The sequence below is a fragment of the Micromonospora sp. NPDC005553 genome (genome assembly GCF_042871765.1).
Taxonomy (GTDB): Bacteria; Actinomycetota; Actinomycetes; order Mycobacteriales; family Micromonosporaceae; genus Micromonospora.
Map to the genome: position 1 here is coordinate 619139 of NZ_JBIAJD010000003.1, position 57671 is coordinate 676809.

Annotated in this window: 47 protein-coding genes and 1 pseudogene (1 of these 48 cut by a window edge); 27 read left to right on the forward strand and 21 right to left on the reverse strand. The window is 70.2% G+C overall.

Going from position 1 to position 57671, the window contains the following annotated elements:
* Nucleotides 1-262: 262 nt before the first annotated feature.
* Nucleotides 263-646 (reverse strand): WhiB family transcriptional regulator, encoded by a 384-nt coding sequence (locus ACFYPG_RS15440; protein ID WP_355010075.1) that lies wholly within the window; start codon nt 644-646, stop codon nt 263-265.
* Between the two features lie 253 nt (nt 647-899).
* Here ACFYPG_RS15440 and ACFYPG_RS15445 point away from each other — a divergent pair, with 253 nt between their 5' ends.
* Nucleotides 900-1715, forward strand: coding sequence for a response regulator transcription factor (locus ACFYPG_RS15445; RefSeq protein ID WP_355010074.1), 816 nt, complete (start codon nt 900-902; stop codon nt 1713-1715).
* Between the two features lie 261 nt (nt 1716-1976).
* On the opposite strand, the gene ACFYPG_RS15450 is transcribed toward ACFYPG_RS15445, so the two are convergent.
* Complete coding sequence (locus tag ACFYPG_RS15450; protein ID WP_355010073.1) at nt 1977-2396, reverse strand: DUF5319 domain-containing protein; 420 nt, start codon at nt 2394-2396, stop codon at nt 1977-1979.
* 186 nt (nt 2397-2582) lie between these two features.
* Between ACFYPG_RS15450 and guaB the strand changes: the two genes are divergently transcribed.
* Both guaB and ACFYPG_RS15460 read left to right on the forward strand, forming a co-directional pair.
* Nucleotides 2583-4145 carry an IMP dehydrogenase gene (guaB, locus tag ACFYPG_RS15455; RefSeq protein ID WP_357197765.1) on the forward strand — a complete coding sequence of 521 codons (1563 nt, stop codon included), beginning with the start codon at nt 2583-2585 and terminating at the stop codon, nt 4143-4145.
* A 30-nt stretch (nt 4146-4175) separates the two neighbouring features.
* Entirely contained in the window at nt 4176-5294 is a 1119-nt protein-coding gene (locus ACFYPG_RS15460) for a GuaB3 family IMP dehydrogenase-related protein (RefSeq protein ID WP_355010071.1), read from the forward strand.
* 67 nt (nt 5295-5361) lie between these two features.
* On the opposite strand, the gene ACFYPG_RS15465 is transcribed toward ACFYPG_RS15460, so the two are convergent.
* Complete coding sequence (locus ACFYPG_RS15465) at nt 5362-6477, reverse strand: sugar phosphate isomerase/epimerase family protein (RefSeq protein WP_387352381.1); 1116 nt, start codon at nt 6475-6477, stop codon at nt 5362-5364.
* Between the two features lie 220 nt (nt 6478-6697).
* Between ACFYPG_RS15465 and ACFYPG_RS15470 the strand changes: the two genes are divergently transcribed.
* Both ACFYPG_RS15470 and ACFYPG_RS15475 read left to right on the forward strand, forming a co-directional pair.
* Nucleotides 6698-8101 carry a M1 family metallopeptidase gene (locus tag ACFYPG_RS15470; RefSeq protein ID WP_387352383.1) on the forward strand — a complete coding sequence of 468 codons (1404 nt, stop codon included), beginning with the start codon at nt 6698-6700 and terminating at the stop codon, nt 8099-8101.
* A 110-nt stretch (nt 8102-8211) separates the two neighbouring features.
* A complete protein-coding gene (locus ACFYPG_RS15475; RefSeq protein WP_387352385.1) occupies nt 8212-9669 on the forward strand; it encodes a M1 family metallopeptidase in 1458 nt (485 codons plus the stop codon).
* 7 nt (nt 9670-9676) lie between these two features.
* Here the strand turns inward: ACFYPG_RS15475 and ACFYPG_RS15480 are convergent, their stop codons facing one another.
* Nucleotides 9677-10795 (reverse strand): LCP family protein, encoded by a 1119-nt coding sequence (locus ACFYPG_RS15480; protein WP_387352387.1) that lies wholly within the window; start codon nt 10793-10795, stop codon nt 9677-9679.
* A 144-nt stretch (nt 10796-10939) separates the two neighbouring features.
* Between ACFYPG_RS15480 and ACFYPG_RS15485 the strand changes: the two genes are divergently transcribed.
* Nucleotides 10940-12637 carry an FAD-dependent oxidoreductase gene (locus tag ACFYPG_RS15485; RefSeq protein ID WP_387352389.1) on the forward strand — a complete coding sequence of 566 codons (1698 nt, stop codon included), beginning with the start codon at nt 10940-10942 and terminating at the stop codon, nt 12635-12637.
* Nucleotides 12638-12786: 149 nt separating this feature from the next.
* Nucleotides 12787-14343, forward strand: a complete 1557-nt coding sequence (guaA, locus tag ACFYPG_RS15490; RefSeq protein ID WP_355010065.1) for a glutamine-hydrolyzing GMP synthase — start codon at nt 12787-12789, stop codon at nt 14341-14343.
* A 7-nt stretch (nt 14344-14350) separates the two neighbouring features.
* On the opposite strand, the gene ACFYPG_RS15495 is transcribed toward guaA, so the two are convergent.
* Entirely contained in the window at nt 14351-14740 is a 390-nt protein-coding gene (locus ACFYPG_RS15495; RefSeq protein ID WP_355010064.1) for a PspC domain-containing protein, read from the reverse strand.
* A gap of 143 nt (nt 14741-14883) precedes the next feature.
* Between ACFYPG_RS15495 and ACFYPG_RS15500 the strand changes: the two genes are divergently transcribed.
* From ACFYPG_RS15500 to ACFYPG_RS15510, 3 genes are all read left to right on the forward strand, one after another.
* Nucleotides 14884-15834, forward strand: coding sequence for an NUDIX hydrolase (locus tag ACFYPG_RS15500; RefSeq protein ID WP_124856350.1), 951 nt, complete (start codon nt 14884-14886; stop codon nt 15832-15834).
* Between the two features lie 692 nt (nt 15835-16526).
* Nucleotides 16527-17477 (forward strand): NUDIX hydrolase, encoded by a 951-nt coding sequence (locus ACFYPG_RS15505; protein WP_387352392.1) that lies wholly within the window; start codon nt 16527-16529, stop codon nt 17475-17477.
* 345 nt (nt 17478-17822) lie between these two features.
* On the forward strand, nt 17823-18773 hold the full coding sequence (locus ACFYPG_RS15510) for a CDP-alcohol phosphatidyltransferase family protein (protein WP_387352393.1): 951 nt from the start codon (nt 17823-17825) through the stop codon (nt 18771-18773).
* 57 nt (nt 18774-18830) lie between these two features.
* On the opposite strand, the gene ACFYPG_RS15515 is transcribed toward ACFYPG_RS15510, so the two are convergent.
* The 3 genes and pseudogenes from ACFYPG_RS15515 to ACFYPG_RS15525 form a co-directional block, all read right to left on the reverse strand.
* Nucleotides 18831-20084 carry a phosphatidylserine decarboxylase gene (locus ACFYPG_RS15515; RefSeq protein ID WP_387352394.1) on the reverse strand — a complete coding sequence of 418 codons (1254 nt, stop codon included), beginning with the start codon at nt 20082-20084 and terminating at the stop codon, nt 18831-18833.
* Nucleotides 20085-20697: 613 nt separating this feature from the next.
* Nucleotides 20698-20946, reverse strand: a pseudogene (locus ACFYPG_RS15520) (hypothetical protein); the annotation flags it as partial.
* Complete coding sequence (locus ACFYPG_RS15525) at nt 20943-22730, reverse strand: PspC domain-containing protein (RefSeq protein ID WP_387352395.1); 1788 nt, start codon at nt 22728-22730, stop codon at nt 20943-20945. The gene ACFYPG_RS15525 and the pseudogene ACFYPG_RS15520, both read right to left, overlap by 4 nt.
* Before the next feature lie 155 nt (nt 22731-22885).
* On the opposite strand from ACFYPG_RS15525, the gene ACFYPG_RS15530 reads away from it, so the two are divergent.
* The 7 genes from ACFYPG_RS15530 (at nt 22886) to ACFYPG_RS15560 (ending at nt 31157) form a co-directional block, all read left to right on the forward strand.
* On the forward strand, nt 22886-24151 hold the full coding sequence (locus ACFYPG_RS15530) for a PspC domain-containing protein (RefSeq protein ID WP_387352723.1): 1266 nt from the start codon (nt 22886-22888) through the stop codon (nt 24149-24151).
* Nucleotides 24152-24153: 2 nt separating this feature from the next.
* The gene (locus tag ACFYPG_RS15535; RefSeq protein WP_030337843.1) at nt 24154-24840 is read left to right on the forward strand and encodes a response regulator transcription factor; all 687 of its coding nucleotides are present in this window, start codon (nt 24154-24156) and stop codon (nt 24838-24840) included.
* 580 nt (nt 24841-25420) lie between these two features.
* The gene (locus ACFYPG_RS15540) at nt 25421-27061 is read left to right on the forward strand and encodes an ABC transporter substrate-binding protein (protein ID WP_387352397.1); all 1641 of its coding nucleotides are present in this window, start codon (nt 25421-25423) and stop codon (nt 27059-27061) included.
* Nucleotides 27062-27209: 148 nt separating this feature from the next.
* The gene (locus tag ACFYPG_RS15545; RefSeq protein WP_112681467.1) at nt 27210-28136 is read left to right on the forward strand and encodes an ABC transporter permease; all 927 of its coding nucleotides are present in this window, start codon (nt 27210-27212) and stop codon (nt 28134-28136) included.
* The gene (locus ACFYPG_RS15550; protein WP_124860279.1) at nt 28129-29097 is read left to right on the forward strand and encodes an ABC transporter permease; all 969 of its coding nucleotides are present in this window, start codon (nt 28129-28131) and stop codon (nt 29095-29097) included. The genes ACFYPG_RS15545 and ACFYPG_RS15550 overlap by 8 nt, the downstream gene beginning before the upstream one ends.
* A gap of 10 nt (nt 29098-29107) precedes the next feature.
* Nucleotides 29108-30151: an ABC transporter ATP-binding protein gene (locus ACFYPG_RS15555; RefSeq protein ID WP_387352400.1), complete on the forward strand. Its 1044-nt coding sequence runs from the start codon at nt 29108-29110 to the stop codon at nt 30149-30151.
* Nucleotides 30144-31157: a dipeptide ABC transporter ATP-binding protein gene (locus ACFYPG_RS15560; protein ID WP_328652170.1), complete on the forward strand. Its 1014-nt coding sequence runs from the start codon at nt 30144-30146 to the stop codon at nt 31155-31157. Before ACFYPG_RS15555 ends, ACFYPG_RS15560 begins: the two co-directional genes overlap by 8 nt.
* 158 nt (nt 31158-31315) lie before the next feature.
* Here the strand turns inward: ACFYPG_RS15560 and ACFYPG_RS15565 are convergent, their stop codons facing one another.
* Entirely contained in the window at nt 31316-31705 is a 390-nt protein-coding gene (locus tag ACFYPG_RS15565) for a chorismate mutase (protein WP_355010058.1), read from the reverse strand.
* Nucleotides 31706-32031: 326 nt separating this feature from the next.
* On the opposite strand from ACFYPG_RS15565, the gene pcrA reads away from it, so the two are divergent.
* Nucleotides 32032-34437, forward strand: coding sequence for a DNA helicase PcrA (gene pcrA / locus ACFYPG_RS15570; RefSeq protein WP_387352402.1), 2406 nt, complete (start codon nt 32032-32034; stop codon nt 34435-34437).
* A 136-nt stretch (nt 34438-34573) separates the two neighbouring features.
* Here pcrA and ACFYPG_RS15575 read toward each other — a convergent pair whose 3' ends face one another.
* Both ACFYPG_RS15575 and ACFYPG_RS15580 read right to left on the reverse strand, forming a co-directional pair.
* On the reverse strand, nt 34574-35344 hold the full coding sequence (locus ACFYPG_RS15575) for a M23 family metallopeptidase (protein ID WP_387352404.1): 771 nt from the start codon (nt 35342-35344) through the stop codon (nt 34574-34576).
* Between the two features lie 273 nt (nt 35345-35617).
* The gene (locus tag ACFYPG_RS15580; protein ID WP_355010055.1) at nt 35618-36325 is read right to left on the reverse strand and encodes a M23 family metallopeptidase; all 708 of its coding nucleotides are present in this window, start codon (nt 36323-36325) and stop codon (nt 35618-35620) included.
* Between the two features lie 485 nt (nt 36326-36810).
* On the opposite strand from ACFYPG_RS15580, the gene ACFYPG_RS15585 reads away from it, so the two are divergent.
* The 3 genes from ACFYPG_RS15585 (at nt 36811) to sucD (ending at nt 39715) form a co-directional block, all read left to right on the forward strand.
* Nucleotides 36811-37215 carry a cobalamin B12-binding domain-containing protein gene (locus tag ACFYPG_RS15585; protein ID WP_088987674.1) on the forward strand — a complete coding sequence of 135 codons (405 nt, stop codon included), beginning with the start codon at nt 36811-36813 and terminating at the stop codon, nt 37213-37215.
* Between the two features lie 431 nt (nt 37216-37646).
* Nucleotides 37647-38825, forward strand: a complete 1179-nt coding sequence (gene sucC / locus ACFYPG_RS15590) for an ADP-forming succinate--CoA ligase subunit beta (protein WP_091406357.1) — start codon at nt 37647-37649, stop codon at nt 38823-38825.
* A gap of 2 nt (nt 38826-38827) precedes the next feature.
* The gene (sucD, locus tag ACFYPG_RS15595) at nt 38828-39715 is read left to right on the forward strand and encodes a succinate--CoA ligase subunit alpha (RefSeq protein WP_355010054.1); all 888 of its coding nucleotides are present in this window, start codon (nt 38828-38830) and stop codon (nt 39713-39715) included.
* A gap of 225 nt (nt 39716-39940) precedes the next feature.
* On the opposite strand, the gene ACFYPG_RS15600 is transcribed toward sucD, so the two are convergent.
* Nucleotides 39941-40207, reverse strand: coding sequence for a hypothetical protein (locus ACFYPG_RS15600; protein ID WP_091406354.1), 267 nt, complete (start codon nt 40205-40207; stop codon nt 39941-39943).
* Between the two features lie 200 nt (nt 40208-40407).
* Here ACFYPG_RS15600 and ACFYPG_RS15605 point away from each other — a divergent pair, with 200 nt between their 5' ends.
* A complete protein-coding gene (locus ACFYPG_RS15605; RefSeq protein WP_387352407.1) occupies nt 40408-41697 on the forward strand; it encodes a DUF6350 family protein in 1290 nt (429 codons plus the stop codon).
* Between the two features lie 53 nt (nt 41698-41750).
* Here the strand turns inward: ACFYPG_RS15605 and ACFYPG_RS15610 are convergent, their stop codons facing one another.
* A complete protein-coding gene (locus tag ACFYPG_RS15610) occupies nt 41751-42299 on the reverse strand; it encodes a DUF4190 domain-containing protein (RefSeq protein ID WP_355010052.1) in 549 nt (182 codons plus the stop codon).
* A gap of 289 nt (nt 42300-42588) precedes the next feature.
* Between ACFYPG_RS15610 and purN the strand changes: the two genes are divergently transcribed.
* Both purN and purH read left to right on the forward strand, forming a co-directional pair.
* Nucleotides 42589-43209: a phosphoribosylglycinamide formyltransferase gene (purN, locus tag ACFYPG_RS15615; RefSeq protein WP_091406347.1), complete on the forward strand. Its 621-nt coding sequence runs from the start codon at nt 42589-42591 to the stop codon at nt 43207-43209.
* Nucleotides 43206-44777 carry a bifunctional phosphoribosylaminoimidazolecarboxamide formyltransferase/IMP cyclohydrolase gene (gene purH, locus ACFYPG_RS15620; RefSeq protein WP_387352409.1) on the forward strand — a complete coding sequence of 524 codons (1572 nt, stop codon included), beginning with the start codon at nt 43206-43208 and terminating at the stop codon, nt 44775-44777. Before purN ends, purH begins: the two co-directional genes overlap by 4 nt.
* A gap of 106 nt (nt 44778-44883) precedes the next feature.
* Here the strand turns inward: purH and ACFYPG_RS15625 are convergent, their stop codons facing one another.
* The 5 genes from ACFYPG_RS15625 to ACFYPG_RS15645 form a co-directional block, all read right to left on the reverse strand.
* On the reverse strand, nt 44884-45921 hold the full coding sequence (locus tag ACFYPG_RS15625) for an ABC transporter ATP-binding protein (protein ID WP_387352411.1): 1038 nt from the start codon (nt 45919-45921) through the stop codon (nt 44884-44886).
* Nucleotides 45902-46933 carry an ABC transporter ATP-binding protein gene (locus ACFYPG_RS15630; protein WP_355010049.1) on the reverse strand — a complete coding sequence of 344 codons (1032 nt, stop codon included), beginning with the start codon at nt 46931-46933 and terminating at the stop codon, nt 45902-45904. The genes ACFYPG_RS15625 and ACFYPG_RS15630 overlap by 20 nt, the downstream gene beginning before the upstream one ends.
* Nucleotides 46934-46998: 65 nt before the next feature.
* Nucleotides 46999-47955, reverse strand: a complete 957-nt coding sequence (locus ACFYPG_RS15635; protein ID WP_355010048.1) for an ABC transporter permease — start codon at nt 47953-47955, stop codon at nt 46999-47001.
* 72 nt (nt 47956-48027) lie between these two features.
* The gene (locus ACFYPG_RS15640; protein ID WP_112583767.1) at nt 48028-48966 is read right to left on the reverse strand and encodes an ABC transporter permease; all 939 of its coding nucleotides are present in this window, start codon (nt 48964-48966) and stop codon (nt 48028-48030) included.
* Nucleotides 48967-49163: 197 nt separating this feature from the next.
* Nucleotides 49164-50765: an ABC transporter substrate-binding protein gene (locus ACFYPG_RS15645; RefSeq protein ID WP_355010047.1), complete on the reverse strand. Its 1602-nt coding sequence runs from the start codon at nt 50763-50765 to the stop codon at nt 49164-49166.
* Between the two features lie 463 nt (nt 50766-51228).
* On the opposite strand from ACFYPG_RS15645, the gene ACFYPG_RS15650 reads away from it, so the two are divergent.
* Nucleotides 51229-52089 (forward strand): bifunctional methylenetetrahydrofolate dehydrogenase/methenyltetrahydrofolate cyclohydrolase, encoded by an 861-nt coding sequence (locus ACFYPG_RS15650; protein ID WP_387352414.1) that lies wholly within the window; start codon nt 51229-51231, stop codon nt 52087-52089.
* A 126-nt stretch (nt 52090-52215) separates the two neighbouring features.
* Complete coding sequence (locus ACFYPG_RS15655) at nt 52216-53166, forward strand: malate dehydrogenase (RefSeq protein ID WP_112583765.1); 951 nt, start codon at nt 52216-52218, stop codon at nt 53164-53166.
* 304 nt (nt 53167-53470) lie between these two features.
* Here ACFYPG_RS15655 and ACFYPG_RS15660 read toward each other — a convergent pair whose 3' ends face one another.
* Complete coding sequence (locus ACFYPG_RS15660) at nt 53471-54283, reverse strand: MBL fold metallo-hydrolase (protein ID WP_387352416.1); 813 nt, start codon at nt 54281-54283, stop codon at nt 53471-53473.
* 137 nt (nt 54284-54420) lie between these two features.
* On the opposite strand from ACFYPG_RS15660, the gene ACFYPG_RS15665 reads away from it, so the two are divergent.
* Nucleotides 54421-55638, forward strand: a complete 1218-nt coding sequence (locus ACFYPG_RS15665; protein WP_355010184.1) for an NADP-dependent isocitrate dehydrogenase — start codon at nt 54421-54423, stop codon at nt 55636-55638.
* Nucleotides 55639-56011: 373 nt separating this feature from the next.
* On the opposite strand, the gene galT is transcribed toward ACFYPG_RS15665, so the two are convergent.
* Both galT and ACFYPG_RS15675 read right to left on the reverse strand, forming a co-directional pair.
* Complete coding sequence (gene galT / locus ACFYPG_RS15670) at nt 56012-57088, reverse strand: galactose-1-phosphate uridylyltransferase (protein WP_355010183.1); 1077 nt, start codon at nt 57086-57088, stop codon at nt 56012-56014.
* A protein-coding gene (locus tag ACFYPG_RS15675) for a DeoR/GlpR family DNA-binding transcription regulator (protein ID WP_355010182.1) crosses the window boundary here: on the reverse strand, nt 57085-57671 show its 3' portion. The gene runs 238 nt beyond the window's last position; the window shows 587 of its 825 coding nt (coding positions 239-825); the start codon falls outside the window, past its right edge — the gene reads right to left on this strand; the stop codon is at nt 57085-57087. Before ACFYPG_RS15675 ends, galT begins: the two co-directional genes overlap by 4 nt.

The following is a 57671-nucleotide window of genomic DNA, read 5'->3' on the forward strand; positions in this document are numbered from 1 at the left end:
AGGAACCCGTGTTGATCACGGCCCTGCCGGCGGCGGCGGGCCCTGGTCGCTCGGAACCGCATGGACGGCACGAAACCGCGCCCCCGCATGGACGGCACGAAACCGCGCCCCCGCATAGACGGCACGAAACCGCGCCCCCGCATAGACGGCACGAAACCGCGCCCCCGCATGGACGGCACGAAACCGCGCCCCCGCATGGACGGCACGAAACCGCGCCCCCCGGGCGGAGGGCGCGGTTTCGCGGAGTTGGGGACGCCTCGGGTCAGGCGACGTTGCGTTGGGCCGGGACGGTCGACTTGTGCGGGCGACCCAGGCGGGCCTCCAGTCGTGCGACGTCGACCCGGGCGTGCCGGCGGTCTGCCAGGTCCTCCCAGCCGACGGCGAGGAGTCGCAGGCGCTCCGACTCGCTGAAGCCGCCCCACACGCCGTAAGGCTCTCGTACCGACAGGGCGTGAGCGGCGCACTCGGCGCGTACCGGGCAGGCGCGGCAGACCGACTTGGCAGTGGACTCGCGACGCAGCCGGGAAGAACCACGCTCACCGTCGGGGTGGAAGAACTGGGCGCTGTCGCGCCCTCGGCAGGCACCGAGTCGCTGCCAGTCCCAGAGATCGACGATGGGTCCGGGCAGTCTACGTACGTTCGACATCAGCACCCCTCCTCCCGCGCGGCTCCGCGAGAATCCTTATGGCCGGCATCCGGGCGGCGGGCCGCGCAGGCGCACCGTTCCCGGCCTGGATCTCCCGGTACCCGGGCTGTCGTCAACTCACACGTGTGTGATCGAAAACGTCCGAGAAATTGCGGCTTTTGCCCCATCTGTCGGAAAAGTTCGAAGGATTGCCCGGAACCCCCTCCCCAGCCGACCGCGTCATGGTCTGCTCGTTGGCGGAGAGGAGACCACAGTGCGTACCGTTCTTGTGTGCGTTCGGACACCACTCGCGGCCCAGCACCTTACTTCTGCTGCCGCGCGGCTGGGGTTGTCCGCGATCGTTCGTACCGCCGTCTCTGATCCCGAGGTGATGCTGCGGCTGGCTGAGCGACCGGCCGACGTGGTGCTGGCCGACACGGCCCTCACCCGGCCGGACAGCGCCGGCTTCGTCCGCCGGGTGTTGGCGCGTGCGCCGCAGGCGGCGGTGCTGCTGCTCGGCACCGAGGAGTCCGAGGCCGCGGCGGCCACCATCAGCGCCGGCGCCCGGGGGCTCATCCAGAATGTCGATCATGATCTGACCAGCGCGGTGGCGAAGGCGCTCCTGCTGCTCACCGCGCCTGGCCGAGCCTCCCGGCAGCGGATCACCGATCCGGCCCGTGACGCGGCGGCGGTGGGTGGTTCCGGCCGTTCCGGGCCGTCGCCGCGCGGTTCCGGCGAGCCCGGCTGGACGGCCACAGCAGCCGACGGGCCGGCCGGGGTGGCGTCGGTGCCGGTGCAGCGGGGCGACGACGAGGCGGAGGCGGGGACCGGCGAGTCGCCGGCGCAGACCGACCCGGGCCGTCCCGCCCCGAACGCCCGACCCAGTCGGGCGTCGATCGGCCTCACCGAGCGTGAGCTTCAGGTGCTGCTGGGCATGGCCGAGGGCAAGAGCAACGCGGAGATCGGCCGGGAACTGTTCGTCTCGGAGGACACCGTCAAGACACACGCCCGCCGGCTGTTCCGCAAGCTTGGCGCCCGGGACCGGGCCCACGCGGTGGCGGCGGGCTTCCGCGCCGGGCTGGTGGCCTGACACCCGAGCAACGCCGCCGCACGGCACGCCGCGCGGAAGCGAGCACGCCGCGCGGAAGCGAGCACGCCGCGCGGAAGCGAGCACGCCGCGCAGTCGGGGCACGCCATGCAGTCGGGGCACGCCATGCAGTCGGGGCACGCCATGCAGTCGGGGCACGCCGCGCGGTAGCAGGGCGCGCCACGCGGTAGCGGAGCATCCGACGGGTCAGCGGACGGCGGGCCACACGACAGCAGGGGTACGCCGCGCAGCCGCCCGGCGGCGTTACTTGGTGGCGGTCGGGGTGTCCGGCTCGTCCTCGGTGCCCTCGGACAGGGTGTCGTGCACCCCGTCCGCGTACCCCCGGGCGTAGTCCCAGGTCACGTAGTGGTCCGGGTCGGGGTCGTAGGCGGGTTCGTGCACCCGGGGCCGACCCGAGTTGAGCAGGTGCCGCAGGTTGCCGCGGAGCAGGTCCCAGTCGAAGTAGTGCGGTTCGCGACAGTCCTCGCATTCGATCACGAGCCCGCGAACCCCGATCGGGGCCAGCAGGGCCTGGTAGATCTCCAGGTCAGCGAGGTCTTCCAGCACATCCTGCCGCTCGACGTCGGTCAGCGGATCCGGCGTCGCGTCATCGCCCGGGTCATCCAGACCCGCAGTGGGATCGGCCGGGTCGCCGTTGAACGGGTCGATGGGCTCGTCGTGCACCCCCTCACCGTAGACCCAACGCGGCGCGAACGTCCGCCCCCCGGTCTCCGCGCCGGCCCGGCCTGCCACGGACGGGTCGCCCAGCTCACTGGGTACGATGAGGCGACGTGCCGGCTTCGTGGCGCGCTCCGGTGCCCGCCCGCGCCACCTCGCTGAAGCCCATCCGAGCAGCTCAGGAGAGCAATCGTGGAAAATTCGCCCAGCACCGATCTTCCGGCCGGCGGCGAGCACGCCGACCTGGGCGGCCACCTGCCCGAGCTGCCGGCCGGCTCCGCCCGGGTGGTTCCGCTCGGCCTCACCTTCGATGACGTGCTGCTTCAGCCGGGCGAGTCGGACGTGGTGCCCAGTCGTGTGAATACCCGGACGAAGCTCACCCGCAACATCGAGTTGTCCATTCCGCTGCTGTCCAGCGCGATGGACACGGTGACCGAGGCCCGGATGGCGATCGCCATGGCCCGCCAGGGCGGCATCGGCGTGTTGCACCGCAACCTCTCGCTGGAGGACCAGGCACACCAGGTCGACCTGGTGAAGCGCTCGGAGTCCGGCATGATCACCAACCCGGTGACCGCGAGCCCGGACGACACGCTGCGTGAGGTCGACGAGCTGTGCGGGCGTTACCGCATCTCCGGTGTTCCGGTGGTGGACGGCGACGGCCAGCTGGTCGGCATCGTCACCAACCGGGACATGCGTTTCGTCTCCGAGCCGAACACTCCGGTTCGCGAGATCATGACCCACACCCCGCTGGTCACCGCGCGGGTCGGGGTGAGCAAGGACGAGGCGCTGGCGCTGCTGCGTCAGCACAAGGTCGAGAAGCTGCCGATCGTCGACGACTCGGGCCGGCTGCGTGGCCTGATCACCGTCAAGGACTTCACCAAGAGCGAGCAGTACCCGGACGCCAGCAAGGACGACGCCGGCCGGCTGCGGGTCGCCGCCGCCATCGGTGTGGGCGAGGACGCGTACAAGCGGGCCCGTGCCCTTGTCGACGCGGGCGTCGACGTGCTGATCGTGGACACCGCGCACGGTCACCAGCGGGCCGTGCTGGACATGGTCCGCCGGCTCAAGGCCGACGTGACGGTCGACATCATGGGCGGCAACGTGGCCACGTACGCGGGTGCTAAGGCGCTTGTCGACGCTGGCGCCGACGGCGTCAAGGTGGGCGTGGGGCCGGGCGCGATCTGCACCACCCGCATCGTCGCCGGGGTCGGCGTGCCGCAGGTGACCGCGATCATGGAGGCGGCCCGGGCCGCCCGCCCGGCCGGTGTGCCGGTGATCGGCGACGGCGGCATCCAGTATTCCGGCGATATCGCCAAGGCCCTGGTGGCCGGCGCGGACACGGTGATGCTCGGCAGCCTGCTGGCCGGTTGCGAGGAGAGCCCCGGCGAGCTGATCTTCGTCAACGGCAAGCAGTTCAAGACGTACCGCGGGATGGGGTCGCTCGGCGCGATGCAGTCCCGGGGTCAGGCCAAGTCGTACAGCAAGGACCGTTACTTCCAGCAGGACGTGCTCAGCGACGACAAGCTGGTTCCCGAGGGCGTGGAGGGCCAGGTGCCCTACCGGGGGCCGCTGTCCCGGGTCGCCCACCAGCTGGTCGGCGGGCTGCGGCTGGCGATGGGGTACGCCGGTGCGGAGAACATCCCCGATCTGCACCGCCGTGGCCAGCTCATCCGGATCACCGCGGCTGGTCTGAAGGAGAGCCACCCGCACGACATCCAGATGACCGTCGAGGCGCCCAACTACCACACCCGCTGATCCAACACCCCCAACCACCTGGAGTCCCCCATGCGTGACGTGGTCGAGATCGGGCTGGGCAAGACCGCGCAGCGCGGCTACCACCTGGACGACATCGCCATCGTGCCGAGCCGCCGTACCCGGGACGTCGACGACGTCTCGACTTCGTGGCAGCTCGACGCGTACCCGTTCGGCATTCCGTGCGTCGGCCACCCCTCCGACGCCACCATGAGCCCGGCCTCCGCGGTGCGGCTCGGTCAGCTCGGCGGCCTCGGCGTGCTCAACGTCGAGGGGCTCTGGACCCGCTACGAGAACCCGACCAAGGTGCTGGACGAGCTGGCCGGCCTCGACGAGGAGGCCCGCGCCACCAAGCGGCTCCAGGAGGTGTACGCCGAGCCGATCCGCCCGGACCTGATCGCCGAGCGGGTCCGTGAGCTGCGCGCCGGTGGCGGCACCGTGGCGGTGCGGGTCTCCCCGCAGCACACCCTCGCGCTGGCGCCGGTGATCCTGGACGCCGGGGTGGACATCCTGGTCATCCAGGGCACCATCGTCTCGGCCGAGCACGTGTCGACCACCGATGAGCCGCTGAACCTCAAGGAGTTCATCGCCGACCTCGATCTGCCGGTGATCGTCGGTGGCTGCACGGACTACAAGACGGCGCTGCACCTGATGCGTACCGGCGCGGCCGGCGTGATCGTGGGCATCGGTGGCGACGAGTGGTCGACCACCGAGTCGGTGCTGGGCATCCGGGTGCCGATGGCCACCGCGATCGCCGACGCAGCGGCGGCCCGCCGTGACTACCTGGACGAGACCGGTGGCCGGTACGTGCACCTGATCGCCGACGGTGACATCCAGACGTCGGGCGACATCGCCAAGGCGCTCGGCTGCGGCGCGGACGCGGTGATGCTCGGTGAGCCGCTGTCGCTCTGCGACGAGGCCCCGGCCGGTGGCGCCTGGTGGCACTCGGCGGCGAGTCACCCGTCGCTGCCCCGGGGTGCCTTCGAGGTTTCCGGTGAGCCGCTCGGGTCGATGGAGCAGTTGCTCTTCGGGCCGGCGGACGAGGCCGACGGCCAGCTCAACCTGTTCGGTGGGCTGCGTCGGGCGATGGCCAAGTGCGGTTACCGCGACCTGAAGGAGTTCCAGAAGGTCGGTATGGTCCTCGACCGCTGACCCGTCCAAGACCACGAACGAAGGCCGGCCCGCGTACGGGCCGGCCTTCGTCGTGTTCAGTCGGCTGTCACTTCTCCACGTAGATGGTCAGGTCGGACATGTTGCGGTAGCTGGTCGCCGCGAAGTCGAGCGACTGGCCCTTGTTGTCCGCGCCGCCGGGGGCGGTGTCCATCTCCCAGTTGGCGTGGTGGAAGTTGCGCTCGCCGATGGTCTGGAAGAACTGCTGGAAGTTGAGGTCGCCGTCGCCCAGCGGGGTCATCTGGTACCCGTTGGGAACGCTGGTGTCCCGATCGCCGTCCTTCGCGTGGAAGAGCGGGAACCGGGTGGTCCGGTCGGCCACGGTGAGGATCGGGTCGAACAGGTCGGTCACCTCCTGGCCGGCCGGATTGACGTACTTCTGGTGCTTGTAACGGGCTACGTAGGCCCAGTAGATGTCCAGCTCGAAGAAGACGTACCTCGGGTCGGTGATCTCGAAGAAGTACTCCAGTCGGCGGATGCCGGAGGACCGGGTCTGCCGGCCCTGCTCGTCGCGTGGGCCCCGGTCGATCAGGAAGTTGTACGCGGCGTCGTGGTTGTGCGTGTAGAGCCGCATGCCCCGGGCCTTGGCCTGCCGGCCCAACTCGTTCCAGATGTCCGCGGCGGCGTCCCACTCTGCCTTGTACGCGCTGCTGGTCGGGTCGCTGCCGGTGCCGATGTTCTTCATGCCGAGTTCCTCGGCGATGTCCAGCTGTTGCTGGAAGGTGGTTGGCTGGATCGAGGCGTGGGTGCCGTTGGCCACCAGGCCGTTGTCGTCGAGGATCTTGCGGATCTCGGCGGGGGTGATCTGCCGGCCCAGGATCTCGGTGCTCTGGGTGTAGCCGGCGAACTCGATCTCCTTGTAACCGATCTCGGCGAGTCGGGCGAGGACGCGCTCGAAGCCGTACGGCACCCCGCTGTCGTCGGGCGCGGCGGTGATCCGGTCGCGGACGCTGTAGAGGATGATGCCGCGGTTTCTGGCCGGGATCAGCGGCTCCACCCGTAGCTTGCTCGCGTTGCCGGGGTTGGCGAGCGCGGGGGTGCCGGTGGCGAGGACGGGTAGGCCGGCCGCGCCGATCGCGGCGGCGGCGCCGGCGGAGGCGGCGAGCAGGGATCGGCGGCTGAGCCGGCCGGTGGGGGTGGCGTCGGGGGCGGTGTGGTCTGGCATGGTTCCACCTTTCGCGACGGTGGTCGGAGACAGACACTAACGTCGGTCTAAGTCGAAAGATAGGTTCGATCGACGGCAGCTTTTGTTTGATTCGACGAAAGTCACTGATGATCGTCGATACCGGCCGCGCGGCCCTCGATGCTGACTACGCTCGTCCTGACCGCATCGCCGCGGAGGGCCGCAACGCCGCAGGAGGCCGGGGGCCGCAGGAGGAGTGGGCATGGTCCGGACCGGACGCAGATTGCGCGTCGCCGCGCTGACCTGCGCGATCGGGCTGGCAGTTACCGGTTGTACCGGCGACGACCGCGACGGCTTCCGGCCCGGTGCCGCCGACGTCAGCGACCCGTACGTGCCGGGGCACGGCAACGGCGGTTACGACGTCGGGCACTACGGCCTCGACGTGCGCTACGACCCGTCGACCGACCGGCTGACCGGTCGAGCCGTCATCACCGCCACCGCCACCCAGGACCTGTCCCGGTTCAACCTGGATCTGGTCGGCCTGGAGGTCCGCGCGGTCAGCGTGGGTGACGCGGCGGCCGAGCACCGGCGCGGCGACGGCGAGTTGGTCGTGACCCCCCGCGACGGACTGCCGCGCGGCCGGCAGTTCACAGTGACTGTCGAGTACGCGGGAGTCCCCTCGGCCGTCGACGACGGGGCGCTTGGCAGCGGTGGTTTCCTGCACACCGCCGACGGCGCTGTGGCGCTCGGCCAGCCCGACTCGGCCGCCACCTGGTTCCCGGTCAACGACCACCCGTCGGACAAGGCCACCTACGACCTGGCGGTGACCGTCCCGGACGGCCTGGCCGCGCTGAGCAACGGCGTACCCGGGCCGAAGAGCAGCGCCGACGGTTGGACCACCTGGCGCTGGTCGGAGCGCGCCCCGATGGCCAGCTATCTGAGCACGCTCGTGATCGGCGACTACCGGGTGGTGACCGGCACGCACGCGGGTCGACCGATGGTCACGGCGGTGGCCGCGAGCCTGCCGGAGACCGGCGGCGCGGCCACCTCGCTGGCCCGCACCGGCGCGATCGTCGACTTCCTGGCCAGCCGCTTCGGCCCGTACCCGTTCGACTCGTACGGGGGGATCGTGATCGCCGACGACCGGATCGGGTACGCGCTGGAGACCCAGTCCCGGCCGGTCTACGGGCCTGGCTTCTTCGCGGACGACCGGCTGAACCCGAGCGTCGTCGCGCACGAACTGGCGCACCAGTGGTTCGGCGACAGCGTGTCGCTGACCAGGTGGAGCGACATCTGGCTCAACGAGGGTTTCGCCAGCTACGCCGAGTGGTTGTGGGAGGAGCACGACGGCGGCCGGACCGCCCAGCGCAACTTCGAGATCCAGTACGCGGCGACCGACTGGACGCAGCCGTCGGTCGAGCCGGGCCGGGAGCAGATGTTCGGCACTGCCGTCTACAAGCGCGGGGCGCTCGCCGTGCACGCCTTGCGCCGGACCGTCGGTGACGACCTCTTCTTCCGCATCCTGCGTACCTGGACCACCGAGCGGGCGGCGGGCAACGCGACCACGGCGGACCTCGTCGCGCTGGCCGAGCGGGTCGCCGGGCGGCAACTGCGTCCGCTCTTCGACGCCTGGTTGGTGGGTGGGTCGGCTCCCACACTGCCGTGATCCGGCCCCGCCGCCCGGTCGATATGCTGCCGCCTGCGAACGGCGGGTAGGCGCCGGTTCGCGTGGAACTGCGGAGGCCCTGACCGGCCACCGTGCGGAGAGGGTGTGGGATGCGCGGGACGCGGCACAGACTGCGAGTGGCTGCCGGCCTGCTGGTGACCGGTGCGCTCACACTGTCCGGATGCGACTCGGCGGGCCCGGAGGCGGTCCCGTCACCGAGCGCGTCCCCCACTCCGGCGCGGACGTTCGCCGCGGGCGCCGACGGGGTCGGTGACGCCTACTTCCCGACCTACGGCAACGGCGGCTACGACGTCGGGCGGTACACGGTGAAGGTGCGCTACGACCCGACCAAGGACCAGTTGACGGGTACGACAACGGTGCGGGCCACCGCGACCACCGACCTGTCGTCGTTCAACCTCGACCTGGCCGGCCTGACCGTCAGCGCGGTCACTGTGGACGGCGCACCGGCGACCCACAGCCGCAAGCGGAACGAGCTGGTGATCAAGCCGGCTTCCGGGCTGATCAACGGCAACGGGTTCGTCGCCGAGGTCACCTACGCGGGCAAGCCGAAGCCGCTGAAGAACGAGGCGCTCGGTGACGGTGGCTTCCTGCACACCGCCGACGGTGCCATCGCGCTGGGCCAGCCCGAGTCGGCCAGCACCTGGTTCCCGGTCAACGACCACCCGTCGGACAAGGCGGCCTACGACTTCGAGGTCACCGTTCCGGACGGTCTCACCGCGATCAGCAACGGCGTTCCCGGCGGGAACACCAGCACGGGCGGTTGGACCACCTGGAAGTGGTCGGAGAAGTCGCCGATGGCCAGCTATCTGAGCACGCTGGTGATCGGCAAGTTCCGGATCACCACCGGTGAGCACAAGGGCCGCCCGGTCTACAACGCGGTCACCACCACCGAGCCCAAGGGGAACGCGGACGCGTCGATGGCGCAGACCGTCGCGGTGGCCGACTACCTGGAGAGTGTGTTCGGGCCGTACCCGTTCGACGCGTACGGCGGTGTGGTGATCTCCGACAGCCGGATCTCCTACGCCCTGGAGACGCAGAGCCGACCGGTGTACGCGGCGAGCTTCTTCCGGCGGGGCGAGAACACCGAGGTCGTCGCCCACGAGCTGGCCCACCAGTGGTTCGGCGACAGCGTCGCGTTGGCCAGGTGGGAGGACATCTGGCTCAACGAGGGCTTCGCGACGTACGCGGAGTGGCTCTGGGCCGAGCACACCGACGCGTACACCGCCAAGGAGGCGTTCAACAGGCGGTACGTCGAGATGTCCGCGCGGGTGTGGCAGACACCGCCGGGCAAGCCGGGCGCGGAGAAGCTGTTCAGCGAGTCGGTGTACCAGCGCGGCGGCATGACACTGCACGCCCTGCGGGTGGCCGTCGGCGACAAGGCGTTCTTCGAGATCATCAAGACCTGGGCGGCGGAGAAGCGCGACGGCACCGCCACCACTGCCGAGTTCGTGGCCCTGGCCGAGCGGATCTCCGGCAAGCAGCTCGACGCGCTCTTCGACGCCTGGCTCTACGGCACGAAGAAGCCCGCCCAGCCCAAGCGGCTCTGAGCCGCGGTCAGTTCTTCACGACAAGCTTGGGGTGGGCGGCCAGGTAGGCGTCGGCGCGGCCGGCGCGGAGTTCGGTGAGGAACTTCCGGCCCTCGGTGGTGAGCTGTTCACCCCGGTAGGCGCTGCCCTTGCCGACGCCGGAACCGGGTAGCCCGACCAGCGTGAAACGGTTCTCCGGCAGGCCACTGAGGGCGTACGCGATGTCGACGATCCGGCGTCCGCCCACGTAGACGAGCGTGTCGCCCAGCGCGGAGACCACCTGGTCGACGCGCTCGGGTTGCTTGGCCAGGCCCTCGTCCAGGATCTTGCGGGTCATCGCCCGGATCAGCTGCTGCTGGTGGCGCTGCCGGGCGTAGTCACCGCCGGTGATGTAGCGCTGCCGCGCGTAGTCCAGCGCCTGCCAGCCGTTGAGGTGCATCTCGCCCTTCTCGTAGACCTGCTGCGGCCCCTTGTAGCCGCCCGGCGCGCTCTCCCGGTACTTGCCGTCCGGTCGGCGGTGCAGTGACTCGACCCGCTGGTCGATGTAGATGTCCACCCCACCCAGGGCGTTGACCAGCCGGTCGAACCCGTTGAAGGTGAGCACCGCGCCAGCGTCGATGCGCAGCCCGGTGTAGCCGCTGACAGTGCTGCGCAGCAGCTCGTACCCCTGGGCCGTGCTGGGTTGTTTGGGTTTGCCCGGCACCCGGCTGCCGAAGCTCATGGCGTGCGTGAGTTTGGTCTTGCCGCCCTTGTAGCCGGCCTTCGGGAACGCCGGGATGTCCACCAGCAGGTCGCGGGGGAGCGAGAAGATGTACGCCCGATCCAACCCCTTGGGTACGTGCAGCACCAGAACGGCGTCGGAGTGCGGCTCCCATCCGGGCACGCTGACCCGGGTGTCCACACCGACCAGCAGCAGGTTGAGCGGGCCCGTGATGTCCGCGCCCGGCGGCGGACCGCTGGGGCTCGGGGTCGGCGTGCCGACCGGCGACGGGGTCGGTGAGCCGGCCACCGGAGCGCCCCCCGGCTTGTTGTCGCCGGTCAGCCGGGTGATCACCACGGTGCCGGCCGCGATCAGCGCGACGACGGCGAGGGCCGCCAACCCCAGCAGCAGCCACCGTCGGCGCGGCGCCATCGACCCGAGAACCATCTAGTTTCCTTCCACCCGTCTGGTGAACAACGCTCCGACGGGTGCTCCGGGTTGCGGCCGGGAGACGCCGGGGCGGTCGGCCGGAGCATGATCGCGCAAAAACGGGCGCTGGCGCGAGCGCTACTCGCGAGTAATGATGCCTGCATGCGGTACGACGTGCTCGTCATCGGGTCCGGCTTCGGTGGCAGCGTCACCGCGCTCCGACTGGCCGAGAAGGGCTACTCGGTCGCGGTGCTGGAAGCCGGCCGCCGCTTCGCCGACGACGAGTTCCCGCAGACGTCCTGGCGGCTCCGCCGGTTCCTCTGGGCACCGAAGCTGGGCTGCTACGGCATCCAACGGCTCACCCTGCTCCGCCCGGCCGGTCGACGATCCGGCGGCGGAGTGCTGGTGCTCTCCGGCGCCGGGGTGGGCGGCGGTTCGCTGGTCTACGCGAACACCCTCTACGAACCGCTGCCGGCCTTTTACGACGACCCGCAGTGGCGGGACATCACCGACTGGCGCGACGAGTTGGCCCACCACTACGACCAGGCGAAACGGATGCTCGGCGTCACCACGTACCCGGTGCACACCGGCGCGGACCGCGCCATGCGCGCGGTGGCCGAGCGGATGGGGGTGGGGCACACCTTCCACGCCACCCCGGTGGGTGTGCACATCGGCCGGCCCGGCCAGCGGATCGCCGACCCGTACTTCGGCGGTGCCGGCCCGGAACGCACCGGCTGCCTGCACTGCGGTTCGTGCATGACCGGCTGCCGGCACGGGGCGAAGAACACCCTCGTCAAGAACTACCTCTGGCTCGCCGAAAGGCTCGGGGTCACGGTCCGTCAGTTGACCACGGTGACCGCCGTCCGGCCCGCCGACGGCGGCGGGTACGAGGTGCACACCGAACGCACCGGCGCCTGGCTGCGCAAGGGTCGGCAGGTCATCCACGCCGACCAGGTGGTCTTCGCCGCCGGGGCGCTCGGCACCCAGCGACTGCTGCACGGGATGCGGGCCGACGGTGCGCTACCCGGGCTCTCGCCCCGCCTCGGCGAGCTGACCCGGACCAACTCGGAGGCGATCCTCGGCGCCTCGGTGCCCCGTCGACGGGCCCGCTCCGAGCGGTTGGACTACACCGAGGGGGTGGCCATCACCAGTTCGTTCCACCCGGACCCGCAGACACACGTCGAGCCGGTCCGCTACGGACGGGGCTCGAACGCGATGGGGCTGCTCCAGTCGCTGCTGGTCGACGGCGGCCCACACCGGGTGCGCCGCTGGCTGGGCAGCATCGTGCGGCAGCCCCGGTTGGCGGCGCGGATGCTGTCGGTACGCGGCTGGTCGGAACGGACGGTGATCGCTCTGGTCATGCAGTCCGTGGACAACTCGCTGACCACCCGGTGGCGGCGTGGCCCGCTCGGCAGCAGGTTGGTCACCGGCCCGGGCCACGGCGCGCCCAGCCCCACCTGGATTCCCGCTGGCAACACCGCCGCCCGAATGCTCGCCGACGAGATCGGCGGCACCCCCGGCGGCTCACTCACCGAACCGTTCGACATCCCGATGACCGCGCACATCCTGGGCGGGGCGGTCATCGGCGCCACCCCGGCCGACGGGGTGATCGACCCCTGGCACCGGGTGTACGGGCACGTCGGGCTGCACGTGGTCGACGGGGCGGCCGTCTCGGCCAACCTGGGCGTGAACCCGTCCCTGACGATCACCGCACAGGCGGAACGGGCGATGTCCTTCTGGCCCAACAAGGGCGACGAGGATTTCCGCCCGCCGCTCGGCTCCCCGTACCACCGCCTCGCACCCGTACCCCCGCAAAACCCGGCGGTCCCGCCGCACGCCCCGGGCGCGCTGCGACAGTGACCCGCCACCTCCGCGATCTTGCACTTTCGGTCGCCGTTACGCGGCATTCGTGGCCTTTGTCGGGGCAGAAAGTGCAAGATCGCCGGGAGAGTGGATTGCCGGCGAGCCGGTGCCGGCAGCGGCCGTGACTGTCGGTAGGCTTCGTGCACATGAGCCTGCCTCGCCCAGTCCTCGTGGTGGACTTCGGAGCCCAGTACGCCCAGCTCATCGCCCGCCGGGTCCGTGAGGCGAAGGTCTACTCCGAGATCGTGCCGCACTCGATGCCGATCGCCGAGATGCTGGCGAAGAACCCGGCCGCGATCATCCTGTCGGGTGGCCCGTCCAGCGTCTACGCCCCGGACGCGCCGCAGATCGACGCGGGCGTGTTCAGCGCCGACGTGCCGGTCTTCGGCATCTGCTACGGCTTCCAGGCGATGGCCCAGGCGCTCGGCGGCACCGTCACCAGGACCGGCAACCGTGAGTACGGTGGCACCCCGCTGCGCCCCCGCCTCCTCGACCCCGGTGTGCTGCTGCGTGACCTGCCGGCGGACCTGCCGGTCTGGATGAGCCACGGCGACTGCGTCACCGAGGCGCCCGAGGGCTTCACAGTGACCGCCGAGTCGGCGGGCGCGCCGGTCGCCGCCTTCGAGGACCTGGCCGGTCGACGGGCCGGCGTGCAGTTCCACCCGGAGGTCGGCCACACCGCGCACGGTCAGGAGATGCTGACCCGCTTCCTCTACGACATCGCCGGCATCGAGCCGACCTGGACTCCCGAGAACATCATCGACGAGCAGGTCGCCCGGATCCGCGCCCAGATCGGCGACAAGGAGGTCATCTGCGGCCTCTCCGGCGGAGTCGACTCGGCGGTCGCCGCGGCGCTCGTGCACAAGGCCGTCGGTGACCAGCTCACCTGCGTCTTCGTCGATCACGGCCTGCTGCGCGCCGGCGAGGCCGAGCAGGTCGAGAAGGACTACGTCAGTGCCACCGGCATCAAGCTGAAGGTGGTCGACGCCACCGACCGGTTCCTCGGCGCGCTCGCCGGGGTGACCGACCCGGAGCAGAAGCGCAAGATCATCGGTCGGGAGTTCATCCGGGTCTTCGAGGCCGCGGCCCGCGAGATCGCCGCACACGGCGACGTCGAGTTCCTCGTCCAGGGCACCCTCTACCCCGACGTGGTGGAGTCCGGCGGCGGCACCGGCACCGCCAACATCAAGAGCCACCACAACGTCGGCGGTCTCCCGGAAGACCTCAAGTTCGCGCTGGTCGAGCCGCTGCGCACCCTGTTCAAGGACGAGGTCCGCACGCTCGGCCTCCAGTTGGGCCTGCCCGAGGCGATGGTCTGGCGGCACCCGTTCCCCGGCCCCGGTCTGGCCATCCGGATCATCGGCGCGGTCGACCAGGAGCGGCTCGACCTGCTCCGCCAGGCCGACCTGATCGCCCGCGAGGAGCTGACCGCCGCCGGCCTCGACCGGGGTGTCTGGCAGTTCCCCGTGGTGCTGCTCGCCGACGTGCGCAGCGTCGGTGTGCAGGGAGACGGGCGCAGCTACGGGCACCCCGTCGTGCTGCGCCCGGTCTCCAGCGAGGACGCGATGACCGCCGACTGGTCCCGACTGCCCTACGACATCGTGGCCCGGATCTCCACCCGGATCACCAACGAGGTCGCCGAGGTCAACCGGGTGGTCCTGGACGTCACCAGCAAGCCGCCGGGCACCATCGAGTGGGAGTGAGCGCCGCTCAGGCCGCCGTCGGCGGGCTGGACGGCGTCGTCGGCGGGTAGAGCGGGGTCGTCGGCGGGTAGGGCGGCGTCGAGGCGTACCCCTGCGGTGGTCCGCCGGGCGCGGGCCCGGCGGTGGGCGGCGGGCCGTTCTGCGGCGCGACGCCCGCGGCGTGCGGCCAGGCCGGCGCGCCGCTGGGCTCCTCCGGCATCAGGAACCACATGATCGGGTACGCGAACAGCGCGAGCCCGCCGGTGAGCAGACCGGTGACCGCGAAGATCACCCGGACCAGTGTGGGATCGACGGCGAAGTAGCGGCCGACGCCGCTGGCGACCCCGGCGACCATGCGGTCGGTGGTGGGTCGCCGGAGCTGCTTGTACGGGGCGTGGGGAGCGGTGGTCGATGTCATACCCCCACAGTCCGCGCTGGCGCCCGGCCCGCCCTCGGTGACCGCCCGGATCCTTACCCTGACCAATCCCTGACCGGGGCCAGATAGTCAGGAATCCGACTCTTTTCCGTTCCGGTAACCCGGCCCGGGGAGAATTTGCTCCCGTGACCACTTTGCTCAAGCCGCTCCGCAGGATCGCGGCATACGCAGTTTGTGCTGATTCAAGCGGCCGAGTCCTGCTGGTCCGCGCATCGGAGCGCTCCGGCACCCCCGGCACGTGGTCGCTGCCCGGAGGGGCGGTCGACCACGGCGAAGACCCGAACCACACGGTCGTCCGCGAGACCGCCGCCGAAACCGGTCTCTCCGTCGCCGTCTCCGGCCTGGCCGACGTGCTCGCCGACATGCGGGCACTTCCCGACCGCGGCATCACCATCCACACCGACCGGCTGATCTACCGCGTTGCCGTGCGCGGTGGCACCCTCGCCGACCGGGTCGGCGAGCGCCCCACCGACCTGGCCCGGTGGTACACCCTCGACGAGGCGCGTGAGCTGCCGCTGCGCTCGTTCACCGCACGCGCCCTCGGGCTGCCCGCCTCCTCTGCCGACGTGGTGCCCGACGAGGCACCCGAGTTCCCCTCCTTCTACGCCGTGCCCGGCCCCGACGGGCTGCACCGGGCCCAGCGCTTCGCCGCGTACGCGGTCTGCACCGACCCCGCCGGCCGAGTGCTGCTCACCCGCATCTCCGACGGCTACCCCGGCGCCGGCTGCTGGCACCTACCCGGAGGCGGCACCGACTACGGCGAACAGCCCGGCGCGGCACTCATCCGGGAGCTGATCGAGGAAACCGGCCAGGCCGGCCGCCTCGTCGAGCTGCTCGGCGTCGCGAGTCACCGCGACGCCGCCTCACTCGGCCCCGAGGGTTACCCGATCGACTGGCACGGCGTACGCGCCTTCTACCGGGTGGTCGTCGACCAGCCCAACCCGCTGACCGTGGCCGACGTGGGCGGCTCCACCTGCGAGGCCCGCTGGTTCGGCCGCGAGGAGTTGGGCGCCCTCCCCACCGACCGCCTCACCGAGGTGACCGCCGAAGCAGTCCAGGCCGCCCAACTCACCTGATCCCCGACCGATCCGCGAGGAGCCAGCGGCGCACCGGGCCTTGGGGGTCGGGCCTTGGGCTTCGCGCCTTGGGGTCGTGCCTTGGGGGTCGTGCCTTGGGCGTCCGCCCGCGTCCCGTGCCTCGTGCCCCGCGCCCCGCGCCCCGCGCAAGATCGTGCTCGAACCAGGATGTAGTGGCTTCACCCACGCGCCGATGCCACTACATCCTGGATATTGCGCGATCTTGAGCGCGGGCACACCCCGCTGAGGGCTTACGCCCGGACGCTCCGGGCGGGGCGTCCTCGGGTCCTCGGCGCTGCCTGGGGGTCGTCCGGCTTCGGTAGGTCCATGCCCCCAGCCTGTGATCCACTCGGGTTCCTTGAAAACGCGGCATCCCGGGCACTGGAATACCGCGCCTTCCGTGAACCCGAGTGGATCACCGTCAGTCTCGACTCCGGCAACGCGAATGGACTCCACAATGCGGGCTGATGGAGTGACGCGGACCGGGTCGCCTAACGGGCTTAGGGGTCTACGGGGCTGATCGGTCGTCGTCAAGGGCCGGCGACCTCGGTCTGTACGTGCCGGTTCGCCGAGCTCTGCGGGTTTCCCGTGCCCTGCCTCGCATTGATCATGAAGTTATTGTCTGAACGCGAGTTGGACGACGGTAACTTGATGATCAACAGTTGTGGGTGCGGAAGCGGGGGCGAGCGAAGGTGCAATTCGCGCGGCGAGTCGGGGCTTATGGACTTCTGCGAGACGCGGGCCGGGTCCTGGTGGTTCGGGACGGGGTGGAGGGCGAGTTTCCCGGGGTCTGGCGGTTGCCCGGCGGCGCCGTCAGGCATGCCGAGGACCCGGAGCGCGCCGTGATCCGCCAGGTCGACGAGCAGGTCGGGTTGACGGTTGCGGTGACGCGACTACTCGCGGTGGTTGCCGATATGGCCACCTTTTCGGAGGACAAGGCTGCGCTGCACACCGACCGGCTGCTGTTCGACCTCAGCACGCCCCACGACGCGCTGCCTGACGGCGCGGAGCGTGAGAGTGCGCGGCCCGAGGGCGGGTCGCGCGGCGTCGGGGCTGGTCTGGTCGATCAGGCTTCCTGGCTTCCGCTGGCGGAGGTGGCGCAGTTGCCGCTGACCCCGTTCACCGCCGAGGCGCTCGGCCTGCCGGTCACCCCACTGCCGCCGGCGGCGCACCGGTCGCGGGACCTGTTGCCGCCGCAGCACCCCGACCGTCGGCTGCGCTTCGGGGCGTACGGGCTGGTCACCGACCCCGCTGGGCGGATTCTGCTCACCCAGATCGCGGAGGGCTACCCGGGGGCCGGTCTGTGGCATCTGCCTGGCGGGGGCACCGATCACGGCGAGCAGCCGACCACCGGGTTGCTGCGGGAGTTGGTCGAGGAGGGCGGGCAGGTGGGCCGGGTCGTGGAGCTTCTCGGCGTCAACAATCTGCACAATCCCGCCGCACTGGGCCCTGAGGGTCGACCTCTGGACTGGCATGGCGTACGGGTGATCTATCGGGTGCTGGTGGACGTACCTACCGACGCGGTGGTCACCGAGTCCGCCGGGGGGTCGACGTCGGGGGCGGGGTGGTTCACCCGGGAGGAGGCGACTGACCTGCCGTTGAGCGACATCGCTGCCGTGGCAATCGGACAGAGTGGTCGATAGCACACCGCCCGACGAGCCGAGTTGGTGACCCTCCGGTACAGTCAAAGGCGGGAATGATGGAGGAAAAGGGCGAAGAAGCCCGGGATGGGAACAAGCGAGCGGTTCGAGCGGTTTAAGCCAGATACAAGTACCGCCGGCAGCTATCGCCAAGCCCAGTTCCCCTATGCGATGGTGTACTCCGCAAAACGGCTGCCGGGCCATGCAAGGTCCGGCACGAGACAGCCGGACACCCGCCACTTGGCGGTCAGCAGATCCGGTGATGGAGGAAACGTGCCGAGAGCCCCATGGCGCCGGCGTCGTACTACTGACAGTCCGCGCCCCGCAGGGCGTCGCTGGGCGGGCCGGTTGCGCCGCAGCAGCACGTTCGCCCGCCAGGTGCTGTTGGTCCGGGTCGGTCGCCGTGATGGCGACCTGCACCCGACCGACCTGGCCCCGACCGAGCACCGGTACGCCGATCGGCAGCGCCGTCGCTACGGCCTGGACCGGCTCAGCCGACCGACACTGGGCGTGGACCCGACACTCAGCCTGGACCGAGCCGACGTCGAGGCGGTCATGCCGGTCAGTCCGGCGATGCCGCCGATGACGCAGACCGACGAGGCCCACACGATCCCCCTGCTTCCCGGCGAGCGCACCATCGCGCGCCGGATGAAGTTCGGCCTGGTAAACGCCTGCACGTTGGCCAGCCTGATGCTCGGCATGCTGGCCATCTTCCTGGCCATGCAGGGCGAGGTGCGCATCGCGGCGCTCTGCCTGATCGCGTGCGTCGGCTTCGACGGTCTGGACGGCGCGCTGGCCCGACGGCTCGGGGTGGCCAGCCCGTTCGGCGCGCAGATGGACTCACTGGCCGACATGTGCTCGTTCGGTCTCGCCGCGCCGGTGGTGGTCTACGCCTCGCTCGCCGGTTCCGTCTCCACGGCGGCGGCGGCGTTGGCGTGCGCCCTGGTCGCGGCCTGCGCCGCGATTCGACTGGCCCGCTTCAACGTCTCGCCGAAGGACGGCCGGTTCTTCTGCGGGGTGCCCACCACCATGGCGGCCGCGGTCCTCGCCGTGACAGTGGCGATCGGCCTGCCGGTGCCCGGTGCCGTGCTCGTCGCCGGTGTGGCGCTGCTGGCCTTCGCGATGGTGTCGAGCTTCCCGTACGCCAAGCTCGCCCGCCTGGTGAAGCTGCCGCCGTGGCTCTGGCTGGCCCCGGTGATCGGCGCGCTGGTCGACATCCGGCTCACGTTCGCCCTGATCGTGGTGGGCTACCTGGTCAGCGGGCCGGTTCTCTGGCTGCGGCAACGTCGTACCGCCTGATTTGAACAGACAGAACGGGGCGCCGCGGTCAGCGGCGCCCCGTTCTTCGTCTGCGTGTCAGCGCCAGCGGGCGATGACGGTGGACCCGCCGACCACCTTGTCGCCCGGCCCGACCAGCGGGTCGGCGGCCTCGGCGGGCAGGTAGACGTCGGTCCGGGAGCCGAACCGGATCAGCCCGAAGCGCTCGCCCTTGGCCAGCAGCGCGCCGATCGGCGCGCGCTGCACGATCCGGCGGGCGATCAGCCCGGTCCGCTGCGCGACCACCACGGTGCCGCGAGCGGTGTCCAGCACGGTGTACGCGGCCACGTTGTGCTCGGCGTCCGGCTTCATCGCGTTGACGAAGCCGCCGTCGGCGACGAAGTAGTCCACCACCTTGCCGGCGACCGGAGCGCGGTTGACGTGCACGTCCAGCACCGACAGGAAGACCGCGATCCGTAGCCACTCGCCGTCGCCGAAGCGCTCGTCGTGTAGCCGCTGCACCGACAGGACCTTCCCGTCCGCGCTGGCGACCACGGCGCTCGGGTCCTCCGGCACGTCCCGTTCGGGGTCCCGGAAGAACGCGGCGACCGGCCCGGCGGCCAGGGCCGGCAGCAGCCACAGCTTGGACGACGGGCGCGCCACCCGGGCCAGCGCCGCGAGGCCCAGTGCGATGCCCGCCGCCGCCACGCCGTTGGAGTCGATGTGCATGCCCCGGGTCACCGGCACGCTCGACGGCCGGTACGCGGGGGCCAGGCTGTCGGCAGCGGCCGGGGTGGCCGGGGTGAACCGCAGTCGGTAGACCCGCACCGGTGGCGAGTTGCGCAGCACCAGATCGGCACCGACGCCATAGAGGGCGTCCTGTCGGGCCAGTTCGGCGGCGGCGCCCTCGGTCCGGCCGGGGGTGGCGACGGTCGCCACGCTCAGCACCGCCCCGTCGGTCAGGTACTTGACCAACCCCTCGACCCCGCTGCGGGTGGCCTCGGCGGTGCCGGTGAACGCCTCAGCGGCGATCACGACCTCGGCGGCCTCGGCCTCGGCCAGTGAGTCGACGACGCTCACCCGGTCGGCCACCCAGCGACCCTGGGCTGTGACGTGCTCGCTGAGCGCGGCAGCGCCGAACGGCTCGGCGGGCACCACGGTGAGCCGGTCACCGGGGAGCAGTGCATCCACCGCCGCGGCCAGCACCGCGGAGTCCGGGGTCACCCCGACCAGCAGGGCGGCCTTGGGGTCGTTGATCCGGGCCAGCTCGGCGACGAGGGTACGGGCGGCTCGCTCGCCGATGCGGACCGGACCGGACCGGCCGGTGGTACGCACGGCGGGGGACTGGGTCATGTCGGGCGGGCTCCTGACGGGGGTAGAGACGGGAATCGCGGCGGGACCGCCATGGGCGGGACGGGCCGGCCGGCGGAGGCGAGATCTCCACCAGCCAGCATATGCGTCCGTCCGCGCCGGCCGCACCGCCGTGGGGATGCGGTGGACCGACGCGGACGGCCGTCCGAGGTCAGGCTTGCCTGCGCGGACCCTCGTGCTCGTCACCCGGCTGGTCGCCGGTGGCCCCGACCGGTTGGTCGGAGCGGGTCGGCTCGTCCCCCTCGGACGAGGCAGGGCGGGCGAGGTTCCCGGTGGTCGGCTCGTCGTCTCCGTTGTCGGGTCGGCCGGGGACGGGCTCGGTTGACGGCTCCGACGGCGGATGTGCCAGCCAGGCCGGGTGGATCACGTCGGCGCTCGGCACGTCCTGCGCCCGCACCTCGGTCGTCGGCGTCTCCAACGTCGGGTCCGAGATGAGCGTCGGGTCCGAGATGAGCGTCGGGTCCGAGGAGGGAGAGTCCCAGGTGGACCGCTCGGCTTCCCAGACCGGCAGGGCCGCGCCGGACGTCGACGTGGCGGCACCGGAGACGGGTGCGCCGGAGACGGGTCCGCCTGAGACGGGTCCGCCTGAGACGGACGTGCCGGAGACGGGCGCGACCGCCTCGGTGGCGCCGGTCTCGGCAATGGGTTCCGGCTGGTTCGGTCGACTCGAGCGCAGCGCGCCGACCAGGCCGAAGACCCCGATCAGGATGAGTGCGCCGGCCAGGAACCAGCCGACCGGCGGCAGTGCGAGCCCGAGCAGTTGGGCGAGCAGCCACCAGGCTGACAGCGCCAGGAACACGAGCCCGAAGGCGAACGACACCAGATCCGTGCGGTGAGCCTTCACCGGGTCACCTCCAGGTTGCCGGCATTGACATGGATGTAGAGGCGCAGGGTCCCGCCGCCGGGCCCGTCCGCGCCGACGTCGGTGGATTCCCGCAGGCGGCCGTCCAGCCCGCCGGAGCGGTTGCCGAAGATGTTGGCGTCGCCCGCGTTGACGTCGGCCGCTGTGGTGACGTCAACGTTCGGCGGCACGACCACAGTCGCCTGGCCGAAGTTGACGGCCACTGTCACCTGGCTGTCCCGTTTCGCGAAGTTGATCCCGCGTAGGTCGAGCACGGCGTCACCGAAGCTGTTCTCGTACCGGTCCGCCAGGTCGCGGTGGTCGGTGGGCGCCCAGGTCACCGCGCCGTCGACCCCCCGGATCCGGTCGTAGGACTCGGCGACGGTCGCCGTGCCCAGCGCCGCCGCGGTCACCAGACCGAGTGCGATGAGCCAGCGCGCCCGCCCGAACCACGTGCCGACCAGCAGGCCCAGCGCGATCGTGGCCAGCGCGGCTGCGAAGTACGCCGAGGCTCTGACGGCGAAGACGTCGAGCAGGTCGAGCAGGGCGACCAGACCGAGTACCAGGAAGATCAGCGAGAAGGTCACCGCACCGAGCGGCGATCGCTCCTTTGGGCGCTTCGGCGGCTTCGGTGGCTTGGGCGGACGAGGTGCGGGCGGGGTCGGCGAAGCGTACGGGCCGTGCGGCGCGAACGGAGGGCGGTAACCGGAGGGCGGCGGGGCGGTCGGATAGCCGGCCGGGGCAGCGGGCGTGCTGCTCACCGGCGCCGACGGCCAGCCGGCGCTGGGCATGGCGGTACTCGGCCAGCCGGGCTGGGCAGCCGTCGTGCCGGCCGGTTGCCCGGATGTCGGGCCGACCCCGGACACCGGCTGTGTCGCGCTGGTCGGCGGCGCGTCGTACGCCGGGATGGTGACTGTGGGCGCCGCCCCCGTCGTCGCGGTGGCGTACCCCGGACCGGTGCTGAACATCGGCGGCGTCGCAGCTGGGCTGGTCGACGGCGCCGGGCCATACGACGGTGCGGGCCAGGTCACCGGTGGGACGACCGGACCGGCCGGGTTGCCGGAGGCGGGCGGCGGACCACCGGGGGTGCCGGGCCGTGGGTTGCGGCCGTCCCGGTTGAGCAGGAGCGCGCCGGCGACCAGGATGGCCGCGCCGAGCAGCACCGCGCGGAAGGCGTCGGTGACGATGTACGCGAAGCTGGCCGCGACCAGGATGCCCAGGACGATCACCGTCACCGGGGACATGCTGGAGCGACCACGACCGAGCATGGACTCGACGGGGGACGCGGTGTCGCCCTCGTTCGGGATGATCAGCCAGGCGGCGACGTACACCAGGATGCCGATGCCCCCGAAGAACCCGAGCACCGCGAGCAGCACCCGCCAGAGCACCGGGTCGGTGTTGGTGGCGCGTCCGATCGCCGCGCAGACACCGGCCAGGTACCGCCCCTCGCGCGGGCGGACCAGCCCGTACCGCGAGGTGAAGCCGGTGCCGCCCAGTGGCGGTGGCGGTGCGGACGGACCGGGACCACCCGGCCCTGGCGGCGTGCCGCCCGGGCCGTAGCCGGTGCCTGCCGCGAACCCCGGGCCTGGGCCGTGGCCCGCCGTGGGCGGCGCGTAGCCGTCGGCCGGCTCGCCGGGCACGGTGCCGGCGGTCGCGTCGGTGCCAGCGTGCGGACCGAACGTGATGGGCTCGGTCCACTCGGCGGGCGTGGTGGTGGGCGGGGGCGGTGCTGAACCGCCCGGCTGTGCCGACCCCGGTCGGGGTGGCGGGGCAGCTTCCTCGGTCATGCTTCGATCCTGCTGCCCGGTCCACCCGAACGACCTCAGGACCCGACCCTGACCCCACCCTGAGATCCGGCGGCCGGAATGTCGGGGGCGTCCCCGTGGTCGCGGACGCCGCAGCGTGTGACGATCGAGTCACCGACCTCGACCTGTACGCCACCGTGACCAGGGAGCCTCCGATCAGCACCGTGACCTCGCCCCCGCGCCTGTACCGCGCCCCGGAGCACCGGATGGCCGCCGGCGTCGCCGCCGGTATCGCCGACCATCTCGGCATCTCGGTGCTGCGGGTGCGCGTCGCGTTCATGGTCCTGCTCGGGCTGAGCGGGCTCGGCCTGCTGCTCTACGCGGCCTTCTGGGCGGTGGTGCCGCTGCGCCCCGGTGACACAGCGGTGCCGCCCCGGCGGGACGTCGCCCAACTCCTGCCGTTCGTGGGGATCGGGCTCGGTGTCCTGTTGATCCAGGTGATGGTCTTCGACTCGGTCGGCGCGGCGGGCACCGCCGGTTGGTTGGTGGCCATCATCGCGGTCGGCGCCGGGGTCATCTGGCACCAGTCCGCGCCCGAGCGGCGGCGACAGTGGGGCGACGCGATGCCGGTGCCCTGGCTCGGCGCGGTCGTCGAGGAGAGCGACCGGCGGGCCTTCGTGCTGCGGTTCATCGGCGGGGGAGTGCTGGTCGCGGTCGGCATCATCGGCGTTGCGGCCGTCTACTCCCCGGCACAGAACTTCGACGCGGTGATCAATGGCGTCATCTTCGCGTTGGTCGGGTTGGCGGGCGTCGGCGTGGTCGCCGCGCCGGTGCTCTGGCGGACGTACAGCCAGCTCCGCTCGGAGCGCGAGGGGCGCATCCGCGAGCAGGAGCGGGCCGAGTTGGCCGCGATGGTGCACGACCAGGTGCTGCACACGTTGGCCCTGATCCAGCGCAACGCAGCTGACGTCAAAACGGTGCAGCGGCTGGCCCGAGGGCAGGAGCGTTCGCTGCGCAACTGGCTCTACAAGCCGACCGCTTCGCCGAGCGAGCGCTTCGCCGCCGCTCTGGAGCAGGCCGCGGCCGAGGTGGAGGACACCTTCGCGATCAGCGTGGAGACGGTTGTGGTGGGGGACCGGGAGACCGACGAGAAGGTCGGGGCGCTGGTCGCGGCTGCGCGGGAGGCGTTGGTGAACGCCGCCCGGCACGCCGGTGTGCAGACCGTGTCGCTCTACGCGGAGGTGGAGCCGGATCAGGTAAGCGTCTTCGTCCGGGACCGTGGCAAGGGCTTCGACCCCGATACGGTGGAGGACCACCGGCACGGCGTCAGCGGCTCGATCATCGGGCGAATGAAGCGGCACGGCGGACGGGCCGAGATCCGGTCCGGCCCGGGGGAGGGGACCGAGGTCCGGTTGATCCTGCCGATCTCCCGGGACTCGTCCGCAGCGGAGAGGAACAGATGACCATGGCCGAGCAGTCGACCGAGCACCTCGACCCGGCGGATGCCCGCCCCGAGCGGCTGCGGGTGTTCCTGGTGGACGACCACGCCATGTTCCGTGCCGGGGTGCGCGCGGAGTTGGGCGCCCACGTCGAGGTGGTGGGCGAGGCGAGCACGGTGGCCGAGGCGGTCACCCGGATCGCCGCCGTCGGCCCGGACGTGGTGCTGCTCGACGTGCACATGCCCGACGGCGGCGGTCGCGCGGTGCTGGAGGCGATGCGGCGTACGCACCCGCAGGTCAAGTTCCTCGCGTTGAGCGTCTCCGACGCGGCGGAGGACGTGATCGGGCTGATCCGTGCCGGTGCCCGCGGGTACGTCACCAAGACCATCTCCCCGGACGAGCTGGCTGCCGCGATCCGGCGCGTGGCCGACGGGGACGCGGTGTTCAGCCCACGGCTGGCCGGGTTCGTGCTGGACGCCTTCGCGGCCCGCCCGGACGCGCCGGTGGCCGACCCGGAGCTGGACCAGCTCACCAACCGTGAGCGGGAGGTGCTGCGGCTGCTGGCCCGGGGGTACGCGTACAAGGAGATCGCCAAGGAGCTGTTCATCTCCATCAAGACCGTGGAGACGCACGTGTCGAACGTGTTGCGCAAGCTTCAGATGTCCAATCGCTACGAGCTCTCCCGCTGGGCGGCGGACCGCCGGCTCGTGTGACGGCGCGTCGACACCGGCGAGGATCAGAGAAACCGCCGGCGCGCCCTCGTACGCCCAGCCGGTGATCGTGTCCGGGTAGCCGTAGGGGCCCTCATCCGGATGGGTCGAAACATGAGTGGTGACGCACGTCCCATCGGGCTGGGTGGCTTCGCGGCGCGCGCACCGGCTCAGGGCGGGTTGCCGGGCGGGCGCAACGTATTTCCTGCTCAGTGCAGCCTGCGCCGACCGTTTTATGATCATTTTTCAAGTATCGGCAACGTGGCAAGCAACTAACGGCTTGATAACGGCACCTTCACGGAAGAGGCCAGTGGGTGTCACAGTGGCAGCACCTCACCATCGGTGTGTGGCACTCCGTACGCCCCACGACCACGATTTCGCCGATCTCGGCGGCCCGTGGCTGTGTCGATTGCGTCGTGTCACGCCTCTGTGGTGGGGGAGCCCGGCGGATCGGAACATCAGGGGTGTCCCCAACTTCCCTGTGGTCCCGGCGACCCGCGCCCCGGGGTGGTCGGGCGGTGTCACCCCCAAACGTGCGTGAAACCCACGACGGAACCTGGTTAGAAAGAGGAGGCCCCTCGGAATGAGAGTCTCGAAGCGGGCGACGAGCGCCATCGCGCTCAGCGCGGCTGCCGCGCTTGTCGCGAGCGGTTGCTCGAGCGGCGGCAGTGACGACACTGCCGCCAGCGCGGATGGCTCGATCGTTGTTCACGGCGTCCAGCCGGAGAACCCGCTGGTCCCGTCGAACACCACGGAGACCGGTGGCGGCAAGATCATCGACTGGATGTGGACCGGCCTGGTCGAGTACCCGAACGACGGTGGGGCCCCGCGTAACGCGCTGGCGGAGTCCATCAACACCACGGACTCCAAGGTCTTCACGATCAAGATCAAGGCCGGTACCAAGTTCCACGACGGTACCGAGGTCAAGGCGAAGAACTTCGTCGACGCCTGGAACTGGGCCGCCTACTCGCCGAACGGTGCGCAGAACGGCACCTTCTTCGCGGACATCGCGGGCTTCGACCAGACCTACACCACGGACCCGGATGGCGCGGACGGCCCGAAGAAGGCCCCGGCGCCGACGGCTGAGAAGCTGTCCGGCCTGAAGGTCATCGACGACCAGACCTTCGAGGTCACCCTGGCGGCGCCGACCGCGGTCTTCCCGACCAAGCTCGGCTACAGCGCGTTCATGCCGCTGCCGGACGTCTTCTTCACCATGAAGCCGGAAGAGTTCGGCAAGACGAAGCCGATCGGCAACGGCCCGGTGAAGTTCGTGTCCTGGGAGGACAACTCCCTCATCAAGCTGACGCGCTTCGACGACTACAACCTTCGCGACAAGATGAAGGTCAAGGACGTCGACGTCAAGCTGTACCAGGACGACAACGCCGCCTACGCCGATCTGCTGGCCAACAACCTCGACTTCATGGAGGTTGTCCCCACCTCGGCGCTCGCCGGTGACAAGTGGAAGACCGACCTCGGTGACCGGGGCCGCTCCACCGTCACGCCGTCGACCGCGTTCATCGCGTTCCCGATCTACGACAAGCGCTTCGCGAACCCGAAGCTGCGTCGTGCGGTGTCGCTGGCCGTCAACCGGCAGGAGATCTCGGACAAGATCTTCTTCGGTACCCGCAAGCCGGCCGACAGCTGGGCGAACCCGCTGACCCCGGGCGCCAAGCCGGGTAACTGCACCGCCTGCAAGTTCGACCCGGAGACGGCCAAGACGCTGCTCGCCGAGGCCGGTGGCTTCACCGGTGAGATGGTCTTCTACTACAACGCGGACTCCGCCCACAAGGACTGGATGGACGCCGTCGCGCAGCAGGTCAAGACCAACCTCAACATCAACGCTCGGGCCGAGGGTGTGCCGACCTTCGCGGTGTTCCGTCAGAACATCAACGCCCACAAGATGAGCGGCCCGTACCGTGCCGCCTGGCAGCAGGACTACCCGGACGTCGAGAACTGGGTGAACCCGCTGTTCATCACCAACGGCTCCTCGAACGACGGCCTCTACAGCAACCCCGAGGTCGACGCCCTTGCCAAGCAGGCCAGCGGCGCTCCGAGCCTGGAGGCCTCGCACGAGGCGTTCGCCAAGGCGGTCGAGAAGGTCGACCAGGACGTTCCGAGCATCCCGGTCTACTTCTACGGTCAGCAGTCCGGCCACTCGGAGAAGATCAAGAAGCTCGAGCTGAACAACGTCGGCGAGATCGACATCACCTCGGTCGAGCTCTGATCCGAACGGTCTGACCCCGGGTCGGGCTCGCCACATCCGGTGAGCCCGACCCGGGGCCGTTCCGCGATTGGGTGTTACAACACTCCACTCGCACGTTGTCACCACCGTGTCGGCCGTCCGACGCGCCCCCTGTCTGGAGGACCACCCCATGGGCCGTTATCTGTTGAGACGGCTGCTCCAACTCGTGCCGGTCTTCATCGGTACGACGTTCCTGATCTACTGGCTCGTCTGGGCCGTTCCGGGCGATCCGTTCGCCGGCAAGTGCGGCGAGCGTCGCTGCCCGGACCAGTACATCGCCTTCATGACCGAGAAGTACCACCTCGACCAGAACGTCTTCGTGCAGTACGCGAACTACATGAAGAACCTGCTCCAGGGCGACTTCGGTCAGACGTTCTCGCAGCGCGAGATCAGCGACATCATCCTGACTTCGTACCCGAACACCCTGAAGCTGGCCGTGGTGGCGCTCGCCATCGAGGCGATCATCGGCCTCGGTGCCGGCGTGCTGAGCGGTCTGCGGCGTAACGGCTTCCTGGACAACCTGGTCCTGGTTTCCACCCTGTTCCTGATCGCGCTGCCGGTCTTCGTGGTCGGCTTCGTGCTGCAGTGGCTGCTGGGTGTGCAGTGGGGCATCATCAAGCCGACCGTCTCCTCCGAGATGCGGTGGTCCGAGTTGATCGTGCCGGGCTTCGTGCTGGGCAGCGCATCAGTGGCGTACATCGCCCGGGTAGCGAGAACGAGCATCGCGGAGAACCGTCGCGCGGACTACGTGCGCACGGCCATCGCCAAGGGCCTGCCCATGCGCCGGGTGGTCGGTGTGCACCTGCTGCGTAACTCGCTCATCCCGGTGGTGACCCTGCTCGGCACCGACCTGGGTGCCCTGATGGGTGGCGCGATCGTCACCGAGGGAATCTTCGGCATCAACGGGATCGGCCGCCAGGTGTTCCGGGCGATCATCACCAAGGAAAGCGCCACGGTGGTAGGAATCGTGGTCGTCCTGGTGCTGGTCTATCTCGTGATGAACCTGCTGGTTGACCTGCTCTACGCCGCCCTGGACCCGAGGATCCGTTATGAGTGACCCGAGTACCGCATCGATCGTCAGTACCCCTGGCGCACACCCCACCGACTCCGCCGCCCCCGCCACCGCGGGCCAGCCGCAGAGCAACGAGAAGCCGCGCGGCCTGCTCGGCGACGCCTGGCGGGACCTGCGGCGCAAGCCGCTGTTCTGGATCTCGGCCACGCTGATCGTGATCTTCCTGCTGATGGCGGCCTTCCCGGCGCTGTTCGCCCCGGGCGACGCGGTCAACGGCTCGCTGTCCCGCAGCCTCGACAAGCCGTCCGCCAATGGCTGGTTCGGCTACGACGTGCAGGGCCGCGACGTCTACGCACGGGTCATCTACGGCGCACGGGCCTCCATCGTGGTCGCCGTGCTCTCCGTGCTGGGCACCCTGCTCATCGGCGGAACCATGGGCATCATCTCCGGTTACCGCGGTGGCTGGGTGGACGCGCTGCTCAGCCGGATCGCCGACGTCTTCTTCGGTCTGCCGTTCGTGCTCGGCGCGATCGTCATCCTGACCACCTTCAACGGATCGGGCGCCGGCAACAGCAAGGCCCAGATCATGGGCCTGGTGACCGCGTCCCTGATCGTGCTGAGCTGGCCGGTCGTGATGCGGCTGATGCGTTCCTCGGTGCTCGCCACCAAGGAGGCCGACTACATCGTGGCGGCCCGCGCGCTGGGTGCCGGCACCGGCCGGATCATCCTCAAGCACCTGCTGCCGAACTGCCTGGCTCCGCTGCTGGTCTACGGCACGATCATGGTCGGCTCGTTCATCGGCGCCGAGGCCACCCTGTCGTTCCTGGGCGTCGGTCTGAAGTCGCCGGTGGTGTCCTGGGGCATCATGATCAGTGACGGGCAGAATTTCGTCCGGGTCGCGCCAGGGCTGGTGTTCTTCCCCGCCGCGTTCCTCGTCACCGCAGTGCTGAGCTTCGTGATGCTCGGTGAGTCGGTCCGCGAGGCCCTCGATCCGAAACTCCGCTAGGGGAGATCCAGTGTCCGACATTCTCGTTTCCGAGCAGTCAGCGCCGGGACCCGGCGGGTCCGGGCGTCCCTCCGGCCGCCTGCTCGAGGTCGACGACCTGCGGGTGGAGTTCCGCACCCGGGACGGCGTCGCAAAGGTCATCAACGGGGTCACGTACCACGTCGACGCGGGGGAGACCCTCGCCGTGCTCGGCGAGTCCGGCTCCGGTAAGAGCGTCACCGCGCAGACCATCATGGGCATCCTCGACACGCCGCCCGGCTTCGTCACCGGTGGGCAGGTCCGCTTCCACGGCAAGGACATGCTCCGCATGTCCGACGAGGAGCGCCGCCGCATCCGCGGCGAGGGCATCGCGATGATCTTCCAGGACGCGCTCTCCGCGCTGAACCCCGTCTTCACCGTCGGGTTCCAGATCGCCGAGCAGTTCCGGGTCCGGCGAGGCATGGGCCGCGCGGAGGCCAAGAAGCGCGCGATCGACATGCTCGACCAGGTCAAGATCCCGAACGCCAAGGGCCGGTTCAACAACTACCCGCACCAGTTCTCCGGTGGTATGCGGCAGCGCGCGATGATCGCGATGTCGCTGGCGCTCGACCCCGAGGTGCTGATCGCGGACGAGCCGACCACTGCCCTCGACGTGACAGTGCAGGCCCAGATCATGGACCTGCTGGCCGAGCTCCAGCGCGAGCGGCAGATGGGCATGATCCTGATCACCCACGACCTCGGCGTGGTCGCCGACGTCGCGGACCGGATCGCGGTCATGTACGCGGGCCGGATCGTCGAGGAAGCCGACGTGTACGAGCTGTACGCCAAGCCGGCGCACCCGTACACGCTGGGTCTGATCGACTCGATCCCGCGCCTCGACGAGAAGGGGCAGCAGCTCCGGACGATCAAGGGCCTCCCGCCGAACCTGATGAACATCCCGCCGGGCTGCCCGTTCAACCCGCGGTGCCCGATGGCTCAGCCGGTGTGTCGGGAGAAGGTCCCGCCGCTGCTGCAGGTCGGCCCCGCCCGGGCCAGCGCCTGCCACTTCGCCGAGGAGCTGGTGAACCGTGTCTGAGAACATCCTCGAGGTCAATGACCTGGTCAAGCACTACCCCGTCACGCAGGGTGTGGTGTTCAAGAAGACCGTCGGTCAGGTCAAGGCGGTCGACGGGGTCTCGTTCGGTCTGCGCGCCGGCGAGACGCTCGGTGTGGTCGGCGAGTCGGGCTGCGGCAAGTCGACGCTCGCCCGGGTGCTGATGAACCTGGAGAAGCCGACCGCGGGCAAGGTGGTCTACAAGGGCCAGGACATCTCCAAGCTGTCCGGTGGGGCGTTGCGGCGTCTGCGCCGGCAGATCCAGCTGGTCATGCAGGACCCGTACACCTCGCTGAACCCGCGGATGACCGTCGGTGACCTGCTCGGTGAGCCGTTCGAGATCCACCCGGAGGTGGCGCCGAAGGGCAGCCGCCGGGCCAAGGTCCGCGAGCTGCTCGACCTGGTCGGGCTCAACCCGGAGCACATCAACAGGTACCCGCACCAGTTCTCCGGCGGTCAGCGTCAGCGCATCGGCATCGCCCGCGCGCTCGCGCTGCGGCCCGAGATCATCGTCTGTGACGAGCCGGTGTCGGCGCTGGACGTCTCCATCCAGGCCCAGGTCATGAACCTGCTGGAGCAGTTGCAGGGCGAGTTCGGCCTCTCGTACGTCTTCATCGCGCACGACCTGTCGGTGGTCCGCCACCTGTCGGACCGGGTCGCGGTGATGTACCTCGGCAAGATCGTCGAGATCGGCACCGAGGACGAGATCTACGAGCGACCGACCCACCCGTACACCCAGGCTCTGCTCTCCGCGGTGCCGGTGCCGGACCCGACCCAGCGGAACAACAAGACGATCATCCGGCTCACCGGTGACGTGCCGTCGCCGATCAGCCCGCCGTCGGGCTGCCGGTTCCGGACCCGCTGCTGGAAGGCGCAGGACGTCTGCGCCGAGCAGGTCCCGCTGCTGGAGATCCGTCGGGACTCGGACCACCCGAGCGCCTGCCACTTCGCGGAGAAGCGCGAGATCGTCGCCACCCACGAGGTGTGAGTCACCGAAACCGCCTGCCGCCGTCCCCACGACGACGGCAGGCGGTTTTCGTCTTTTCAGGTGATGACCGAACCGGTCACGCGGCGTCGGAGAGCGACGTCAGCCAACCGGCTGTCGCCCAGGTAGCCCTGGCCCGGTTCGGCCCGGGCTGAGGAGGCTCACAGCGGGCCGCGGCCCGCGCGGAGCAGCAGCAGGGCCAGCTGGGTGCCGTCGGCACCGAGCGCGACCCGGAACCGCTCCAGGATCTCCCGTTCCCGGGAGAGCACCAGGCGGGTGCCGCCGGACGCCATCCTGGTCGCCCCGACCTCCTGGGACAACGCGGCCCGCTCCTGCCAGAGCGTGATCAACGCGTTGTCGATCTCGTCGATCCGTTCCCTGATCTGCACGATCCGCGCCGAGGCGGACGGCTCCTGGGTGCCGGTCTGCTGCTCGGCCGGCTCGGCGTCCGCACCCGTCGGTGGTGCGGCCACCGCCGGCTCAGCCCCCTGGGCGGCGGGCTGCCCCGCTCGGATCGGGCTGCCGCTCTGCTCCATCACGTCTGCCATCATCGGGTACCTCTCGCACTGTGGTGCCCGGTGCCCGGAACCTGGGACGGAAAAAGCCCCGGACTCCAGGAGCCCGGGGCTTTAGCAGGTCTGAATCGATCAGGCGCGACCTACGGCAGCCGGACTCCCGGTGCCATAGTAAAAGTAGAAGCGCGCAGCGATCACGCCGTCGAGTATGCCCACGTCGTTACCGGGTGCGCAAGCATTCCGCGTCGCGAAGGGCGCATGTCCCGCCGGTGGCGGTGCCGGGTGGTGGTGCGCGCCGTCGGGCACGAGCTGCTGAGCGCCGGCGGCGCAGTGTCCGGCCCGCGGCATAGACTTGTCCGGCGATGCATCCTCTCTTCGACATCCCCGCGTCCCCGCCTGCGCCGGAGTCCGCGCCGGCCCGCCCGCACCGACCCGGGGCGGCCGCCGCGCGTCTCGATCCGCAGCAGCTGCTCGCCGGGCTGAACGGGCCGCAGCGCGACGCCGTCAGCCATGCCGGCTCGCCGCTGCTGATCGTGGCCGGCGCCGGGTCCGGCAAGACCCGGGTGCTCGCGCACCGGATCGCCTATCTGCTCGCCGCCCGGGACGTGCACCCCGGTGAGATCATCGCGATCACCTTCACCAACAAGGCCGCCGGTGAGATGAAGGAGCGCGTCGCCGCGTTGGTGGGCCCCCGGGCCCGCCTGATGTGGGTGTCGACGTTCCACTCGGCCTGCGTGCGGATCCTGCGTGCCGAGCACGAGCACGCCGGCCTCAAGTCGACGTTCTCGATCTACGACGCGGACGACTCCCGCCGGTTGATGCAGCTGGTCACCCGCGAGTTGGATCTCGACCCGAAGCGCTACCCGGCGCGTGGTCTGGCCGCCCAGGTCTCCAACCTCAAGAACGAGCTGGTCGACCCGGAGCAGTTCGCGGCGCGGGCCACCGGCCCCAACGAGCGGGCGCTGGCCGAGGCGTACACGCTCTACCAGCGTCGGCTGCGTGAGGCACACGCACTGGACTTCGACGACCTGATCATGACCACGGTGCACCTGCTCCAGTCCCACCCGCACGTCGCGGAGAGCTACCGCCGGCGGTTCCGGCACGTGCTGGTGGACGAGTACCAGGACACCAACCACGCCCAGTACGTCCTGATCAAGGAGCTGGTCTCCGGCACCGACGGGCTGGAGCCCGCCGAGCTGTGCGTGGTCGGCGACGCCGACCAGTCGATCTACGCGTTCCGGGGTGCGACGATCCGCAACATCCTGGAGTTCGAACGGGACTTCACCGACGCGCGGACGATCCTGCTGGAGCAGAACTACCGCTCCACCCAGACCATCCTCAACGCGGCCAACGCGGTGATCGACCGCAACACCTCCCGCAAACCCAAGCGACTGTGGAGCGAGGCCGGCGCCGGCGAGCAGATCGTCGGCTACGTCGCCGACACCGAGCACGCCGAGGCCGACTGGGTGGCCCGGGAGATCGACCGGCTGGTCGACGCCGACGAGACCCGCCCCGGCGACGTCGCCGTGTTCTATCGCACCAACGCCCAGTCCCGCGTCTTCGAGGAGGTGTTCATCCGGGTCGGCCTGCCCTACAAGGTGGTCGGCGGGGTGCGCTTCTACGAGCGCAAGGAGGTCCGCGACGCCCTGGCGTACCTGCGTTCGGTGGTCAACGACGACGACACGGTGAGCCTGCGGCGAGTGCTCAACACCCCCCGCCGGGGCATCGGCGACCGCGCGGAGGCGTGTGTCGAGGCGCTCTCCAGCCGCGACCGGATCTCCTTCGGCGCGGCGCTGCGCCGGGCCCGGGAGGCGCCGGGCATCTCCAGCCGGGCGGCCAACGGCATCGCGGACTTCGTGGCGCTGCTCGACGGCGCCCGCGAGCTGGCCGAGACCGGCACCCCGGAGGAGGTGCTGGAGGCGCTGCTGACCCGTTCCGGCTACCTCACCGAGCTGGAGGAGAGCCTGGACCCGCAGGACGCCGGCCGGGTGGACAACCTCCAGGAGCTGGTCAGCGTCGCCCGCGAGTACACCGAGCGGATCGAGGCGCTGGGCGAAGAGGGGGAGCGGGCCACCCTGGCCGGCTTCCTGGAGCAGGTGGCGCTGGTCGCCGACGCCGACCAGATCCCCTCCGACGACCCCGACCACCAGGGCGTGGTCACCCTGATGACGCTGCACACCGCCAAGGGGTTGGAATTCCCGGTGGTCTTCCTGTCCGGGCTGGAGGACGGCGTCTTCCCGCACCTGCGTTCGCTGGGCGACACCCGTGAGTTGGAGGAGGAGCGCCGACTGGCGTACGTCGGCATCACCCGCGCCCGACAGCGGCTCTACCTGTCCCGGGCGGTGACCCGCTCGGCCTGGGGGCAGCCGTCCTACAACCCGCCGTCGCGCTTTCTGGAGGAGCTGCCCACCGAGTTGGTGCACTGGGAGCGCACCGAGGGGTCGTACACCTCGTGGGCTGGCGGGGGCGGCGGCGTCGGTGGCCGCGCGGACCGCGCGCCCGGCGCGCGTGGCAACTTCACGGGGGGTACGCCGAAGGCGGCGCAGCTGGCCCAGCGGCTCGGGGTGGACGCGAGCCGGCTGACCACTGCCAGCGAGCTGCCGCAGGGGCCGAAGGTGTCCGCGGGTGACCGGGTCAACCATCAGCGGTACGGGTTGGGGCGGGTGCTCGCCGTCGAGGGGCACGGCCCGGGTGCCCGCGCGCAGATCGACTTCGGCGACCAGACCATGTGGCTGGTGCTCCGGCACGCCCCGGTCGACAAGCTCTGACCCACCCCACCCCACCCCACCGCGCCCCCGAACCCCCACCGCGCCGATCTTGCACTTTTGGTCGCCGGTATGGGCGGTCCTACCCTTTTCGTCGGGGCAGAAAGTGCAAGATCGGCGCGGCTGAGAGGACGTCGCCTCAGCAGCCCAGGTCGACGCCGTGGGCCCGCATGAACGGGGCCGGGTCGATCTGGTTCCACATGCCCTGGTGCACCTCGAAGTGCAGGTGCGGGCCTGTGGCATCGCCGGTGGCGCCCTCGTAGCCGATGACCTGGCCGGCCTTGACCTTCTGACCGACTGTGACCGCGATGCGGCTCTGGTGGGCGTAGTGGGTCAGGTAGCCGTTGCCGTGGTCGATGAAGACGGAGTTGCCGTACCCGTCGGAGGCGTCGCCGGCCTGGGTCACGGTGCCGGCGGCCGCTGCGCGGATCGGCGTACCGGAGGGCAGCGCCAGGTCGATACCGGCGTGCAGGGTGCCCCAGCGCTGCCCGTAGCAGGACGTGACGGCTGCGCCCGGCATCGGGTCGACCCAGGCGGGCGTGGGCCTGGTGGTCTTCTTCGGCTTCGGCTTGGCCTTCGCGGCGGCCGTCTTCGTGGGGGTCGGGCTGGCGCTGACCGCCGACGGGCTGGGCGTCGGGCTGAGCGAGGGGTCGACCGGGGTGCTCGATTCACGGACCGAGCGGTCGGCCCGGCTCGCGGCCTCGGCCCGCGCCTGGGCGTCGAGGGAGACGGCGGCGGGTGCCGGGTGGTCGGTGCCGCTGGTGGCGACGGCGACACCGCCGAGGCCGAGGGCTACCAGGGCGGCGGCCGCGAGCACTATGAGGCGGTTGCGTCGGCCGGTGCGCTGGGACGGCGCGGTCTGGCTGGTGTCGGGGGTGTTCTCGTTCTGGACGGGGCTGTCTTCCTGCACGGCGGACCTTCACAGTCGAGGGGCACTTGACCTCGAAATACTGGTGTCGGGCCGAGGTGGGGCAGGCGGGGGGACCGAACCCTCGGACGGAGAGCGGATGGTCGGCTGCCCGGATATGCCCCGCTCTGCGGCGCTACATCCGGAAAAGTGATCATGCGGGTGGGTGCCGTCGGTCACATCCGGCACTGTGACCCGGGATACATCCGCCAGGACCGCGTCATGAAAAACCGCCCGGATCGACAGATCCGGGCGGTCAACGGTCGTTACACGCCGTCAGGATGCGGCTACGTCGCTGTAGATTGCCTCAACTTGCAGCTTGATGTCCACTCCGCGCTCCTGGAGGAACGGGACCGGGTCTTCCGGCTGCCCCTTGACATGGATCTCCAGGTGCAGGTGCGTGCCGTACGCGTGGCCGGTCTGGCCCACGAGGCCGAGCTGGTCGCCCGCCTTGACCTGCTGGCCTTCCTTGACGCTGACCGCGGAGGAGTGGCCGTAGATGGCCTCGCTGCCGTCGGCGTGCTGGACGATCACGGCGTTGCCGTACCCACCGAACCAGCCGGCCTTGGTGACCAGGCCGTCGTGGATCGCCACGTAGGGCGTGCCCTCGGCGGCGACCAGGTCCACGCCGGTGTGCATCTTGCCCCAGCGGACGCCGTACGGGGAGTTGAAGTCGTAGCCCTGCAGCGGCAGCAGCCAGACCTCTTGCTCGGCGCTGTCCTTGCTGCGGCTGTCCCGGGAGGCGCGGTCGGCGTTGTCCGCACGGGCCGCGGCGTCCTGGCTGGTGACCGACGCCTGCTTGAGCTCGTCGAGGACCGTCGGGCTGACGTCCTTGGCGTCCGGCAGGGCGCTCGCGCCGAGAGCCACGATGCCGGCACCGACGAACGCGGTGGTGACGACAGCGGCGTACCGGCTGCGGGGTGGGGTGGGCACGCGGCGGCGACCGCGATATCGATCGGGCTCAGACGACAGGCGCTGGCGCACGCACACCCTCCGTTGTCGGGGTTCCGAAGCGGCCGGTGGGCGTCCCCTGAGACTCCAGTGAGACGTCCGCTGACCGCGTCGTCACCCGTCCATGGACCTGATGACAACCGTGGACACGTTAGCCAACCGCCAGGCGAGTCACAAGCTAGACCGAAAAATTGGCGTGTCGATCTGTCCGTTTGCGTCCATGATTGTCACGCATCGCGCCGCTGAACGGTGCCCCTGTCGCTGCCCGTTCGTCGCCGAGCGTGACCGTTCCGGCGGAGTCGTCCGGCTTGACTCCGGCCGGCGCCGGGAATGGTGTCCGGCCCTGCCAGCGGCGTGGCTGTCGCGAAGCCGGGACGCCTCCGGGTCGGGCGCCTCCGGGTTGCGCGGTGGATGCGTCGGGTAACGGCCGGTGACGGAGCCCGGATTTCCCGGGCCGGGCCCGCCGGGTTACCGTTCGTTAAGGTGAAGGCGGTCAAGCCGGTGAAAGGTGTGCGCTGATGAGCTCTCGGATTCGGGTCGTCGTCGCGAAGCCCGGCCTGGACGGCCACGATCGGGGCGCAAAGGTCGTCGCGCGCGCCCTGCGGGACGCCGGGATGGAGGTCGTCTACACCGGCCTGCACCAGACTCCCGAGCAGATCGTGGAGACCGCCATCCAGGAGGACGCCGACGCGGTCGGCCTGTCCGTGCTCTCCGGCGCGCACATGACGCTCTTCCGGCGGGTGCTGGAACTGCTCGGTGAGCGGGACGCACGCGACATCGTCGTGTTCGGTGGCGGCATCATTCCGAACGGCGACATCCCCGAGTTGGAGAAGCTGGGCGTCGCAAAGATCTTCACACCGGGCGCTACCACCCAGGCGATTGTCGAGTGGGTCCGAGAGAACGTGGCCCAGCCGGTTTCCTGAGGAACGCCGAACTGCTGCCCCACCGATTTTGGGCACGGGGGAGGGGCCGGACGCACCCCTCACACGTCCGGCCCCTCTATGCACGATGCCCCGCCGCCACCCCTCGACCGACAGGGCATCGGCCGTATCCCGTCTTTGCGCTGTTCAGCGCTCCGACATCTGACTCAACGACGCCCCCACGGCAGGGTTACGCAAGCCGGACAACATCGCCCGGACGGTGGATGCCACCGGAGTTGTGGCCGGAAACCGGCCACACCTGATGTTCGGTTGTGCATTACCGCACACCGTGCACCCGCTCGGTTGCCGGTGGTGCCGACCTCGCTAGGCTGCGGCCAATGGCCTGTTTCAACTGATGACAGGCGTCAAGCTGTTTTCTGAACGCTGGTGGCGGCGCGACGGCGCGCCGCGGAGACGGGACGGGACGCGCAATCGTGGACCTGTACGAGTACCAGGGGCGGGACCTGTTCGAGCGGCACGGCTTGCCCGTGCTGGCCGGCGGCGTCGCCACTACCCCGGAAGAGGCCCGCGCGATCGCCGAACGCCTTGGCGGCCGTGTGGTCGTCAAGGCGCAGGTAAAGGTCGGCGGCCGAGGTAAGGCCGGCGGCGTCAAGCTGGCCGAGGGCCCGGATGAGGCGGTGGCCCGGGCCACCGACATCCTCGGCATGGACATCAAGGGTCACACCGTCCACAAGGTCATGATTACGGTGACCGCGGACGTGGCCGAGGAGTACTACTTCTCGTACCTGCTCGACCGGGCGAACCGCACCTTCCTCTGCATCGCCAGCGTCGCCGGCGGCATGGACATCGAGCAGGTCGCCGCCGAGACCCCCGACAAGGTCGTGAAGGCCCCGATCGACGCCGTGAAGGGCGTGGACGAGGCCAAGGCCCGCGAGATCGTGACCGCCGCCGGCTTCCCGGCCGAGGTCGCCGACCAGGTGGTCGAGATCGCCGTCGGCCTGTGGCAGGCGTTCGTCGCCGAGGACGCCACCCTGGTCGAGGTCAACCCGCTCGCCAAGAACGGCGACGGCCGGATGCTGCTGCTCGACGCCAAGATCAGCCTGGACGAGAACGCGGCGTTCCGGCACCCGGACCACGAGGCGCTCGTCGACCAGGCCGCTGTGGACCCGCTGGAGCAGGCCGCCAAGGCCAAGGACCTCAACTACGTCAAGCTCGACGGCGAGGTCGGCATCATCGGCAACGGCGCGGGACTGGTCATGTCGACCCTCGACGTGGTCGCGTACGCCGGTGAGCGGCACGGCAACGTCAAGCCGGCCAACTTCCTCGACATCGGCGGCGGCGCGAGCGCCGCGGTGATGGCGAACGGGCTGGAGATCGTGCTCTCCGACCCGGCCGTGAAGAGCGTCTTCGTCAACGTCTTCGGCGGCATCACCGCCTGCGACGAGGTCGCGAACGGCATCATCCAGGCGCTGGCCCTGCTGGAGCAGCGCGGCGAGCAGGTCACCAAGCCGCTCGTCGTCCGTCTCGACGGCAACAACGCCGAGGCTGGCCGGGCGATCCTGGACAGCGCGAACAACCCGCTCGTGCAGCGGGTGGACACCATGGACGGTGCGGCCGAGCGGGCCGCCGAGCTGGCAGCTGCGGGGGTCTGATCATGGCTATCTGGCTGACCAAGGACTCGAAGGTCATCGTCCAGGGGATGACCGGTTCCGAGGGTTCCAAGCACACCCGGCGGATGCTGGCCGCCGGTACCAACGTCGTCGGTGGCGTCAACCCGCGCAAGGCGGGCCAGACTGTCGACTTCGACGGCACTGAGCTGCCGGTCTTCGCGTCCGTCGCGGACGCGATGGCGCAGACCGGGGCCGACGTCACTGTCATCTTCGTCCCGCCGCAGTTCACCAAGGCCGCCGTGGTCGAGGCGATCGACGCCGCGATCGACCTGGCCGTGGTGATCACCGAGGGCGTCCCGGTGCACGACACCGCGTCGTTCTGGGCGTACAACGTCTCGCAGGGCGAGCGGACCCGGATCATCGGGCCGAACTGCCCGGGCATCGCCTCGCCGGGCGCGTCCAACGCCGGCATCATCCCGGCCGACATCACCGGCTCCGGCCGGATCGGCCTGGTCAGCAAGAGCGGCACGCTGACCTACCAGATGATGTACGAGCTGCGCGACATCGGGTTCTCCACCTGCGTCGGCATCGGGGGTGACCCGATCATCGGGACCACCCACATCGACGCCCTCGCGGCGTTCGAGGCCGACCCGGAGACCGACGCCATCGTCATGATCGGTGAGATCGGTGGCGACGCCGAGGAGCGGGCCGCCGAGTTCATCAAGGCGAACGTCACCAAGCCGGTGGTCGGCTACATCGCCGGCTTCACCGCTCCGCCCGGCAAGACCATGGGTCACGCCGGGGCGATCATCTCCGGGTCCGCCGGCACCGCCGAGGCGAAGCAGGCCGCGCTGGAGGCCGTCGGTGTCAAGGTCGGCAAGACGCCGACCGAGACCGCGAAGCTGATGCGGGAGATCATGTCCGGCAACTAGGGCGTGTTTCGGGAGTGTCGGTCGAGCCGAGCTGGAGTCCAGGCGTCGTCCGGCAAGGCGGAGCGGTGTCCGGATACCGGTGTTGTATCCGGACACCGCGACAACGCCGCCGGGCGGCGGCTGGGCCCGGCGCAGGCCGGCCAGCACTTCCGAAACACGCCCTGAGCCGGTCAGGCAGCACGGAGGGGGTCGACCGGTCACGGTCGACCCCCTCCGCCGTACGCGTCAGTCGTTGTTCCAGAACGGGTAGTTGCCGGTCGAGCGCAGGATCGCCCCGCCGATGATGTTGATCACGCCGAACGCGATGGCGAGGTAACCGAGCAGCGGCGACTGCCCGTACCGCCGGGCGTCGCGGATGGACAGGTAGCCGAAGACGATGCCGAAGATGCCGCAGCAGATCAGCCCCAGCACGATGCCCAGCACGCCCCAGAGGGTGGTTCGGTCGCGTCCCTGGGCCGGTGGTGGTGGGGGAGGCGGGTATGGTGTCGTCACAGCTTCCTCCGAGCGGTAATGGGCGACGTGCCGGCCCGGACCGCGACCGGCGGGCCCGTCCCGGGTGGCGGCGACTCGCGCCCCCTCAGGGCCGAGGCTAGACCGGCCCGGGTGGGCAGGACGTCGGTTCGGTGAACTCGCCGACCTTAGGAGGGGTTAACGGACTGCCACCGCCCGCGCGACGTGCCAGAGTAGAGCGGATGTCCCCCGTCACCCCTGACCGTCCCAGCCGTCCCGGCGGTGTGAGCGCCGACGACCGGCCGGTCGACCGTGCCGCACCGGCCCGGCGGGTGCCCGCGCCTCGCGCTGGTGGGTCGCCGCGCGGGCGGGCGCCGCTGCCCGTCGCCGCCGGGGTGGCCGCCTGCTGGGCCGCCGTCACCTCGTACCTGCCGGTCGCCATCGTGCTCGGCCTGGTGCAGCTCGGCGCGGATGGCACCACAGTGACCGGCACCCTGCGCACCGCGCTGGCCGGCTGGCTGCTCGGGCACGGCGTGCCGTTGCACACCGAGACCGGGCCGCTCGGGCTCGCCCCGCTGGCGCTGACAGTGCTCGCACTCTGGCGGCTGAGCCGCGCAGGCGTACACGTGAGCCGCGCGATCGGTGCCCGCGACACCCGCTCACCGCGCCGGGCACTGCTCGCCGCGGTAGCTGTCGGCATTGCGTACGCGCTGCTCGGCGCGCTCGCGGCGGTGCTGGTCGGCACCGGCGGGCCGAGTGTGTCGCTGATCCGGGCGGGCGCCTCGTTCGCGGCGGTCGGCACACTCGCCGCGCTGGTCGGCGCGGTCCGGATCACCGCCGTGACCCGGCTGCTCGTCTCGCGGCTCCCGAGCCCGGTGCGCGACGGCGTTCGCACCGGCCTGGTGGCCGGGCTGCTGCTTCTCGGCGCGGGCGCGGGAGCGGCCGGCCTGGCGGTGGCCACCGGTGGCGGCGACGCGGCCGACATGATCGGGGCGTACCGGACCGGAGTCGCCGGGCAGGCCGGCATCACCCTGGTCAGCGCCGCGTACGCGCCCAACGCGGCGGTCTGGTCGACCAGTTACCTGCTCGGGCCGGGGTTCGCGGTCGGAACTGACACCGCGGTCCGCACCAGCGAGGTGTCGGTCGGCGCGCTGCCGGCCGTGCCGCTGCTCGCTGGCCTGCCGCGCGGCCCGGTGGACGGCTTCGGCGCCCTGCTGCTCGCAGTGCCGGTGCTCGCCGGGATGGTCGCCGGTTGGCTGCTCGCCCGGCGGGTGGCTCGACTAGCCGGGCCGGAGCGGGCTGCGCAGCGCTGGGCCGTGTTGCTGACGCCGGCGGTGCTGGCCGGGCCGGTGGCCGGTGTGGTGCTCGGTGCGGCCGCGGCGGTCTCCGGTGGGCCGCTCGGTGCCGGCCGGCTGTCCCAGGTCGGCCCGGTGGGTTGGCAGGTCGGGGCGGTGGCGGCCGGTGTCATAGCGGTCGGCGCGCTGGTCGGCGCCGCCGCCACCCGGGCGCTGACCCGCGGGCCCGCGCAGTAGACGAGCGCGGGGCGCCCCGGTGAAACCGGAGCGCCCCGTCGAATCCGAACCCGTCAGGGCTGGGTGGGCAGGTTGACCTGCGCCACCACGCTCAGGATGAGCAGCAGGATGCCCAGCCCGACGCCGACCGCGCCGCAGATCAGACCGGCCTTGGCCTGGCCGGCGTTGTTGGCCTGACCCTGGGCCACCTTCTGCTTGGCGAGGTAGCCGGTCACGATGCCCGCGATGCCGACCGGGATGCCCAGGTACAGGCAGCAGACCAGCGGGATCGACGCGATACCGAGGATCATCGACACCAGGCCGAGGGTGTTGTTCTGCCCCTGCGCCTGCGGGTACCCGGCGTTCGGGTAGGTCGGGCCGGCGCCGTACGGGGGCTGCTGCTGCGCGTACGGGTCGTTCGGCTGCTGACCGTACGGCTGGCCCGAGGTGGGCTGCTGGCCGTACGGGGCCTGCGGCGCGGCGTACGGGTCGTTCGGCTGCTGGCCGTACGGCTGGCCGGAGGTGGGCTGCTGGCCGTACGGGGCGGCCGGCGGCTGGGGAGCGGTCGGGTCCTGGTTGGGCTGCTGGCCGTACGGGTCCTGACCGGGGTTACCGGGCTGCATTCGAGAAGCTCCTTGGACTGGTTCCGTCAGTTGGTGCTCTTATTTCCATCCATGATCGCGGTCAGTCCTCCCAAAGCCCAGTACAGCAACAGGACGACATGTCTCCCAAAGCAGGCAAAAAGCTCCTAGTCGACCGCTTCGCGTGCCGGATCAGGGGCGGTGTGTGGGCCGGTGCGGCGTTCGGCCCGAGCGACCGGCAGCGTACCGGGTCGACGCACGTCGGCACTGTCGAAGATCGGCGTGCCGCCCAGTCGAAGGGCGTCTCTGACCTGCCCGATAGGGTGGCCCGGTGACCGAGCCCGCGCCTGTCGCCCGCATCGTCGTCCTCATCTCCGGCTCCGGGAGCAACCTTCAGTCGCTGCTGGATGCCGCCGCCGACCCCGCGTACGGCGCACAGGTCGTCGCGGTCGGCGCGGACCGCGACGGCATCGCGGGCCTGGACCGGGCCGACGCGGCGGGGGTGCCCACCTTCGTCGAGCGGGTCCGCGACCACGACACCCGGGAGGACTGGGACCGCGCGCTCACCGCGCACGTCGCGAAGCACCAACCCGACCTGGTCATCTCCGCCGGTTTCCTCAAGCTGGTCGGCCCGCACTTCCTCGCCGCCTTCGGCGACCGCTACCTGAACACCCACAACACGCTGCTGCCGGCGTTTCCCGGCATCCACGGTCCGCGTGACGCTCTCGCCTACGGCGTGAAGCTCACCGGAGCCACCCTCTTCTTCGTCGACGCCGGCATGGACACCGGGCCGATCGTCGCGCAGGTCGCGGTGCCGGTGCTGGACGACGACGACGTCGACACGCTCACCGAGCGCATCAAGGAAGCCGAGCGACGCCAGCTCGTCGAGCAGGTCGGTCGGCTGGTCCGCGAAGGCTGGACCATCACCGGAAGGAAGGTCACGGTTCCGTGAGTCCCACTCAGGACGGGCGCCGCCCGATCAGGCGGGCGCTGGTCAGCGTCTACGACAAGACCGGGCTGGCCGAGCTGGCTCAGGCCCTGCACGCGGCCGGTGTGGAGATTGTGTCCACCGGCAGCACGGCGGGCACCATCGCCGCCGCCGGGGTGCCGGTGACGCCGGTGGAGACGGTGACCGGGTTCCCCGAGGTGCTCGACGGCCGGGTGAAGACCCTGCACCCGAAGGTGCACGCGGGTCTCCTCGCGGACCTGCGGAAGGACACCCACGTGGCGCAGCTCGACGAGCTGGGCGTGGCGGCGTTCGACCTGCTGGTCTCCAACCTGTACCCGTTCCAGGAGACCGTCGCCTCCGGCGCCGACGTCGAGGAGTGCGTGGAGCAGATCGACATCGGCGGCCCGGCCATGGTGCGCGCCGCCGCCAAGAACCACGCCTCAATCGCCGTGGTCACCGACCCGGCCGCTTACCCGGCGCTGCTCGGCGCGCTCGCCGAGGGTGGCTTCACAGTGGCCCAGCGCCGCGCGCTGGCCGCCCGGGCGTTCGCCGACATCGCCGAGTACGACGTGGCGGTGGCCCAATGGTTCGCGCAGGTGCTGGCACCCGCCGACGACTCGTGGCCGCAGTTCGCGGGGCTGGCGCTGCGCAAGTCGACAGCGCTGCGCTACGGCGAGAACCCGCACCAGCCCGCCGCGCTCTACAGCGACCCGGACGCCCCGGCCGGGCTGGCTCAGGCCGAACAGCTGCACGGCAAGGAGATGTCGTACAACAACTACGTCGACGCCGACGCCGCCTGGCGGGCCGCGAACGACTTCGCCGACCAGCCGGCGGTGGCGATCATCAAGCACGCGAACCCGTGCGGCATCGCGATCGGCGCGGACGTCGCCGAGGCGCACCGCAGGGCGCACGCCTGCGACCCGGTGTCGGCGTTCGGCGGTGTCATCGCGGTCAACCGGCCGGTCTCGGTCGAGATGGCCCGGCAGGTCGCCGAGATCTTCACCGAGGTGGTGGTCGCCCCCGGCTTCGACGAGGGCGCGGTCGAGGTGTTGCAGGGCAAGAAGAACATCCGGCTGCTGCGGGCACCGGCCTGGACGCCGGCGCTGGTGGAGTTGCGGCCGGTGACCGGCGGCGTGCTGGCCCAGGTCGCCGACCGGGTGGACGCCCCCGGCGACGACCCGGCCAGTTGGCGGTTGGCGACCGGCGAGGCCGCCGACGAGGAGCTGCTGCGGGACCTCGCGTTCGCCTGGCGGGCGGTCCGCGCGGTGAAGAGCAACGCGATCCTGCTCGCCAAGGACGGCGCCACCGTCGGTGTCGGCATGGGTCAGGTCAACCGGGTCGACTCGGCGCAGCTCGCTGTCACCCGCGCCGGCGCCGACCGGGCCCGCGGCTCGGTCGCCGCCTCGGACGCGTTCTTCCCGTTCGCCGACGGCCCGCAGATCCTCATCGACGCCGGCGTCCGCGCCATCGTGCAGCCCGGCGGCTCCATCCGCGACGAGGAAGTCATCGAAGCGGCCAAGAAGGCAAACGTAACGATGTACCTGACCGGAACCCGCCACTTCTTCCACTGACGCTTCGATCAGCTGGCTTCGACCTCGTCGATCATGAAGTTATTGCCCTGACACGCCGATGTGCAGGGCAATAACTTCATGATCAACGGCTGGGGTCGGGCTTGGGTCAGGCTGTGGGGGTGGGGCGGAGTTCGGCGAAGTGGCAGGCGGACGGGTGGGGGTCCGCTGCCCTCGGCACCGTCGCCGGGTCCTCCACGGCGCAGATGTCCTGGGCCTTCCAGCAGCGCGTCCGGAAGTGGCACCCGCTGGGCGGGTCGGCCGGGCTGGGCACGTCGCCGACCAGCCGGATCATGTTGCGCTGGTCGCGGGCCTCCGGGTCCGGCACCGGCACCGCGGAGAGCAGAGCCTGGGTGTACGGGTGGGTGGCCCGCTCGTAGATCTCGTCCTCGGTGCCGATCTCGACGATCCGACCGAGGTACATCACCGCGACGCGGTCGGCGATGTGCCGCACCACCGACAGGTCGTGCGCGATGAAGATGTACGAGAGCCCCAGCTCGCCCTGCAGCTGCTTGAGCAGGTTGATCACCTGGGCCTGGATGGAGACGTCGAGCGCCGACACCGGCTCGTCGCACACGATCACCTCGGGCTTCAGCGCGAGGGCGCGGGCGATGCCGATGCGCTGACGCTGACCGCCGGAGAACTGGTGCGGGTACCTGTTGATGTGCTCCGGGTTGAGCCCGACCAGGTCCAAGAGCTCCTGGACCCGCTTGGCCTTGCTGCCCTTCGGCGCGGCATCCGGGTGAATCTCGAATGGCTCGCCGATGATGTCGCCGACGGTCATCCGCGGGTTCAGCGAGGTGTACGGGTCCTGCATCACCATCTGCATGTTGCGGCGCAGCCGGCGCAGCTCACCCCCGGAAGCCTTGAACAGGTCCTTGCCCTCCAGGGTGGCGCGCCCGGAGGTGGGCGTCTCCAACCGCATCAGCAGCCGGGCGAGGGTGGACTTGCCGCAGCCGGACTCGCCGACGACGCCGAGCGTCTCGCCCCGACGCAGCTCGAAGCTCACCCCGTCGACGGCCTTCACCGCCCCGATCTGCCGCTGGAACAGCACGCCCTGGGTGATCGGGAAGTGCTTCACCAGGTTGTCGACGGAGAGAATCGTCTCGCCGCGGACCTTCGTGGGGTTAGCGGGCGACGCTGTCATCACGGACCTCCTGCGCGAAGTGGCAAGCGCTGGTCCGGCCGTCGCCGAGGACCAGGTCGTGCGGCACCTCGTCCACGCAGACCTGCTGGACGTACGGGCACCGGGGGTGGAACGGGCAGCCGGACGGGATGCGCATCAGGTTCGGCGGCAACCCCTTGATCGTCGACAGTTCCTGGCCGCGAACGTCCAGGCGTGGAATCGACTCCAACAAACCCTTTGTGTACGGGTGGGCGGGCGCCTTGTAGAGCGAGCGGACGTCGGCGTGTTCGACGATCCGGCCGGCGTACATGACCGCGATCCGGTCCGCGACACCGGCGACCACACCCAGGTCGTGGGTGATCAGGATCATCGCCATGTTGAGTTCCCGGCGCAGGTCGGCCAGCAGGTCCATGATCTGGGCCTGCACTGTCACGTCGAGGGCCGTGGTGGGCTCGTCGGCGATCAGCACCTTCGGGTCCAGCGCCAACGCCATGGCGATCATGACGCGCTGCCGCATGCCGCCGGAGAACTGGTGCGGGTAGTCGCCGATCCGCTTGGCGGCGCCTGGGATCTTGACCAGATCCATCAGCTCGACGGCACGCCGTCGAGCGTCGGCTCGGGACATGCCGGCGCGCTGGCGCAGCGTCTCACCGATCTGCCAGCCGACCGGGAAGACCGGGTTGAGGGCGGAGAGCGCATCCTGGAAGATCATCGCGATCTCCTTGCCGCGTACCTGCCGGCGCTGCTCCTCGGAGCGGGTGAGCAGGTCCTCACCCTGGTAGAGGATCTGGCCAGAGCGGACGAACGCGGGCGGGGTGTCCAGGATGCCCATGATCGCCTGGGCGGTCACCGACTTTCCCGAGCCGGATTCGCCGAGCACGGCAAGGGTCTCGCCGGCGTCCAGGTGGTACGACACCCCGTTGATCACCCGGGCGACACCTTCGTTGGTGCGGAACTCGACGTGCAGGTCCCGCAACTCCAGCAGGTGACCGCCCTCGGGTGTGGCGGAGGCGGGCGTCGGTTGAACGGTCATGGCTGTGCCTGCCTTTCGCTCGCGACTGCGGGGCTCGCTTCGCTCACTCCTCGCGCTCGCATGAGTCACCGCAGCTTCGGGTCGAAGGCGTCACGGATCGCATCGCCGAGCATGATGAACGCCAGCACGGTCAGCGCCAGGAAGGCCGACGGGACGATCAACGGGGTGGCCGCCTCCCGCATGTGGATCCGGCCGGTGTCGATGTCCTGCCCCCACGAGATGGTGGGCGCTTTCAGGCCGATGCCGAGGAAGGAGAGCGTCGCCTCGGCCGCGATGAACGAGCCGAGCGCGATGGTCAGCACGACGATCGCCGGGGCCAGCGAGTTCGGCAGAATGTGCCGCCACATGATCCGGCTGTTGCCGGCGCCGAGCATCCGGGCCGCCGCGACGTAGTCCTGCTCCTTCGCGGTGATCACCGAGGACCGGACCACGCGGGCGGCGGTGGTCCAGCCGAGGAGGGCCAACACGAAGACGACAGCGCCGATCCGAGCCCACTGGTTGTCACTGGACACCCGCTTGAGCAGCACGATCGCGGCCAGCAGCAGCGGGATGCCGAGCACCACGTCGATCACCCGGGAGAGCACAGCGTCGACCCAGCGGCCGAAGTAACCGGCCAGCATGCCGACCACCAGCGCGATGATGCCGGTGCCGAGCGCGGCGAGCGCGCCGACCAGCAGCGACGCCCGGGTGCCGTACACCGCCCGGGAGTACGTGTCGCAGCCCTGGAAGTCGTACCCGAAGATGGCCCCGCCGGACGGCCCGGCGTGCTGCCGGGAGAGCAGGCAGTCGTTCGGGTTGTTGGCAGTGAAGACCCCGGGCAGGAGCGCCATCAGGGTGAAGATGACGACCAGCGCCAGCGAGATCCAGAAGATCGGGTTGCGGCGTAGGTCGCGCCAGGCGTCCCCGGCCAGGCTGCGGGGCTTGTTCGCGGCGCCGATCTGGTTGGGCGTGCCCGGCTCTCCCGAGGGGCCACGTCGCGCGGCCTGGTTCTCGGTGGCCGCCACAGTCTCAAAGTCACTCATGCCTGCACCTCGCTGCGCTCGGCGCCGGCATGAGGGCCCAGGCACGCTGCGCTGATGATTCGTTCGCTGCGCTCACTCATAGCGGATCCTCGGGTCGAGTACGGCGTACAGGACGTCCACCACCAGGTTCGAGACCAGGTAGACCACGACGAGCACGCTGACGATGCCCACCACCAGGGGGCCGTCCTCGGTGCGGATGCCGCGGAAGAGGTTGAAGCCCACGCCGGGGATGTTGAAGACGCCCTCGGTGATGATCGCGCCGCTCATCAGGTTGCCCAGTTCCACACCGAGGAAGGTGACCACCGGGATCAGCGAGTTACGCAGCACGTGGACGATGACGATGCGCCGCTTGACCAGGCCCTTGGACCGGGCGGTCCGGACGTAGTCCGCGCGCAGGTTCTCCGCCACCGAGGCCCGGGTGAGTCGTAGGGCGGTGGCCAGCGACAGCGAGCCGAGCACGATGCCTGGCAGCAGGAGCGCGTAGAACGTCGGGTCGGAGCCGGCGGTGGGTGGGAAGAGCTGCCACTTGACGCCCAGGAAGTACTGCGCCAGCGGTGCCAGCACGATCGTCGGGATGCCCAGCACCAGCAGGGTCAACACCAGCGTCGAGTTGTCGAAGATGCTGGCCCGGCGGATGCCGGCGAGGACCCCGGCGGTGACACCGAAGATGATCGCCACGGCGAGCGCGATGAGCGCGAGCCGCACGGTGACCGGCCAAGCCTGCTGGAGGATGTCACCGATGCTCCGACCGGTGAGCGACTCGCCCAGGTTGCCCTGGAGCAGGTCCTTCACGTAGTCGAAGTAGCGGTAGAAGAAGCCACCGACGCCCGTCTGATCCAGGTTGTACTTCTCGGTGAGGTAGGCCCGCTGGGCTGGCGTCACCGGTCGTTCGCCGGCGAGCGCCTGGATCGGGTCGCCCTGCCCGGCGAATGTCAGCGCGTAGACGATCAGGGTGGTCCCGAAGAACGCCAGGACCATCTGCAGTAGGCGCCGCAGGATGTAGCGGAACATGCTTAGCAGTCTCTCCGGAAATGTGCGAAAGGGTCGCAGGACGGCATCTCTGGTCGTACCCGAAATATCCGAGACGTTCCGTCCGGCCCGGGGGAGCCGGCGCCACCGGCGCCGGGTCCGCTGCTGCGGCCCGGCTCCGGTGGCGCGGTCGGGGCCACCCGGGCATCGTCGCCCGGGTGGCCCGCACCATGGTCAGCTCAGCTGGCTGCTTCGATCTTGACGAGGTTGACCCGCTGGAACAGGTCCATCTCCACGTTCTTGACCTTGGACGAGTGGCCGAACACGTTCTCGCCGAAGCGGAGCGGGATCACCGGCATGTCCTTGGCCAGGATGTCCTCCGCCTGCTGGTACTTGGCGATCGCCTCGTCCTGCGTCTTGGCGGCGGAACCCTCCTTGACCAGCTTGTCGAACTCCGGGTTGCTGTAGCCGTAGTAGTTCGACGAGCCGTTCGTGCTGTACAGCGGGCCGAGGTAGTCCTCCATGGTCGGGTAGTCCATGACCCAACCCATCCGGAACGCACCCACCGGCGTCTTCTTCTCGACCTTGGTCAGCAGGTCGGCGAACTTCGGCTCGACCGAGCCGACCGCGTCCACGCCCAGGTTGGTCTTGAGCTGGTTGACGGTGGCGTCGACCCAGTCCTTGTGCCCGCCGTCGCCGTTGTACGAGATGACGATCTTCGACGGACCGCCGGCGGCCTGGTAGAGCTTCTTGGCCTCGGTCGGGTTGAACTCGGCGGCCTTGCCCGCGGTGTCCTCCCGGTAGCCCGGCAGGACCGGCGCGACGAAGGAGCGCGCCGACGTCTGCGAGCCCTTGAAGACCGACTTGGTGATCTCGTCACGGTCGATCGCCATCGAGATGGCCTTGCGCACGTCCGGGTTGCTGTAGTCCTTGTCGAACGTCGGGAACGCGAGGAACTGGAACGACGACATCGGGCTGGTCTTGTACCGGTCGCCCAGGTCGCTCGGCGCGGTGCTCAGGCTCTCGGTCGGGATCGTGGGCAGCACGTCCAGGTTGTCCGCCAGGACGTCCGCGTAGGCCGCGGTGAGCTGCTGGTAGATCCGGAACTCGATGTTCTTGACCTTGGGCTTCTCGCCCGGGTACGCGTCGTAGCGCTCGACGTCGATCTTGCTGTCGTGCTGCCAGGTGCCCTTCATCTTGAAGGGGCCCTGCCCGATCGGCGCCTGCTCGTAGGAGTCCTTGAGCACGCCCGGAGCCGAGAACGCGGCGTCCGGCATCGGGAAGAACGCGTTGTAGCCCAGCGTCGTCTTGAAGTCGATGTACGGCTCGGACAACGTCACGGTGTAGGTGAGGTCGTCGACCTTCTTCAGGCCGGACATCTCCTTGGCCTTCGGCGCCTTGCCCTGCAGGTCGGCGTAACCAGCGATCTTCTCGAAGAAGGGGTTGGTGTCCTGACCGTTCGGGGCGTACGCGCCGTAGTTCCAGGCGTTGATGTAGTTCTGGGACGTGACCTTCTCACCGTTGTGGAAGGTGAAGCCGTCCTTGATCTTGATCGTCCAGACCTTGTTGTCGGACGAGGTGATCGACTGAGCGGCGACCTCGTACGGCTTGTTCTGGGCGTCGTAGTCGACGAGCGGGCTGAACAGGCCGGCGATCACCTGCGACCCGGACGTCTCGGTGGTGTTTGTGGGAACCAGGTGCTTCGGCTCGGCGATCTGGATGCTGACCACCGAACTGTCGCTGCCACCGGATCCACCGTCTCCGCCGCTGCCGCAGGCCGCGAGGCCCAGCGTCACCGCGAGCGGGAGGGCGGTCCAGGCGGCGAGTCTACGAACTCGCATTGAGCCTCCTCATCTCCTCACGCTGCGCAGTCAGGCCCGACGCTGGGTTTACGCTGCGCAACAAGCGGTAACGGTAGGTCGGTTACGGGCCTTCGACAACGACGCGGTTGCGGGTGGGTAACGGTCCGGGGTTGATTCAGTTGTCGGAGGCGAGTGAATCTGCTACCCCAAACCGGACTCAGCGCCGGTGGCCTGCTTAAATCCCGGCGTTTGACGTTGCGTTCGGCCCCGCCTGGTCGGGTCGGTTCCGCCTGGGTTCGCCGTCCCTTCTTCGTGGATCAGGCCCGGCCTGTCTGGTTCGACAGTGATCGAATCCACAGATCGTCACTGAAAGTGACTAGCAACACCTCACACACGGTTACTCCAGCGGCTCGTCCGGTGGCCGCCCCACCGCAGTGGGGCGGCGGACGGCCCGGAGCGAGGTCGTCTGATCCGCGGGCGGTGGCCGTGAGACGATCTGGTCGTGACGGCGACGCTTCTGGACGGCAAGGCAACCGCAGCGGAGATCAAGGACGAGCTGCGTATCCGGGTGAAGGCACTGGCGGAACGCGGAATCACCCCCGGGCTCGGCACGGTCCTGGTCGGGGCGGATCCGGGCAGCCAGGCGTACGTCAACGGCAAGCACCGCGACTGCGCCGAGGTGGGCATCGCCTCGATCCGCCGCGAACTGCCGGCCGACGCCACCCAACGGCAGGTCGATGACGTACTGGCTGAGCTGAACGCCGACCCGGCGTGCCACGGCTACATCGTCCAGCTGCCGCTGCCGGCCCACCTCGACACCCAGCGGGTGCTGGAGTTGATCGACCCGGACAAGGACGCCGACGGCCTGCACCCGGTCAACCTGGGTCGGCTCGTGCTCGGCTACGACGGTCCGCTGCCGTGCACGCCGCGCGGCATCGTCGAGCTGCTCCGCCGGCACGACGTGGCGCTGCGCGGGGCCACCGTCGCGGTGGTCGGTCGCGGCAACACGGTTGGCCGGCCGCTCGGCCTGCTGCTCACCAGGCGCAGCGAGAACGCCACTGTCACCCTGTGCCACACCGGCACCCTCGACCTCGCCTCGCACACCCGCGCCGCCGACATCGTCATCGTCGCGGCCGGCGTACCGGGTCTGCTCACCGCCGACATGATCAACCCCGGCGCTGTGGTGGTGGACGTCGGCATCACCCGCGTCATCGGAGCGGACGGCAAGGGCCGCTACACCGGCGACGTGGACCCGGAGGTGGCCGAGACGGCCGGCGCGCTGGTCCCCATGCCCGGCGGCGTGGGCCCGATGACCCGGGCCATGCTGCTCACCAACGTCGTCGAGCGCGCCGAGCGCGGCTGAACCGGACGTCGGCGACGCCGGTGACGTTCGACCCATCCCGGCGACGGCCGCCGCCCCTGCCCTGTTCGGTGCCAGGATGACTGATACGGTCCGGAAAACCGACTGGTATCAGGGAGTGGGACGACCATGGGTAAGAAGGTCACTGTCGTCGGGGCTGGCTTCTACGGCTCCACCACCGCACAGCGCCTGGCCGAGTACGACGTCTTCGACACCGTAGTGATCACCGACATCGTGGAGGGCAAGCCCGCAGGCCTCGCGCTCGACCTCAACCAGTCCCGGGCCATCGAGGGCTTCGAGACCAAGGTGGTCGGCGTGACCACCGGCCCCAACGGTGAGGGCTACGAGAGCATCGAGGGCTCTGACGTCGTCGTGATCACCGCTGGTCTGCCGCGCAAGCCCGGCATGAGCCGGATGGACCTGCTGGAGACCAACGCCAAGATCGTCCGCCAGGTCGCCGAGAACGTCGCCAAGTACGCCCCGAACGCCGTCGTCATCGTGGTCTCCAACCCGCTGGACGAGATGACCGCGCTGGCCCAGCTCGCCACCCAGTTCCCGAAGAACCGGGTGCTCGGCCAGGCCGGCATGCTCGACACCGCCCGGTTCAGCAACTTCGTCGCCGAGGCGCTGAACGTGCCGGTGGCCTCGGTACGCACCCTGACCCTGGGCTCGCACGGCGACACCATGGTCCCGGTGCCGTCGAAGAGCACCGTCAACGGCAAGCCGCTGCGCGACGCCATGCCGGCCGAGCAGATCGAGGAGCTGGTCGTCAAGACCCGCAACGGTGGCGCCGAGGTGGTCGCGCTGCTCAAGACCGGTTCGGCCTACTACGCCCCGTCCGCCGCCGCGGCGCGGATGGCGAAGGCCGTCGCCGAGGACTCCGGCGAGGTCATGCCGGTCTGCGCCTGGGTCGACGGCGAGTACGGCATCTCCGGTGTCTACCTGGGTGTCGAGGCCGAGATCGGCGCCGAGGGCGTCAAGCGGGTCGTCGAGACCGACCTGGACGCCGACGAGCGCGCCAGCCTCCTGGAGGCTGCCGAAGCCGTCCGCGCCAAGCAGGGCGACATCTCCAGCATGTAGTTTCCCCGAACCACAGCATCAGCGAAGGGCGCGCCGGCAAAGCCGGCGCGCCCTTCGCCGTCCACCCCGCCCCCACCCCCGGCCCTGGCCCCCAGTTGATCAAGAAGTTTCGGTGATGTTGCGCGGATCTTCCATCGAGATCGTGCTCGATCCTGGTTGTAGTGGTCTCCCGAGCTCGCGTTACCCCTCTATCCAGGATCGAGGGGCTTGCTCGACCGCTCCGATGGGTGATCCCGCCCCCACACCCCTTCGATCATGAAGTTATTGCCATCCGGATCGGCGTGTCGTGGCAATAACTTCATGATCAACGGGGTGTGGGGAGAGGGCTGGTGAAGGGGGTTCCGAGGTGGGGGGTGGCCAGGACGGTGGGGGAGTGGGTGCGCAGGGCGGTCAGCCGGGAGGTGCGGGCGAGTTCCGGGTCTTCCTCGTGGGCGTACACCAGCTCGGGGTCGACGAGTTGCACCATGTGCACCAGCAGGTCCCCGGTGAGCAGCATCCGTTCGTCCGCCGAGGTCAGGAGCACCGACTGGTGACCGGGCGTGTGACCGGGGGTGGGCAGCAGACGTACCGCTGGGGTGAGGGCGGTCTCGCCGTCGACCACCCGGAGCTGGCCGGCGGCGCGCAGGGGCGCGATGAGCCCGGCCGGCAGCCCCGGGTTGAGCGTCTCCGCCGCGTCGATCTCGGCGCGCTGGAGCAGGTAGCTCGCGTTCGGGAAGTACGGCCGCCCCGGCGTGCCGGTGACCGCCCAGCCGATGTGGTCGCTGTGTAGGTGGGTCAGGACGACAGTGTCGACATCGGCGGGGTCGATGCCTGCCGCAGCCAACTCGGCGGGCATCCGCCCCGGCACTGGCGCCCAGCTCGCGGCGGGCGCGTCGGCTGGGCCGATCCCGGCGTCGACAAGCGTGACCGGCCCGTCTCCGGCGCGGATCGCGAAGCTGCGGAACGGCAGCCACCATTGCCCGTCGGCGGTCACCGAGCCGGGGTCGCGCCGGTCGGTTTCCGCCCAGTGCGCCGCCGTGGCCTGCGGAAATGCCTCCGCGCGGGGCTGGAAGAAGTCACCCTCACCGTCGGTGAGTGCGGTGACCGTGATAGACCCGAGGGTGCGGCTCAGTGGCATCGGACGATGATTCCAGGGCATTCCTGTTCCGCGCAGCCCGGTTTCGCCGGCCGGTCGAGGCCGGCTGGGGGCTGCCCGCCCAATTGCAGTACGCTCGTACTGCTTGAGCACGTGTCCCCCGAGAGGAGCGCCGGCCGATGGCGAAGATCAAGGTAAACAACCCGGTCGTAGAACTCGACGGCGACGAGATGACCCGGATCATCTGGAAGCAGATCCGGGAGCAGCTGATCCTGCCCTACCTCGACGTCGACCTGCACTACTACGACCTGTCGATCCAGCACCGCGACGAGACCGACGACCAGGTCACGATCGACGCCGCCAACGCCATCAAGGAGCACGGCGTCGGCGTCAAGTGCGCGACCATCACCCCGGACGAGGCCCGGGTCGAGGAGTTCGGCCTGAAGAAGATGTGGCGGTCGCCCAACGGCACCATCCGCAACATCCTCGGCGGCGTCGTCTTCCGTGAGCCGATCATCATGTCCAACGTGCCGCGGCTGGTCCCCGGCTGGACCAAGCCGATCATCATCGGCCGGCACGCCCACGGTGACCAGTACAAGGCCACCGACTTCGTCGTCCCCGGCCCGGGCACGGTGACCATCACCTACACCCCGGCCGACGGCGGCGCGCCGATGGAGATGGAGGTCGCCAACTTCCCCGGCGGCGGCATCGCCATGGGCATGTACAACTACGACGAGTCGATCCGGGACTTCGCCCGGGCGTCGTTCCGGTACGGACTGGACCGCAACTACCCGGTCTACCTGTCCACCAAGAACACCATTCTCAAGGCGTACGACGGTCGGTTCAAGGACCTCTTCGCCGAGGTGTTCGAGGCCGAGTTCAAGGACGAGTTCGCCGCCGCCGGCATCACCTACGAGCACCGGCTGATCGACGACATGGTCGCCGCCGCGCTCAAGTGGGAGGGCGGCTACGTCTGGGCCTGCAAGAACTACGACGGTGACGTGCAGTCCGACACCGTCGCGCAGGGCTTCGGCTCGCTGGGTCTGATGACCTCCGTCCTGCTCTCCCCGGACGGTCGTACCGTCGAGGCCGAGGCCGCCCACGGCACTGTCACCCGGCACTACCGGCAGTACCAGAAGGGTGAGAAGACGTCGACCAACCCGATCGCGTCGATCTACGCCTGGACCCGGGGCCTGGCCCACCGGGGCAAGCTGGACGGCACCCCGGCGGTCACCGAGTTCGCCAACACCCTGGAGCAGGTCATCGTCGACACCGTCGAAGGCGGCCAGATGACCAAGGACCTCTCGCTGCTCATCTCGCGGGACGCCCCGTGGCTGACCACCGACGAGTTCATGAACGCGCTCGACGAGAACCTGGCTCGCAAGATCGCTGCCTGATCCAGGCGTACCGCGTCATCGGAGCCCGCCGGCGTCTCAGCCGGCGGGCTTCGGCGTGTTCGGCGCCGCCGCGCCGGTCGGCGTCACTGCCCCCGGCGCGCCTCGTTGACCAGGATGGACGAGATGCCAGTCGCGTCCAGGAAGGTTGACCACGGTCGACCCGCGGCACCCGTGCGCCGATCAGCCAGCCTTCCCGGCTGTGCCGTGCACAGCCAGCCGTCCCTTCCCTGCGGGGGGCCCTGTCCCGGGCCCCCCGCGCCCTGTTTCCCGCCAAGCCAATGCCGCACAGCGCCGTGCCAAGCCGCGCTGTGCCGTGCCGTGCCGTGCCGAGCTGTGCCGTGCCGAGCTCAGGCCCCGCGCACAGCAGGGCTGCTCAGGCGGCGCGTAGCAGGTCGGCGGCGCGTTCCGGAGCGATGTCGTTGATGAAGACGCCCATCCCGGATTCGGAGCCCGCCAGGTATTTCAGCTTGTCAGTGGCCCGCCGGATGCTGAACAGCTGCAGGTGCAGGTGGCCCAGCTCGCGGTCGACCCGTACGGGAGCCTGGTGCCAGGCCGAGATGTACGGCATTGGCATGTCGAACAGGCCGTCGAAGCGGCGCAGTAGATCCAGGTAGAGCGGCCCGAAGGCTTCCCGCTCGCTGTCGCTGAGCGCCGGGATGTCCGGCACCACGCGGTGCGGCGCGACGTGCACCTCGAACGGCCAGCGGGCGGCCGCCGGGACGAACGCCGTCCAGTGTTCGTTCTCGGTGACCACCCGGTCACCGGTGGCTCGCTCGGCGGCCAGCACGTCCGCGTACAGGTTGCCCCCGCCGGTTCGCTCGGCGTGCCGGCGTGCCGCGGCCAGCAGCGCGCGGGTGCGTGGCGTCACGAAGGGGTACGCGTAGATCTGGCCGTGCGGATGGTGCAGCGTGACACCGATTTCAACGCCCCGGTTCTCGAAGCAGAAGATCTGCTCGACGCCGGGCAGCGCGCCGAGCACCTCGGTGCGGTCGGCGAGGGCGTCCAGCACGGTGCGGACCCGGCGCGGGGGCAGGCTGGCGAAGGAGGCGTTGTGGTCCGACGTGAAGCAGACCACCTCGCACCTGCCGAGGCCCGGCCGGACCGGTGTGAACGGGGTGATCTCGCCGGGCTCCTCGGCCACCCGACCGCTCAGCGACGGGAACCGGTTCTCGAAGACCACCACGTCGTAGTCGGGTGCGGGGATCTCGGTCAGCCGGTCGCCCACCGACGGGTCGAGAGGGCACTCGTTCGCCGGCGGGAGGAAGGTGCGGGTCTGCCGGTGCACGGCGACCGCCACCCACTCGTCGGTCAACGGGTCGTAGCGCAGCTGCGACGCGGGGGGAGGCGGCGGCAGGTCCCGGCGGTCCGGCTGGTCGCGGACCGCGTCGTCGCGCTCGTCGAAGTAGATCAGCTCCCGGCCGTCGGCCAGGTCGATCGCGGTGCGCTTCACGGCGCCGTCCCCTCAGTTGTCGGCGTGCGCGTCACGCGGCCCGCCCCTCTCGCCTTGACCATGATCAGTTCGCCCACCTGTTCGCCGAGTACCCGTCGTGCGGGTGGAGGCAACCGGTCGTCGCTGACCAGTACGTGGGCCGCCGTCAACCCGACGATCGAGGAGATGCCGACGGTGCCCCACTTGGTGTGGTCGGCGAGCACCACCAGCTGGTCCGCCGCCGCCACGAGCGCCCGATCGGTCTCCGCCTCCATCAGGTTCGGCGTGGTGAAGCCGGCCCGCTCGGTGATGCCGTGGACGCCCAGGAAGAGCAGATCCAGGTGCAGTGAGCGGACGGCCCCGACCGCGAGCGGACCGACCAGCGCGTCCGACGGTGTGCGTACGCCGCCGGTGAGCACCACCGTCTGGTCCGGGCGGCCACCGGCGTGCATGATCTCGGCCACCGGCAGCGAGTTGGTCACCACTGTCAGCTCGGGCACGTCCAGCAGCCGGCGGGCCAGTTCGGCGGTGGTGGTGCCGGCGGAGAGCGCGACCGCTGCTCCCGGCCGGACCAGTTGAGCCGCCCGGTCGGCGATGGCGGCCT

Excerpts from the sequence above, each read along its gene's own strand:
- ACFYPG_RS15565 (WP_355010058.1), bottom strand. The coding sequence starts at position 31,705 with ATGATGGCAGACGTGATGGAGCAGAGCGGCAGCCCGATCCGAGCGGGG.
- ACFYPG_RS15550 (WP_124860279.1), top strand. The coding sequence starts at position 28,129 with ATGAGTGACCCGAGTACCGCATCGATCGTCAGTACCCCTGGCGCACAC.
- ACFYPG_RS15660 (WP_387352416.1), bottom strand. The coding sequence starts at position 54,283 with ATGCCACTGAGCCGCACCCTCGGGTCTATCACGGTCACCGCACTCACC.
- ACFYPG_RS15460 (WP_355010071.1), top strand. The coding sequence starts at position 4,176 with ATGCGTGACGTGGTCGAGATCGGGCTGGGCAAGACCGCGCAGCGCGGC.
- ACFYPG_RS15630 (WP_355010049.1), bottom strand. The coding sequence starts at position 46,933 with ATGACCGTTCAACCGACGCCCGCCTCCGCCACACCCGAGGGCGGTCAC.
- ACFYPG_RS15645 (WP_355010047.1), bottom strand. The coding sequence starts at position 50,765 with ATGCGAGTTCGTAGACTCGCCGCCTGGACCGCCCTCCCGCTCGCGGTG.
- ACFYPG_RS15605 (WP_387352407.1), top strand. The coding sequence starts at position 40,408 with ATGTCCCCCGTCACCCCTGACCGTCCCAGCCGTCCCGGCGGTGTGAGC.
- ACFYPG_RS15640 (WP_112583767.1), bottom strand. The coding sequence starts at position 48,966 with ATGTTCCGCTACATCCTGCGGCGCCTACTGCAGATGGTCCTGGCGTTC.
- ACFYPG_RS15610 (WP_355010052.1), bottom strand. The coding sequence starts at position 42,299 with ATGCAGCCCGGTAACCCCGGTCAGGACCCGTACGGCCAGCAGCCCAAC.
- guaA (WP_355010065.1), top strand. The coding sequence starts at position 12,787 with ATGAGCCTGCCTCGCCCAGTCCTCGTGGTGGACTTCGGAGCCCAGTAC.
- ACFYPG_RS15635 (WP_355010048.1), bottom strand. The coding sequence starts at position 47,955 with ATGAGTGACTTTGAGACTGTGGCGGCCACCGAGAACCAGGCCGCGCGA.
- ACFYPG_RS15655 (WP_112583765.1), top strand. The coding sequence starts at position 52,216 with ATGGGTAAGAAGGTCACTGTCGTCGGGGCTGGCTTCTACGGCTCCACC.
- ACFYPG_RS15440 (WP_355010075.1), bottom strand. The coding sequence starts at position 646 with ATGTCGAACGTACGTAGACTGCCCGGACCCATCGTCGATCTCTGGGAC.
- ACFYPG_RS15515 (WP_387352394.1), bottom strand. The coding sequence starts at position 20,084 with ATGACCCAGTCCCCCGCCGTGCGTACCACCGGCCGGTCCGGTCCGGTC.
- pcrA (WP_387352402.1), top strand. The coding sequence starts at position 32,032 with ATGCATCCTCTCTTCGACATCCCCGCGTCCCCGCCTGCGCCGGAGTCC.
- ACFYPG_RS15665 (WP_355010184.1), top strand. The coding sequence starts at position 54,421 with ATGGCGAAGATCAAGGTAAACAACCCGGTCGTAGAACTCGACGGCGAC.
- ACFYPG_RS15525 (WP_387352395.1), bottom strand. The coding sequence starts at position 22,730 with ATGACCGAGGAAGCTGCCCCGCCACCCCGACCGGGGTCGGCACAGCCG.
- ACFYPG_RS15475 (WP_387352385.1), top strand. The coding sequence starts at position 8,212 with ATGCGCGGGACGCGGCACAGACTGCGAGTGGCTGCCGGCCTGCTGGTG.
- sucD (WP_355010054.1), top strand. The coding sequence starts at position 38,828 with ATGGCTATCTGGCTGACCAAGGACTCGAAGGTCATCGTCCAGGGGATG.
- ACFYPG_RS15535 (WP_030337843.1), top strand. The coding sequence starts at position 24,154 with ATGGCCGAGCAGTCGACCGAGCACCTCGACCCGGCGGATGCCCGCCCC.
- ACFYPG_RS15540 (WP_387352397.1), top strand. The coding sequence starts at position 25,421 with ATGAGAGTCTCGAAGCGGGCGACGAGCGCCATCGCGCTCAGCGCGGCT.
- ACFYPG_RS15480 (WP_387352387.1), bottom strand. The coding sequence starts at position 10,795 with ATGGTTCTCGGGTCGATGGCGCCGCGCCGACGGTGGCTGCTGCTGGGG.
- ACFYPG_RS15485 (WP_387352389.1), top strand. The coding sequence starts at position 10,940 with ATGCGGTACGACGTGCTCGTCATCGGGTCCGGCTTCGGTGGCAGCGTC.
- ACFYPG_RS15545 (WP_112681467.1), top strand. The coding sequence starts at position 27,210 with ATGGGCCGTTATCTGTTGAGACGGCTGCTCCAACTCGTGCCGGTCTTC.
- ACFYPG_RS15495 (WP_355010064.1), bottom strand. The coding sequence starts at position 14,740 with ATGACATCGACCACCGCTCCCCACGCCCCGTACAAGCAGCTCCGGCGA.
- ACFYPG_RS15465 (WP_387352381.1), bottom strand. The coding sequence starts at position 6,477 with ATGCCAGACCACACCGCCCCCGACGCCACCCCCACCGGCCGGCTCAGC.
- ACFYPG_RS15470 (WP_387352383.1), top strand. The coding sequence starts at position 6,698 with ATGGTCCGGACCGGACGCAGATTGCGCGTCGCCGCGCTGACCTGCGCG.
- ACFYPG_RS15625 (WP_387352411.1), bottom strand. The coding sequence starts at position 45,921 with ATGACAGCGTCGCCCGCTAACCCCACGAAGGTCCGCGGCGAGACGATT.
- ACFYPG_RS15585 (WP_088987674.1), top strand. The coding sequence starts at position 36,811 with ATGAGCTCTCGGATTCGGGTCGTCGTCGCGAAGCCCGGCCTGGACGGC.